This is a genomic window from Kitasatospora indigofera, from assembly GCF_014655955.1.
Lineage (GTDB): Bacteria > Actinomycetota > Actinomycetes > Streptomycetales > Streptomycetaceae > Kitasatospora > Kitasatospora indigofera.
In genome coordinates this window covers 31407-88199 of record NZ_BNBO01000001.1, presented here as the reverse complement: position 1 = coordinate 88199, position 56793 = coordinate 31407, and the positions used below count along the sequence as shown (strand labels likewise).

The window sequence follows — 56793 nt, the reverse complement described above, 5'->3', positions numbered from 1 at the left end:
GACGATCCAGCAGAGCGTCGCGGTGGCCAGCAGGCCCTGCGGCTTCGGGTACTCGATCCGGCTCATCATCAGGTACGCGGTACCGGCGATGGCCAGCAGGCCCGGCAGGAACGGCGGGTCCAGCAGCACGATGGCGATCACCGTCATCGCGCCCATCGGGCAGGGCATGCCCTGGAAGACCCCTGGGCGCATCTTCACGGCGGAGAAGCGGGCGAGCCGCAGCACCACCGAGAGCAGCACCGTCAGGGCGATCAGGGCCGACAGCCGGCTGTCGGAGCCGGGCGAGACCATGCCCCAGACCGCGACGAAGTAGGCCGGCGCGATGCCGAAGCTGATCAGGTCGGCCAGGTTGTCCAGTTCGGCGCCGAGCGCGGAGGAACGCAGCTTGCGTGCCACCAGGCCGTCGAACAGGTCGCACATCGAGCCGATGAGCAGCAGCACCACGGCGGTGGCGGCGCTGTGCCGGTCCGGCGCGGCGTCCGGGTTGGTGATGTGCGGGACCAGGACCCCGGTGGTGATCGAGTAGATCGCCAGGAAGCCGCAGACGGCGTTCCCCAGGGTCAGGAAGTCGGCGGTGGACAGGTGCTGGGGCGAACGCGGAGCGCGCAGCTCGCGGTCGCGCGCCCAACGGCGTCGACGCAGCTCCGTCTCCTCGTCGTCCAGACCCGCGATCGTCTCAGGATCAGTCACGGTCAAGGCGCGTCACCCCGGCAGTGGTCTTCTGGCCGACCTCGACGCCGACCTCGACGCCGGCCGGCAGGTAGGTGTCGACGCGGGAGCCGAAGCGGATCAGACCGATCCGCTCGCCCTGCTCGACCTTGGTGCCGGCGTTCACGTACGGCACGATCCGGCGGGCCACGGCCCCCGCGATCTGCACCATCTCGATGTCGCCGAGCTCGGTGTCGAAGTGCCACACGACACGTTCGTTCTGGTCGCTGTCCTTGTTGAACGCCGGCACGAACCCGCCGGCGACGTGTTCGACCGAGGTCACGGTGCCGGGCAGGGGAGCCCGGTTCACGTGGACGTTCAGCGGGCTCATGAAGATCGCCACCCGGGTGCGGCCGTCCGGCCAGGCGTCGATGCTCTGCACCACGCCGTCGGCGGGCGAGATCACCCGGCCGGTGCTGATCTCACGCTCGGGGTCGCGGAAGAACCACAGCATGCCCGCGCTGAGCGCACAGGCCGGCACCGCCGCCAGGGCCCACTTACCGCTGCGCCTGGTGAGGGCGGTGGTGAGGGCGGCCGTGGCCAGGGTGGGGACGAACCAGGGGGTGGCTCCGCGCGCGATGGTCACGCGGGGTCGCCGACCGGCCGTCGGAGCGGCGAGGGCATCGCTGTCCGTGACGGAGGTGTGAGGGGACGGGCTGATGGGCATCGAAGACCTTAGTCGCGGGGGATCATGGCCGCTGGACGGGGGCCACCGCGGGGATCGAGTGATAAAGGGACGGCTGTGCTGTCCCGGTGGATGCTATCGGGAGCACACGGTGGGTGGGCAACCCGCCTGCTCGTTCATCTGTCCTGGGCTGCGCGGGGGTGCCCCTGCTATGTGTACGACCGTAGCTCGCCCGGGTTCGGTTCCCAAGGGGTCCGCAGAGCCGGGTGACCCATGTCTCAGCCCAATGGGTGTGTGCGCGGGGGCGCGCGGAAGCGGCCGCGGGGCGCATACCTACTGATATACGCCCCGCGGCCGCCCCCCTGGCGCCGTACCGACCCGCGGCGGACCAGGCCGGGGTACGGGGGTACGGCGGTGCCGGCTCGGGCCCGCACGCCCGTCCACCGGCCGTCAACCGGAATTGCTCCGGTCAGTCGGCGAGTCGGTACTCCTCCAGCAGGCGACGTCCCACGATCATCTTCTGGATCTCCGCGGTTCCTTCACCGATGAGCAGCATCGGAGCCTCCCGGTAGAGGCGCTCGATCTCGTACTCCTTGGAGAAGCCGTAGCCGCCGTGGATCCGGAAGGAGTCCTCCACGACCTCCTTGCAGTACTCGGAGGCGAGGTACTTGGCCATGCCGGCCTCCAGGTCGTTGCGCTCGCCGCTGTCCTTCTTGCGGGCGGCCATCACCATCATCTGGTGCGCGGCCTCGACCTTGGTGGCCATCTCGGCCAGCTTGAACTGGATGGCCTGGTGCTCGGAGATCTTCTTGCCGAAGGTCGAGCGCTGCTGGGCGTACGAGATGCCCAGCTCGAAGGCGCGGCGGGCCACTCCGCAGCCGCGGGCGGCCACGTTGACCCGGCCGACCTCGACGCCGTCCATCATCTGGTAGAAGCCCTTGCCGGGGACGCCGCCCAGGATCCGGTCGGCCGGGATCCGGACGTCCTGCAGCACCAGCTCGGTGGTGTCGACGCCCTTGTAGCCCATCTTCTCGATCTTCCCGGGCACGGTGAGGCCGGGGACGGTCGGGTTGGGGCCGAAGCCGGGCGTCTTCTCGATCAGGAAGGTGGTCATGTTGCGGTACGGCGTGCTGCCGCCCTCGTCGGTCTTGCAGAGGACCGCGACCAGGGTGGAGGTGCCGCCGTTGGTCAGCCACATCTTCTGGCCGTTGAGGACGTAGAAGTCGCCGTCCTTGACGCCCTTGGTGGAGATCGCCGCGACGTCGGAGCCGAGGCCCGGCTCGGACATCGAGAAGGCGCCGCGGATCTCGCCGGCCGCCATCCTGGGCAGGAAGTACTCCTTCTGCTCCTGGGTGCCGTGCGCGTTGATCATGTGCGCCACGATGAAGTGGGTGTTGACGATGCCGGAGACGGACATCCAGCCGCGGGCGATCTCCTCCACCACCAGGGCGTAGGTGAGCAGCGACTCCCCGAGGCCGCCGAACTCCTCGGGGATGGTCAGGCCGAACAGGCCGAGCTGCTTCATCCCCTCGACGATGGCGGTGGGGTACTCGTCCTTGTGCTCCAGCTCGGTGGCGACCGGGATGATCTCCTTGTCGACAAAGTCCCGCACGGTGGCGAGGATGTCCCGCTGGATCTCGGTGAGGCCGTCGGTCTGTGCGAGGCGTCCCATCGTGCGGCTCCTGTCATGCAAAGGAAAAAAGAGGGTGGGGGTGCGGGGCGTGCGTGCCGCGGGAGGCGCGGCGGCGGTGCGGGGTGGTGATGAGGGGTGCGGCGGTGCGGGAGGGGGGTACAGGGGGCTCCACGGGCGTGACTTCCGTGGAGCCCCCCGTGACCGGAGAGCGGCCGATGACGGCGGCCCCTCGTTCCGGGGTCTCGGGGCCGGCCCCGGGTGGGGCCGGGGCCGGGCTGCTAGGAGAGCGGCTCGGGGCGGCCGGGCTGTTCGCCGCCGCGGGCCTTGATGTACGTCTCGGTCGGCACCATCACCTTGCGGCGGAAGATGCAGACGACCGTGCCGTCCTGCTTGTAGCCCTTGGTCTCGACGTGGACGATGCCGCGGTCGTCCTTGGACTTGGACGGCCACTTGTCGAGCACGACCGTCTCGCCGTAGATCGTGTCGCCGTGGAAGGTCGGTGCGATGTGGCGCAGCGACTCGATCTCCAGGTTGGCGATCGCCTTGCCGGAGACGTCCGGCACGGACATCCCGAGCAGCAGCGAGTAGATGTAGTTGCCCACGACCACGTTCCGGCCGAAGTCGGTCGTCTTCTCGGCGTAGTTCGTGTCCATGTGGAGCGGGTGGTGGTTCATCGTGAGCAGGCAGAAGAGGTGGTCGTCGTACTCGGTGACCGTCTTGCCGGGCCAGTGCTTGTAGACCGCGCCGACCTCGAACTCTTCGTAGGTGCGTCCGAACTGCATGGGGTGTCCTTAGAGGCAGGGGTGCGGGCGGGGCTCAGGACTGCGGGGGCTCGAACTTCGAGGTGCGCTCGAAGCCCGCGGCGCGGCCCTTGCCCGCGATGACCAGGGCCATCTTGCGGCTGGCCTCGTCGATCATCTCGTCGCCGAGCATCGCGGAGCCCTTGGCGCCGCCTGCCTCGGAGGTGCACCAGTCGTACGCGTCGAGGATCAGCTCGGCGTGGTCGTAGTCCTCCTGCGAGGGCGAGAAGATCTCGTTCGCGGCGGCGACCTGGTCCGGGTGCAGGACCCACTTGCCGTCGAAGCCCAGCGCGGCGGCGCGGCCGGCCACCTCGCGGTAGCCCTCGGCGTTGCGGATCTGCAGGTAGGGGCCGTCGATGGCCTGCAGGTCGTGGGTGCGGGCGGCCATCAGGATGCGCATCAGGATGTAGTGGTAGGCGTCCGCCGGGTAGCCGGGGGGCTGCTGGCCGACCACCAGGGTCTTCATGTTGATCGAGGCCATGAAGTCGGCCGGGCCGAAGATGATGGTCTCCAGCCGGGGCGAGGCGGCGGCGATCTCGTCGACGTTCACCAGGCCCTTGGCGTTCTCGATCTGCGCCTCGATGCCGATCTTGCCGACCTCGAAGCCCATGGTCTTCTCGATCTGGGTGAGCAGCAGGTCGAGGGCCTTGACCTGGGTGGCGTCCTGGACCTTGGGCAGCATGATGCAGTCCAGGTTCGGGCCGGCGCCCTCGACGACGGTGATCACGTCGCGGTACGTCCAGTGGGTGGTCCAGTCGTTGACCCGGACGACCTTGGTCTTCTTGCCCCAGTCGCCGTTGTTCAGGGCGTCGACGATGTTGTGCCGGGCGCTCTCCTTGACCAGCGGGGCGCAGGCGTCCTCCAGGTCGAGGAAGACCTGGTCGGCGGGCAGGCCCTGGGCCTTCTCCAGGAAGCGCGGGTTGCTGCCCGGTACGGCGAGGCAGGAGCGGCGGGGGCGGAGCCGGTTGACGGTGCTCATGAGGGTGGGTCAGTTCCTTCCGGGGTCAGCTGGTGGACGCGGCGGTGGTCGGCGTCCAGGGCTGGAGCCTGTTGGCGAGCCGGATCTCGTCCACGATCCGGCCGATGATGGTGGTGATGCCGAAGTCCTTCGGGGTGAACACGGCAGCGACGCCGGCGGCCTTGAGGGCCTCGCCGTCCGCTGCCGGGATGATGCCACCCACGATCACGGGGACATCCTCCACCCCGGCCCGCCGCAGGCGGTTCAGGACGTCGGGCACCAGCTCCGGGTGCGCCCCGGAAAGGATCGACAGGCCCACGCAGTGCACGTCCTCCGCGACGGCGGCGGAGACGATCTGCTCGGGCGTCAGCCGGATGCCCTGGTAGACCACCTCGAAGCCGGCGTCGCGGGCCCGGACGGCGATCTGCTCGGCGCCGTTGGAGTGCCCGTCCAGGCCGGGCTTGCCGACCAGCAGGCGCAGCTTGCCGGTGCCCAGCTCGGCGGCGGTGGCGGCCACCGCCTCCCGGACGGCGGCCAGCTCACCACCGGGCTCGGCCGCGACCGCGACCGGGGCACCGCCGACGCCGGTGGGCGCCCGGTACTCGCCGAAGACGTCCCGCAGGGCGAAGGACCACTCGCCGGTGGTCACCCCGGCGCGGGCGCAGGCCAGCGTGGCGGGCATCAGGTTGTCCGAGGTGGCCGCGGTCGCCCGGAGCTGCTCCAGGGCGCTCTGGACGGCGCTCTCGTCGCGGTTCTCCCGCCACTCCTTGAGCGCGCCCAGCACGGACTGCTCGGAGGCCGGGTCGACCACCATGATCGCGGTGTCGAGGTCGGCCGTGAGCGGGCTCTCCTCGGTGGTGTCGAAGCAGTTGACCCCGACGATCTTGTCCTCGCCGGACTCGATCCTGGCCCGCCGGTTCGCGTGCGAGGAGACCAGGTTGGACTTCAGGTAGCCGGACTCGACGGCCGGGATCACCCCGCCCATCTCCAGCACCTTGGCGATCTCCGCCTCGGCGCCGGCCAGCAGCGCGGCCGTCTTGTTCTCGATGACCTCGGAGCCGTTGAAGATGTCGCCGTACTCCAGCAGGTCGGACTCGTAGGCCAGCACCTGCTGGATCCGCAGCGACCACTGCTGGTCCCACGGGCGGGGCAGGCCGAGGGCCTCGTTCCAGGCCGGCAGCTGGACGGCCCGGGCGCGGGCGTCCTTGGAGAGGGTGACGGCCAGCATCTCCAGGACGATCCGCTGGACGTTGTTCTCCGGCTGGGCCTCGGTCAGGCCGAGCGAGTTGACCTGCACGCCGTAGCGGAACCGGCGCTGCTTGGGGTCCTGGATGCCGTAGCGCTCCAGGGTGACCTTCTCCCAGAGCTGGGCGAAGGCGCGCATCTTGCACATCTCCTCGACGAAGCGCACGCCGGCGTTCACGAAGAAGGAGATCCGGGCCACCACCTCGCCCATCCGCTCGGCCGGCACCTGGCCGGAGTCGCGGACGGCGTCCAGCACGGAGATCGCGGTGCACATCGCGTACGCGATCTCCTGGACCGGGGTGGCCCCGGCCTCCTGGAGGTGGTAGCTGCAGATGTTGATCGGGTTCCACTTGGGGATGTTGCCGACCGTGTAGGCGATCATGTCGGTGATCAGCCGCACCGACGGGCCGGGCGGGAAGACGTGCGTCCCGCGCGAGAGGTACTCCTTGACGATGTCGTTCTGGGTGGTGCCGGTGAGCTTGGCGATGTCGGCGCCCTGCTCCTCGGCGACCACCTGGTAGAGCGCCAGCAGCCACATCGCGGTGGCGTTGATCGTCATCGAGGTGTTGGTCTGTTCGAGCGGGATGCCGTCGAACAGGGTCCGCATGTCCCCGACGTGGCCCACCGGGACGCCGACCCGGCCGACCTCGCCGCGGGCGAGGACGTGGTCCGAGTCGTAGCCCGTCTGGGTCGGCAGGTCGAACGCCACCGAGAGGCCGGTCTGCCCCTTGGCGAGGTTCTTGCGGTACAGCGCGTTGGAGTCGCTCGCGGTCGAGTGTCCCGCGTAGGTGCGCATCAGCCAGGGCCGGTCGCGCACGATCCGCTCGCTCGGCTCTGCCATCAGATGTCCCTGAAGCGGTTGATCGCCGGCAGGTGCTTCTCGCGCAGTTCGAGGTCCCGCACGCCCAGGCCCTCGGACGGGGCCAGGCAGAGCACGCCGACCTTGCCCTGGTGCTTGTTCTGGTGGACGTCGAGCGCGGCCTGGCCGGTCTGGTCGAGGGAGTAGACCTTGGACAGGGTCGGGTGGATCTTGCCCTTCGCCACCAGGCGGTTGGCCTCCCACGCCTCGCGGTAGTTGGCGAAGTGCGAGCCGACGATCTTCTTCAGCGACATCCACAGGTAGCGGTTGTCGTACTGGTGCATGAAGCCGGAGGTGGAGGCGCAGGTCACGATGGTGCCGCCCTTGCGGGTGACGTACACCGAGGCGCCGAAGGTCTCGCGGCCCGGGTGCTCGAAGACGATGTCCACGTCCTCGCCGCCGGTCAGCTCGCGGATCCGGCCGCCCAGGCGCTTCCACTCGCGCGGGTCCTGGGTGTTCTCGTCCTTCCAGAACCGGTAGCCCTCGGCGCTGCGGTCGATGATCGCCTCGGCGCCCATCGCCCGGCAGATCTCGGCCTTCTGGTCGTTGGAGACGACGCAGATCGGGGTGGCGCCGCCGGCCAGCGCGTACTGGGTGGCGTACGAGCCGAGGCCGCCGCTGGCGCCCCAGATCAGCACGTTGTCGCCCTGCTTCATGCCGGCGCCGTTCTGGCTGACCAGCTGGCGGTAGGCGGTGGAGTTGACCAGGCCGGGGGAGGCGGCCTCCTCCCAGGTGAGGTGCGCCGGCTTGGGCATCAGCTGGTTGGTCTTGACCAGGGCGATCTGGGCCAGGCCGCCGAAGTTGGTCTCGAAGCCCCAGATGCGCTGCTCCGGGTCCATCATCGTGTCGTTGTGGCCGTCCGAGGACTCCAGCTCGACCGAGAGGCAGTGGGCGACGACCTCGTCGCCCGGCTTCCAGGCGTTGACGCCGGCGCCGGTGCGCAGCACCACGCCCGCGAGGTCGGAGCCGAGCACGTGGTACGGCAGGTCGTGGCGCTTGGTGAGCGGCGACAGCCGGCCGTAGCGCTCCAGGAAGCCGAAGGTGGAGACCGGCTCGTAGATCGAGCTCCACACGGTGTTGTAGTTGACGGCGCTGGCCATGACGGCCACCAGGGCCTCGCCCGGGCCGAGCTCGGGCAGGGCGACGTCGTCCAGGTGCAGGGACTTGCGAGGGTCCTTGTCGCGGCTGTCGAGGCCGGCGAACATCTGCTCCTCGTCCTTGTGGAGCGTGACCGCCCGGTAGGACTCCGGCAGCTTGAGCGCGGCGAAGTCCGCCGCGGTGCTGTCGGAGCTGAGGATCGCGTCGAGGATTTCCTTCATGGCTGCCTCCGAAGGCGTACCTGTGTGAGGGGCACAGGGCGTCTGGGGGAGCCGGGAGCGGACACCGGCTTCGCTGAGGGTGGGTGGGTTTGGTGAGGCCTGACTCCCGGGGTGGGGGAGTGCCTGACGACGGCGCGCCGAGGTGGGGAGCCGCGGCGCCGCGACTGGTGAGTAACAAGGTAGTGGCACCCTGTGCCACTCGTAAAGACACTGGGTGTCATCAATTCAGGTGAACCGGAAAACCGTTCGAGCACCCTTCGGAGGGTGCGCGAGAGGCCCGCCCCGGGTGACCGGGACGGGCCTCTCGAACTTCTCCGACCTGCGAAAACGTGCCTTACTGGCCGGCCTTGGGGCCCGCCAGCGCGGCCCGGATGCTGTCCAGCACGATGTCCAGCGGGGCGTCGGTGCGGGCCACTGTGATGAGGACCTCACCGCCCGGGGTGGCACTCAGTGCGCTCGCCGCGGCCGACTCCAACGAGGAAGCCGCGTCACTGCTGGCACCGGGTGCCACAAGGGCCCCACGGCGCCGGACGCCGGACGGCTCGGTGGCCCAGAACGTCCCCCGGATCACCTCGAAGGAGTGGTCCAGCTGCGCCTCCACGTCGCCGTGCCCGCCGGCCCGCAGCCAGCGCCGCAGCACGTGGTTGTGGGCCGCGACCACCGCCGCCGCCGAGACCTCGGCGAGCATCGAGTCGTCGTCCCCGCCGCGCTGCCAGCCCGGCGGGATCTGCGCGGCCGTGTCGAAGCGGCCCAGCAGGTACCGGGTGAACAGCCGCTCGTACCGGGCCACCACGGCGATCTCCCGCTCGCGCAGGGCCGGCACCTGACGGATCAGCTGGTACCGGGCCACCGAGACCGAGGGCATGGAGGCGTACATCCGCAGCACCTCCTTGATCCCCCGGCAGACCACGTCCAGCGGGTGCTCCTCGGAGTCGGCGCTGGCCAGCAGGTCGGCCACCCGGACCAGGGTGTCGTCGTGGTCCGGGAAGATCGCCTCCTCCTTCGACCGGAAGTACCGGAAGAAGGTCCGCCGGGCCACCCCGGCGGCCGCGGCGATCTGGTCGACCGTCGTCTCCTCGTAGCCCTGCCCGGCGAACAGCTCCATCGCCGCCGTGGCGAGGTCCTGCCGCATCTGCAGCCGCTGCGCCGCGGCCCGGCGGCCGCCCGGCCCGGGGTCGGCGGCCGGGGTGCCGGCCGGGCCCGGCCGCGGCGGGTCGTGCCGTGCCGGCTCGTGCCGGCCGGCCGGCTGCCGTACGGCGGACTGCTGCTCGGACGCTGCCTGAACCCGATCCATGCCCGGAACGCTACACGTCCCGGCGGGCGCGGATTCCGGCCTCGTCCGACGGACCGGCGCGACGGGCCCGGCGGCACTCGGTCTGGGCCACCGGGACGACGTCGCGGCCGGGCTCCAGCCGCCCCTGGGCAGGCCGCCCGAAGGTCCTGCGGGGGCGGTCATCGGCGTGCGTGGTCGCGGAACCCGCGGCCGGTCTTGCGGCCCAGGCAGCCCGCCGCCACCAGGTGCTCCAGCAGCGGCGCGGCCGCCAGGCCCGGCTCGCGGAACTCCTGGTGCAGCACCTGCTCGATGGTGAGCGAGACGTCCAGGCCGACCACGTCCAGCAGCTCGAAGGGGCCCATCGGGTACCCGCAGCCGAGCTTCATCGCGGTGTCGATGTCGTCCACCGTCGCGTAGTGCTCCTGCAGCATCCGCACCGCGTCGTTCAGGTAGGGGAAGAGCAGCGCGTTCACGATGAAGCCGGCCCGGTCGCCGCACTCCACCGGGTGCTTGCGCACCTTGGTGCAGAGGTCGAGCACGGTGGCGGTGACGTCCGGGGCGGTCAGCACCGTCGAGACGACCTCGACGAGCTTCATGGCCGGCGCCGGGTTGAAGAAGTGCATGCCGATCACGTCCTGCGGGCGCGAGGTCGCCGCGGCGCAGCTGATCACCGGCAGGCTGGAGGTGGTGGTGGCCAGCACCGCGCCCGGCCGGCAGATCTTGTCCAGGGTCGCGAACAGCTCGCGCTTGACCGCGAGGTCCTCGGCCACCGCCTCGACCACCAGGTCGGCCTCCGCGAGGTCGGTGTACGCGCCGGTCGGGGTGACCAGGGCGAGCGCCGCGTCGCGCTGCTCCCCGGTCAGCCGGCCCTTGGCGACCGAGCGCTCCAGCGACTTCGCCAGCTGGGCCTTGGCGCGGTCCGCCTTCTCCTGGCTGCGGGCGGCCAGCAGGACGCCGTAGCCGGCCTTGGCGAACACCTCGACGATGCCGGTGGCCATCGTGCCCGAACCGCAGACGCCGATGCTGCGCACCTCGCGGCCGGCCGGCCGGCCGGCCGCGGCGCCGCCCGTGCCGGGCACCACCTTGGCGGAGCCGGGGGCCTCGTAGGTGTAGAAACCGCGCCCGGTCTTGCGGCCGAGCAGCCCGGCCGAGACCAGCTGGCCGAGGATCGGCGCCGGGGCGTGCAGGCGGTCCTTGGACTGCTCGTACATCGCCTCCAGGACGGTCCGGGCGGTGTCGATGCCGATCAGGTCCAGCAGGGCCAGCGGGCCCATCGGGAGGCCGCAGCCGAGCCGCATCGCGGCGTCGATGTCCTCCCGGGTCGCGTACTTGGACTCGAACATCGCGGCGGCCTGGTTCAGGTAGGCGAAGAGCAGGCCGTTGACCACGAAGCCGGCCCGGTCGCCGGCCGCGACCGGCTCCTTGCCGAGGTCCCGGGCGAAGGCGGCGGCGGCCTCGGCCACCGGCGGGGCGGTCAGCACCGTGCGGACCACCTCGACCAGCTTCATCACCGGCACGGGGTTGAAGAAGTGCAGGCCGAGCACCCGCTCGGGGCGTGCGGTGGCGGCCGCGATCCGGGTCACCGACAGGGCGGTGGTACCGGTCGCGAGCACCGTTTCCGGCGGGCAGATCCGGTCCAGCTCGGCGAAGATCTCCCGCTTCAGCTCCAGCTGCTCCGGGACCTCCTCGATCACCAGGTCGGCGGCGGCCGCCGCGTCCAGCCGGTCTCCGACGGTGATCCGCGCGAGCAGCGCGCCGCGCTCCTCGGCGGTGATCCGGCCGCGCTCGACGTCGTGGGCGGTGGTCTCCGCGATCCGGGCCAGCGCGCGGGCGGCGCTGTCACCGTTGGCCTCGACGCCGATCACCCGGCGGCCGCTCCTGGCGACCGCCACCGCGACACCGGCACCCATGGTGCCCAGGCCGATCACGGCGACAGTGGAAAAGGGACGCTCCATTGGATCCTGACTCCTTGTCATGTGGACCCGGGCGTGCTCGGGCGGCGCGGCCGCGCCCGTCGTCGGGGGGCCGGCAGCCGCCGGAGGAGGGTCACGCACGGGGGAGGGAGATGACGGTCCGGCGTACCCGAGGGGGCCGGTCCGCTCCGGCCGTGCCGCGGGTACGCCGTGGTACTCAGGCGCTCAAGAAAGAGGAAGCGACTCTGATACGAGGATCCGGCCGTGCGCCGACAGGGCGCGGGCCGGGAGAAGGGCACCCGTGCCGCCGCCCCGCAGAGCGCGATGGCGCGCCGGGCGACGACCCCGCCGGTGCGGCTCCCGAAGCCCGGCGGTGGTGCGTGCGGTCACTGTAGCGAAGTTACCGTTGAGTAGGAAGAGGGCGGGCGTGAAATTCGCCGGGCTCCGGGAGCCCGGACCCCGCACGCCCACCGCCCGCGCCGGCCCTTCGCCCGCCCGCCCCGGGCCCTCCGCCCGCCCGGCGACCGCGCGGGGCCGGCGCCGTGCAAACCACCCGTACGGGGAATACCGCCAGGTCGGTGGGCACGGAAGCATGGCCCCATGAGTAGCGCCGCCGCCGACACCCGGCTGCCCAGGGCGGAGCGCGCCGCCCTGGCGCGGCTCGCCACCGACCGGCTGCGGACGGCCGCCGTGGACGCGGTCGCGATCGGCTGGGTGGACAACGCGGGGCTGGCCCGGGTCAAGGCCGTGCCGGTCGGCGGGCTGGTGCACGCCGCCTCCTGGGGCGTCGGCGCGGCGCCCTGCTTCGACGCCTTCCTGGTCGACGACTCGACGGCCGGACCGGTGGCGGAGCCGGCCGCGGACACCGCCGGCCCGGCCGCGCCGCCGGCCGGCAGCGGCGTCGTCGGCGACCTGCGGCTGTACCCCGACCTCGACCGGCTCGTCCCGCTCGCCGCCCAGCCCGGCTGGGCCTGGGCCCCCGCCGACCGCTACACCCAGCAGGACGCCCCGCACCCGGGCTGCCAGCGCCTGTTCGCCCGCCGGGCGGAGGCCGCGGCCCGGTCCCGCGGGCTGTCCGTCCGGGCCGGCATCGAGGTGGAGTGGGTGGCCGCGCTGGCCGGCCCGCCGGAGGAGGAGCCGCGCTACCCGACGGCCGGCCCGGCCTACGGCCTGCAGCGGCTGACCGACCTCTCCGACTACCTCCGCGACGTCCTGCGCGCCCTGGAGCAGCAGGGCCTGAACGTGCTGCAGATCCACCCCGAGTACGCACCCGGGCAGTTCGAGGTCTCGGTCGCCCCCGAGGGGCCGGTGGCCGCCGCCGACACCTCCGTGCTCGTCCGGCACACCGTGCGCGCCGTGTCGGCCCGGCACGGGCTGCGCGCCTCCTTCGCCCCCGCCGTCGAGCCCGGCGGTGTCGGCAACGGATCCCACCTGCACCTCAGCCTCTGGCGGGACGGCCGCAACCTCGGCCACGGCGGGCCGGGGCCGCACGGGCTGACCGGTGAGGCCGAGGCCTTCCTGGCCGGGGTGCTCGCCGCGCTCCCCGAACTCCTCGTCCTCGGCACCCCCAGCCCGGCCGGCTACCTGCGCCTGGTGCCCTCCCGCTGGGCCGGCGCCTACCGGTGCTGGGGGCTGGAGAACCGGGAGGCCGCGTTGCGCCTGGTCACCGGGTCGGAGGGCGAGCGGGCGGACGCGGCCAACGCCGAGATCAAGTGCTTCGACGGCGCCGCCAACCCCTACCTGGCGGCCGGCGCGGTGCTCGCCGCCGGCCTCGCCGGCATCGACGAGGGCCTGCACCTGCCGCCGGAGACCACCGTCGACCCGGCCCGGCTCGCCCCCGGGACGGTCGCCCGGCTGCCCGCCGACCTGAGCGAGGCCCTCGCCGCCTACGAGCGCTCGGCCGTCCTGCGGGAGGCCATGGGCGAGCCGCTGTACCGCGCGGTGCTGGCCGTCCGCCGGGCCGAGAGCGCGCTGTTCGCCGGACGCGCCGCCGAGGAGATCATCGCCGCGACGCGCTGGCGGTACTGAGGTGGGCGGCCCCGGTGTGGGCGGTACCCGGCCGGGCGGCACCGGGACGGGCGCCGCCGGTGCGGGCGACGACGGGCGGGAGGCCGGTCCACCCGCCCTGGTCGACCACCACTGCCACAGCGTGGTCGACGGCGAGCTGGACGACGAGGAACTGGCCGGCCTGCTCACCGAGTCGGACCGTCCGCCGGCCCCCGGAACCTCGCCGCTGGACAGCGCCCTCGGCCTCGCGGTACGCCGCTGGTGCCCGCCCGTGCTCGGGCTGCCCGCGCACGCCCCGGCCGCCGACTACCTGGCCCGCCGGCGTGAACTCGGCGCGCCCGAGGCCACCCGCCGGCTGCTCGCCGCCGCCGGGCTCGACAGCTGCCTGGTCGACACCGGGCTGACCGCCGCCGCCGGCCGACCGTTGCTGCCCTTGCCGGAGTTCGCCGCCCTGACCGGCGCGGACGTCCGGGAGGTGGTCCGGCTGGAGGCGCTCGCCGAGGCCCTCGACCCGGCCGCGGCGGCCTGGCCGGGCGCCGTCCGGGCGGCGGTCGGCGCAGCCGTCGAGGGCGGGGCCGCCGCGCTGAAGTCCGTGCTGGCCTACCGGCACGGACTCGACGTCCCGGCCGAGCGGCCCACCGACCGCGAGGTGGTCGCGGCGGCCGGGGCCCGGCTGCGGTCCGGCGGCGGCCGGCTCACCGACCCCGTCCTGCTGCGCCACCTGCTCTGGTCGGCGGTGGACGCCTGCGCCGGCCGGGGGCTGCCGATCCAGCTGCACACCGGGTTCGGCGACCCGGACCTCGCCCTGCACCGGGCCGACCCCGCGCTGCTGGCCGGTTTCGTCCGGGCGGCGGAGCCCAGCGGCGTCCCGCTGGTGCTGCTGCACGGCTACCCCTACCACCGGCAGGCCGCCTGGCTCGCGCAGGCCTTCCCGCAGGTGTACGCCGACCTCGGGCTGACCGCCTCGTACGTGGGGCCGAGGGTGGCGGCGGTGCTCGGCGAGATGCTGGAGCTGGCGCCGTTCGGCAAGCTGCTGTTCTCCACCGACGGGTACGGCCTGCCCGAACTGCACCTGGTGGGCGCCGCCCAGTTCCGGCACGGTCTGGGCGCGCTGCTGGCGTCCTGGCGCGCGGACGGCGCCTGCTCCGCCGGGGACGTGACCCGGATCGCCCGGCTGCTCTCGGCCGGCAACGCGCGCCGGCTCTACCGGCTCTGAACCCGCGCCGGCGTGCCGGGCGGGTCCGGGCGGACCGGACGCAGGCGCCGGCCGGGCACGGGGGGAGGCTCCCTCGTGACCGGCCGGCGCCCCCGGCTCAGCCGATCGCGCGCAGGTGGTCGCGGACGCCGACGCCGAAGTTGGTCGGAGTGCCGTCGAAGTTGCTGATCAGGGACGGGCCGGAGCCGCAGTCCCAGGTGTTCCAGGTCCAGCCGAGGTAGGAGAGCTTCTTGGCGTCCAGCCAGGACATCACCCCGTCGACGAAGCCGTGGGCGCAGTCGTTCTCGCCGATCTCACCGGCCATCAGCGGCACCTGGGCGGCCACGGGGGCCAGGGTGGAGTCGAAGCAGGAGACGGTGGAGCAGGTGTTGAAGTTGTAGACGTGGAAGGCGGCGCCGAGGTTGCCGGTCGGGTCGGCCGGCTTGTGGGCGAGCCACTGGCCGAGGTCGTTGGAGTAGGCGAGCCCGCCGAGCAGGATGACGTTCTTCGCGCCGGTCGCGCGGACGGTGTCGACCAGCTTCTGCATGCCGCTGACCGGGTACGAGATGCCGGGGCAGGCGCTGCCGCCGTCGCGCCAGCAGAGCCAGGCCTGGGAGAGCGAGGAGACGGCGCGGTCCGCGTAGGGCTCGTTGAACAGGTCGAAGACGATCGAGGTGTCACCCTTGAAGGTGTCGGCCACGGACGTCCAGAACGGCACCGCCTCGGCGCCGGGCATCGGCTTCTGGCAGGTGGCGTTCACGTCGGAGCAGCCCGAGGAGTTGCCGGTGTACAGGCCGTGGCTCCAGTGCATCTCGACGATCGGCGTGATGCCGTTGGTGCGCAGGGTGTCGACCCAGGTCTTGATCGCGGCGCGGTAGTTGGCGCCGCCGTACTCGGGCTTGACGTTGGACGCGCCGAGCCAGCAGTCCTCGTTGAGCGGGACGCGGACGGCGTTGACCTTCCAACTCTTGATGGCGGCCACCGAGGCGGCGTCCACCGGTCCGTCGAAGAAGCCGTAGCCCTGGACGCACATGAACTCGGTGCCGGAGCGGTTGACCCCGTGCAGGGTGACCGTCCGGCCGGCGGCGTCGGCCAGGGTGTTGCCGGCCACGTGCAGGGCCGGTGCGGCGCCGGTGCCGGTGGGCGTGGCGGTGGCGGTGGGGCTGGCGGTCGCGGTCGGCGAGGCCGTGGCGGTGGGCGAGGTCGTCGCGGTCGGCGAGGCGGTGGCGCTGGGCGAGGCGGAGGCCGTCGGGGAGGGGCTGGCCGTCCCGGCGCCGGTGCAGGCGAGCCCGTTCACCGCGAACGAGGTGGGCGCCGAATTGACGCCGCTGTAGGCGAAGTTGGCACCGGCCGTGACCGAGGCGCCCGGGGCGACGACGGCGTTCCAGGACAGGTTGGTGACGCTGACGTTCTTGCCGCTCTGGGCCCAGGTGCCGCTCCAGCCGCTGCCGGAGAGGGTCTGGTTGCCGCTGTAGGCGTACGTCAGCTGCCAGCCGTTGATCGCCGCGGTGCCGAGGTTGTTGACCTTGACGTTGGCGGTGAAGCCGCTGCCCCAGTCGTTGGTGGTCCAGTCGACGGTACAGGCGACGGTGGCGGCGGCGGCGCTGCCGGGGCCCACCATCGCCACGGTCGCGGCGACGGCCGCGGCCAGCGCGGATCCCATCGCGAGGGCTTTCCTGCGGACGGACATGGGTTGCTCCTAGGGGTGCCAGGACAGATCAGATCAAGAGATTTCATGGGCGCGCTCCCACGTCCCGGTGAGGAAGATAGCGACCAGTCATCGGCCTGACAATCCATCTCCCCTTTCTGACTTGGCATTTGTCCACCACATGGGACTTGTCAGGAACGCGCGCGCACCCTCTTGACACCTCCTTCGGGCGGTCCGATTCTTGGGAGCGCTCCCACAGCACGCAAGCGGGAGCGTCCGGCACCCACCGGGCGCAACGGCTCGCGAACGCAAGGCATGCAAGGCAACGACCCGCTCACCCCCACCCCATGGAGCCCGTCTTGTCACCACCCACCCTGCGCCCCCGCACGCCCGGAAGGCGTCTCACCGGCTCGCTCGGTGTCTCGCTCGCCCTGCTCGCCACCGGTCTGACCACCGCGGTCGGCGCGCCCGCCTCGGCGGCCGCCGTCCAGTGCTCGGTCGACTGGACCACCAACGACTGGGGCAGCGGCTTCACCGCCAACGTCGCCGTCAACAACAAGGGCACCGCCGCGATCAGCGGCTGGCAGCTGACCTACGCCTACACCGGCAACCAGACCCTCTCCGGCACCGGCTGGAACGGCACCTGGGCCCAGAGCGGCAAGAACGTCAGCGTCACCAACCTGTCGTACAACGCCACCATCGCGCCCGGCGGTTCGGTATCGGCCGGTGCCAACTTCGCCTACAGCGGCACCAACGCGGCACCGACCGCGTTCGCCGTCAACGGCACCACCTGCACCGGTGCCCACGCCGCTCCCGTCACCGCGCTCACCAGCCCCGCGCCCGGGGCGAGTTACGCCGCCGGCGCGAGCATCCCGATCAGTGCGACCGCCTCGGCCTCGGACGGCGCCGGCATCAGCAAGGTCGAGTTCTACGACAACACGACCCTGCTGGGCACCGACACCACCGCGCCGTACGCCTTCACCTGGACGGGCGCTGCGGCCGGCAGCCACTCGGTCTACGCCAAGGCCTACGACGGCACCGGGGCCACCGGCGAGTCCACGCCCGCGGGCATCACGGTGGCGGCCGGACCGGCCGTCTCGGCGGTGCCGACCAGCGTGTCGGTGGCCCAGGGCAAGACCGGCACCTTCGGGCTGAAGCTCTCGGCGCAGCCGGCGGCGAACGTCACGGTCACCACGGCCAGGACCGCCGGCAACACCGGGCTGTCGGTCACCGGCGGTGCCACGCTCACCTTCACCCCGGCCAACTGGGCCACCGCGCAGAACGTCACGCTGACCGCCGACGCGACCGGCACCGGATCGGCGACCTTCACCTCCACGGCCCCCGGCCACACGGCCTCGACCGTCACGGTGACCGAGCTGGCCGCCGCGAGCGGGGTGTACAACGACCGGTTCCTGCAGCTCTACAACAAGATCAAGGACCCGGCGAACGGCTACTTCTCACCGGAGGGCATCCCGTACCACTCGGTCGAGACGCTGCTGGTGGAGGCGCCCGACCAGGGGCACGAGACCACCTCGGAGGCGTACAGCTACCTGATCTGGCTGGAGGCCCAGTACGGCCGGGTCACCAAGGACTGGACGAAGTTCAACGCGGCGTGGACGCTCATGGAGACGTACATGATCCCCACCCACGCGGACCAGCCCACCAACAGCTTCTACAACGCCGCCAAGCCCGCGACCTACGCCCCCGAGCGTCCGCTGCCGAGCGACTACCCGGCGCAGCTGGACACCTCGGTGACGGCGGGCCAGGACCCGATCGCGGCCGAGCTCAGCAGCACCTACGGCACCAGTGACATCTACGGCATGCACTGGCTGCAGGACGTCGACAACGTGTACGGCTACGGCAACGCGCCGGGCAAGTGCGAGGCCGGGCCGACCGACACCGGGCCGTCCTACATCAACACCTACCAGCGCGGCGCGCAGGAGTCGGTCTGGGAGACCGTCCCCCAGCCGACCTGCGACAAGTTCGCCTACGGCGGCAAGAACGGCTACCTGGACCTGTTCGTCAAGGACTCCTCGTACGCCAAGCAGTGGAAGTACACCGACGCGCCGGACGCGGACGCCCGGGCCATCCAGGCCGCCTACTGGGCGGACACCTGGGCCAAGGCGCAGGGCAACGGCGCCACGGTGGCCGGCACGGTCGCCAAGGCCGGCAAGATGGGCGACTACCTCCGCTACGCGATGTACGACAAGTACTTCAAGAAGATCGGCAACTGCACCGGGCCGAGCACCTGCGCGGCCGGCTCCGGCAAGGATTCCTCGCACTACCTGCTCTCCTGGTACTACGCCTGGGGCGGCGCGAGCGACACCAGCGCCGGCTGGGCCTGGCGGATCGGCGACAGCGCCGCGCACGGCGGCTACCAGAACCCGATGGCGGCCTACGCCCTGGTCAACGACGCCGCGCTGGCGCCCAAGTCGGCCACCGGCAAGGCGGACTGGACCACCAGCCTGGGCCGGCAGATGGAGTTCATCCAGTGGCTGCAGTCCAGTGAGGGTGCCATCTCCGGTGGCGCGACCAACAGTTGGGAGGGCAGCTACGCGACCCCGCCGGCCGGTACGCCGACCTTCTACGGGATGTACTACGACGAGGCGCCGGTCTACCACGACCCGCCGAGCAACCAGTGGTTCGGGTTCCAGGCCTGGGGCATGGAGCGGGTCGCGGAGTACTACTACGCGAGCGGCGACGCCAAGGCCAAGGCCGTGCTCGACAAGTGGGTGAGCTGGGCGCTCTCCAAGACCAGCTTCACCGCGGACGGCAGCTACCAGATCCCGTCCACGCTGGCCTGGACCGGCAAGCCGGACAACTGGAACGCGGCCTCGCCGGGCGCCAACACGGGCCTGCACGTGAGCGTCGTGGACTACACCAAGGACGTCGGCGTGGCGGGCTCGTACGCCAAGCTGCTCTCCTACTACGCGGCCAAGTCCGGCAACACGGCGGCGAAGACGGCCGCGCAGAAGCTGCTCGACGGCATGTGGGGCAACAACCAGGACGCGCTGGGCATCGCGGTGCCCGAGACCCGCACGGACTACAGCCGGTTCGCCGACTCGCTGTCGGTGCCGTCCGGCTGGACGGGCACCATGCCCAACGGTGACGCGGTCAACTCGTCCTCCACCTTCCTGTCGATCCGCTCCTGGTACAAGAACGACCCGTCCTTCGCCAAGGTGCAGGACTACCTGAACGGCGGCCCGGCCCCGGTCTTCACCTACCACCGGTTCTGGGCACAGGCCGACATCGCGACCGCGATGGCGACCTACGGGGATCTCTTCAACTCCTGACGACAGCGGCCGCCGGGATTCCTGGGAGCACCCGACGGGCCTGCCGGTAAGGAGAGTTGGGCGCACGGCCGGGGCGACCCGGGCCGTGCGCCCTTCTCGTGTGGCCGGAATGTGGTGGGGACGTGTCAACCTCTTGCGGATTGCGACGACTGTTCACTAACGTCCCGATCATTCCCGTGCACCAGCCAACCAGCAGGTGCATCCGAGTCTCCGGAGGGTCAACCCCTATGAGAGTTCAGCGGATACGCCCGACCCGGCTCGCGGTGGTGGGTCTCACCCTCGCCACGGCCGGCGCACTCGCGCTGCCGGCCGGCGCGGCCGCCGCGGCGACCCCCGCGGCCGCCGGCACGACCGGGCCGCTGATCAGCTACGTGGTCAACACCAAGGCCAACCACGGCCAGGTGCAGAAGGTCGAACAGGCGATCGCCGCCCTCGGCGGCACCGTGGTCCAGTCGTACGAGCAGATCGGCGTGGTGATCGCCCGCTCCACCGACACCCAGTTCGCGGCCAAGCTCCGCCCGGCCAAGGGCGTCGACTCGGTCGGCGCCAGCCGGACGGCCGGCATCCTGCAGAGCGACGTCGAGGCCACCGAGGCCGCCACCGCCCCGGCCGCCGCGCCGGCCGACGGCAGCGAGCCGCTGGAGGCCAACCAGTGGGACATGCGCCAGATCGGCGTGGACAAGGCCCACAAGATCTCGCTCGGCAGCCGTGACGTCACGGTCGGCGTCCTGGACTCCGGCATCGAGGCCACCCACGAGGACCTCGCCGCCAACGTGGACGCCTCGCAGTCGGTCTCCTGCATCGACGGCGGCAAGCCCAACACCGCCTGGCAGGCCTGGCAGCCGACCACCAGCGACCACGGCACGCACGTCGCCGGGACGATCGCCGCCGCCAAGAACGGCAAGGGCATCGTGGGCATCGCCCCGAACGTCCGGCTGGCCTCGGTCAAGGTCGTCGACGACGGCGGGTTCATCTACCCCGAGTACGCGATCTGCGGCTTCGTCTGGGCGGGTGAGCACCACTTCAAGGTGACCAACAACAGCTACTACATCGACCCGTGGCTGTTCAACTGCAAGAACGACCCGGACCAGGCGGCGATCACCACCGCCGTCCGCCGGGCGGTGGCCTTCTCGCAGCGCAACGGCGTGCTCAACGTCGCCGCGGCCGGCAACGAGAACATCGACCTGGCACACAAGACCGTCGACACCAGCAGCCCGGACGACACCACCCCGGGCACCCGCCCGGTGGACCAGAACTGCCTCTCGCTGCCGACCGAGCTGCCCGGCGTCATCGTCACCACCTCCGTCGGCGTCAACGGCGAGAAGTCGTACTACTCCAGCTACGGCAAGGGCGTGGCCACGGTGGCCGCCCCCGGTGGCGACGCGCGCTACCAGCTCCCGGACACCCCGGACAAGAACGGCCGGGTGCTGTCCACCGTCACCGGCGGCGGCTACGGCTACAAGCAGGGCACCTCGATGGCGTCCCCGCACACCACCGGCGTGGTCGCGCTGCTCGCCAGCACCTTCCCCTGGGCCGACCCGGAGGAGCTGACCGAGCTGCTGCTCAACCAGGCCGAGTCGCACGCCTGCCCGACCGTCCCGTACAACCCGGGCGGCGCCGGCGCCTGGACCGCCACCTGCGAGGGCGGCGAGAACGACAACGGCTTCTACGGGGCCGGCATCATCAACGCCCAGAAGGCGGTCCAGTGGTGGCGCTGACGCGCTGACCGGACACGCGGCCCGCCGGGAACGGGCGGGGCGGTGAGCATCAGGAGGAGCCGGTCCGTCACGGGCCGGCTCCTCCGTACGTGGTGGCGCCCGGCGGCCTCCGTCCTGCGAGGCGGCCGGGCAGGTGGCGCGGCCGCGGTACCGGCGGTGCGGCTGCCGTACCCGCGGTGCGGCAGCCCTTCGGGCGGTGCGACTGCCGTACGGGCGGTGCGGCGGCCCGGGGCCGCCGGCCGGGCCGGTCAGCCGAAGTGGCCCCGGCCGTCGATCTCGACGGCCGGCTGCCCGTGCAGGTCCGGGACCTGCTGCAGCCAGGCGGGCCGGCCCGCCCGGGTGACCGCCGCGCGCCGGGCCTCGGCCGCGCGCTGCTGCTCCGGGGTGGCGAAGCCCTCCGGCAGCCAGGCCGCCGAGTCGGCCGCCCGGGCGGACAGGTGGCCGACGTACGCCTCGCGCAGTTCCGCGGGCGAGCCGAAGCCGGGTTCGTCGGTGAGCCAGGCGTCCGGCACCAGGGCCAGCACCTCGCGCAGCAGCGCGGGGGTCACCAGCGGGGCCAGCTCGGCGTCGGCCCGGGCGACGTCGGGCCGGTAGCCGCCGAGGGCGTGGTCGCTGAGGTCGTAGCGCCGGCTCACGCCGGCCGGGGCACCCGCCCAGCGGTGGTGGAAGACCAGCGCGGCGCCGTTGTCGATCAGCCAGAGCCGCCCGTGCCAGACCATCAGGTTGGGGTTGTGGACCGTCCGGTCGACGTTGGCGGTCAGGGCGTCCAGCCAGACCACCCGGCCGGCCTCGGCGGGGTCGACGTCGATCATGCCGGGCCGGAAGTCACGGGCGCCGGGGAGCAGGTCCATCCCGAGGTTGAGGCCGCTGCTGGAGCGCAGCAGGTCCTGGATCTCGGCGTCGGGCTCGTCGGCGCCCACCGCCGGGTCGAAGTCGACCAGCACCAGCGGCGGCACCCGCAGGCCCAGCCGGCGGGCCAGTTCGCCGACGATCACCTCGGCCACCAGCGCCTTGCGGCCCTGCGCGGCGCCGGTGAACTTCACCACGTACGTGCCCAGGTCGTCGGTCTCGACGACGCCGGGGACGGACCCGCCCGCGCGCAGCGGGTCGACATAGCGGACTGCGGTCACCTGATCGAGCACACCGGCCACCATAGCCTGCGCGCCCGGTCCGACCGCGAACGGTTTACCCGGCCGGGGAGGAGGTGGGTGGCGGCCCGGCCGGGAGGGGCGCCGGGGCTTCGCCGGCCACCGCCCGCGCCACCGCGAGGGCCTGTCCGACGGCCGCCGGGATGTCCGTGACCGGGAAGACCACGTGCCGGACCACCCGCTCGCGGTCCACCACCAGGACGGACCGCTTCAGCCGCAGGCCCTGGCCCACGTGGAAGGTGGGCAGCCGCAGCGCCGCCGCCAGCCGGACGTCCAGGTCGGAGAGCAGGGTGAACGGGAGGTCTTCCGCGGCGGCGAACGCCCGCTGCTCGTCCGGTCGCTGGGTGCTGACGCCGTGCACGGCCACGCCGGCCGCCCGGAAGTCCGGGTACGCCTCGCGGAACAGCCGGTTCTCCAGGGTGCAGCCGACCGCGCCCGGGATGTCGTTCCACTCCTCGGGCAGCGGGGCGGGCCGCCCGGTCGCCGGGTAGCAGAAGAGCACCGTGGCGGCCGCCGCCGGGTCGACCGGGTCGAGCTCGCCGCCGGTGTGCGCGGGCAGGGTGAGCGCCGGCAGCCGGGTGCCCGGTAGGGCGAGCATCCGGGCCGCCTCGGCGCTGTCCGGCGCGGCGGAGCCGGAGAGCGTGCCGTCGCCGAGCAGCCAGCGGTCGGCCCAGTCCTGCATGGTGACCAGGACCGGCAGCAGTCCGCGCCCGGCCTCGGTCAGCCGGTACTCGTAGCGGACCGGGCCCCGCTGGTAGGGCACCCGCTCCAGGACGCCGCTCTCGCCGAGGTGGACCAGCCGTTCGGTGAGCACCTTGCGGGAGATGCCGAGCTCGTGCTGGAGGTCGTCGAAGCGCAGCCGGCCGCGGGCCACCTCGCGGACCACCAGGATGCTCCACCAGTCGCCGATCACGGCCGCGGACTGGGCGATCGCACAGTCGGCGTCGCGTTCGGGCACTGCTCTGGGCACGGCCGCTCCTCCTTCGCGGGCCGGTGCCCTCGCGCCGGCCACTCACCGGCCGGTGCCTTCGCCGGCCGGTGCCTTCGCCGGCCGGCTCGTCCGTGGGCCGGCGTGGCGCCGGCGGGCTCCCATCCTCGCACCGGGCTTGCGAGTTTCAAAAGGGAACTAGTAAGTTCCTAATCGGAACTCACAGGTGCCCGCCGCTGGCCCGGCCGGCACCCGCCAGTACCCGGGGCCTGCCGGCACCCGGTACCCCGCACCCGCCGGTGCCCGGTACCCGCCAAGCAGCCGGGCCCCGTCCGGCCGTGAGGCCGCCCGCCCCGAGAGCACCCGCACTCCGACAGCCCCACCGCCCCGGGCGCACCCCGCACCCGAGAGCAGCCCGCACCCGAGCGCACCCGACACCCGGAAGGAGCCGCATGCCCGTCGCCTGGGCGACCCTGCGCCGCACCTGGACCATGACCGGCCGGGCCTACCCCTGGTCCTACGCCGTCGGCTGCCTGCTGACCGGCATCCTCACCATCGGCCTGTCCTACCTGGCCCTGCACGCCGTCGGCGGCGGCACCGTGGCCGCCGACTTCACCGCCCGCACCGGCGGCGCCGACTACCTCGGCTACATCGCGATCGGCGCCGGCGCCTTCATGTTCACCGTCCGGATGCTGCTCTGGAGCAGCAAGGCCCTGATCACCGAACAGCGCCAGGGCACCCTCGGCGCACTGCTGGTCGCCCCGGCCGGCCGGCTGCCCTACCTGCTGGGCTTCACCGGGTTCGCGCTGGCCAACACCGTGGTGGAGGTGGGCCTGCTCGGCGGCTTCGCGGCCCTGCTCGGCATCACCCTGCCCGCCTGCCAGCCGCTCGCCGCCCTCGCCGGGGTCCTGGCCCTGGCCTTCGCGGTCTTCGCCCTCTCGGTCGTCCTCGGCGCCCTCATGATCGTCGCGGGGGAGGCGCACATCTCGCAGAACACCGTCTTCCTCGCCGTCTCCCTGCTCTGCGGCATCACCTTCCCCAACAGTTACCTGCCCGAGCCGGCCCGCCTGCTGGCCGAGACGCTGCCCGTCACCTCGGCGATGGACGTGCTGCGCGGCGCCCTCTCGCACGGCGCCGGCCTGGCCGACCTCGCGCCGCGCCTGCTCACCTGCCTCGCCCTCGGCGCGGGGTACCTGCTGCTCGGCCTGCTCGTCCTGCCCGGCGCCGAACGCCGTGCCATCGAACGGAGTTACTGACGTGATCCGCACCCACGACCTCCGCAAGACCTTCCGCGTCCGGGAGAAGGGCCTGTTCGGTCCGCGCCTGGAGAAGACCGCGGTGGACGGCCTCGACCTGCTGATCCCGCCCGGCCGGGTGACCGGCCTGCTGGGCCTCAACGGCGCCGGCAAGACCTCCACCATCAAGATCCTCGCCACCCTGCTGCGCCCCACCTCGGGCACCGTCACCCTGGACGGCCTCGACCTGGTCGAGCACGCCCGGGAGGCCCGCCGCCGGATCAACCTGATCGCCGGCGGCGAGCGGATGGTCTACGGCAAGCTCACCGGCGCCGAGAACCTGCGCTACTTCGGCCGCCTCTACGACGTGCCGGCCCCGGTCCTGCGCCGTCGGACGGGTGAGCTGCTCGACCTCGTCGGCCTCGGCCACGCCGCCGACATCCCGGTCGAGCGCTACTCGCGCGGCATGGCCCAGCGGCTCTCGATCGCCCGCGGGCTGGTCAACGACCCCGCCTACCTGCTGCTGGACGAGCCCACCCTCGGGCTGGACGCCCCGATCGCCCGCGACCTGCGCCGGGTCGTCGCCGACCTGGCCACCGAGGGCCGGGGCGTCCTGCTCACCTCGCACTACCTGGCCGAGGTCGAGGAGCTCTGCCGGCACGTCTACGTGATCGCCGACGGCCGCCACCTCGCCGAGGGCAGCCCGGCCGAGCTCAAGGCGGCCACGGGCAGTCACCGGGCCGTCCGGGTCACCGTCACCAACCCGTCGCCCGGACTGACCGACCGGATCACCGGGTTCGTCCGCGGGATCGGCGCCGAGCCGCAGCTCGCGCCCACCGCCGACGGCGGCCTGCTGGTGACCGTCCATCACCCCGAGGACATCGCCGGACCGCTGGCCGGGGCCGTCGTCGGGGCGGGCGGGGCGATCGGCGGCCTGGAGGTCACCGAGGCCAGCCTGGAGGACGCGATCCTCGCGCTCGCCGACGGCAGCGCCGGCCCGGGCACCGGAGCCGGAACGGGCCCCCGTGCCGCCCCCGGCCCCCGTTCCGGCGCCGGCGCCGGCGCCGGCCCGGCCGCGCCGACCAGCGCCGGTACGGAGGTGGCGGCGTGAGCGGGCGCGCCCAGCACCCGGGCGGCCTGCCCAGCACCGAGGCCCTGCTGCTCCCGCTCGCCGACCGGCTGCTGCCGCTGCGGCCGGGCGAGCCCGGCCGGCCCGGCGGCCCCGGCCCCGTCCGCCCGCCCCGCCGGCCGCGTCCGCCCCGGCCGGCCGCCCGCCTGATCGGCGCCGAACTGCGCCACGCCGGAAGGGTGTTCGCCGCCGAGGCGCTCAAGCAGCACCGGACCATGTTCGGCCAGCCCCTGGTGGTGGCCTCCATGCTGATCTGGCCGCTGCTCCAGCTCGCCGCCACCTACTACACCCTGCACCCGATCGCGGCAGGCTCGGCCGCCGCCGCCCGGTGGCCGCTCGCCGCCGACCCGGCGAAGCTGCTCGGCTTCCTCGCCACCGGCGCGCTCGCCTGGGCCTTCTTCTTCTCCCTGGTGCAGTCCGCCTGGAACTTCTCCTACGAGCGGACCACCGGCACCCTGGAACTGCTCTTCCTCTCGCCGGCCGGCCGGCTGGTGCTGATGCTCGCCAACGGCGCCGGCGCGCTGCTGCAGAACGCCTGGCTGCTCACCTGCTTCCTCGGCGCGGCCGCCTTCGGGTTCGGCAGCCTGGACGTGGCCGGACCCTGGATGTACCCGGTGGTGCTGCTGGCCCTGCTGCTGCCGGCGATGGCCTGGGGCGCGCTGCTCAACAGCCTGATGGTGTTCTCCCGCGACTCCACCTTCGTCTACACCGTGCTGGACGATCCGATGTGGTTCGTCGGCGGCGTGCGGCTGCCGGTGTTCGCCCTGCCCGGCGTGCTCCGGGTGCTCGGCGCGGCGCTGCCGCTGACCGGCAGCCTGGCGGTGGTGCGCGGGGCCCTGCTGGAGCGGCAGGGCCTGGCCGCGCTGGCACCGGCGCTGGCCTGGCTGGCCGTGCTGTGCGCCCTGCTGCTCGCCGCCGCGGTGCTGGCGCTGCGGCTGGGGGAGGCCAGGGCGCAGCGGACCGGCGGGCTGCGGCTGGTCTGAACCGATCCCCGGCCGGCGCGGCCGGGCCCGGCGCCCGGCGCGGCCGCGCCGGTTTGGTGCCGGGCCGCACCGGTGGTTGGCTTGCCGGAGTTACCGGATTCCAGTCGAGGAGTGCAAGGTCATGGGACAGGTGTACGCCACCACCGAGCGGGTCTACGAGGCTTCCCCCGAGCGGGTGTACGAGGCCCTCGCCGACTACCAGGTGACCCGCCCGAAGCTGCTGCCCGCGCAGTACAGCGAGTACGAGGTGCGGGCGGGCGGCACCGGCGCCGGCACCGAGGTGCACTGGCGGCTGCAGGCCACCGAGAAGCGGGTGCGGGACTGCCTGTTCACCGTCACCTCGCCGAGCCCGGAGAAGCTGGTGGAGAGCGACGCCAACTCCAGCATGGTGATCACCTGGACGGTCTCGGCGGCCGGCGAGGGCCGGGCCAAGGTGACGGTCGAGACCACCTGGCAGGGCGCGGGCGGCATCGGCGGCTTCTTCGAGCGGACCTTCGCCCCGAAGGGCCTCAACCGGATCCACGACCAGGTGCTGGCCGCCCTCGCGGACGAGGTCCGCTGACCGGCCCGACCGGCTGATCGACCGGCCCGCCCGGCTGATCGACCGGCCTGATCGCCCGGCCCCTGGGCAACCCGCCCGGCGGGCAAGCCCGTTCGAGCGGCCCGGACACCCGTACGGCCTTCCGCGCCGTACGGGTGGAAGCCTGTTCCGGCGGGTCGTGTAGGGGTTTCGCGGCGGCGGGCGGACCCTAGGCTCGCGGCCGTGTCTATGACGATCCTTCACATCGCCCAGCCCGTCGACGGCGGGGTCGCCCGGGTGCTGGTGGACCTGGTCCGCGGCCAGCGCGAGGCGGGCCACCGGGTGCTGGTGGCCTGCCCGGGCGAGGGCCGGCTGGCGCCCGCGGCCGCCGCGGCGGGGGCGCTGGTGCGGGACTGGCCGGCCCGCCGCTCGCCCGGCCCGGCGACCGCGGCCGAGGCCTGGCGGCTGCGCCGGATCGTCCGGGAGGCCGAGCCCGACGTGCTCCACCTGCACAGTGCCAAGGCGGGGCTGGCCGGCCGGCTGGCCGTCCGGGGGTCGGTGCCGACCGTCTTCCAGCCGCACGCCTGGTCGTTCGCGGCGGTGGAGGGCCCGCTGGCGGCGGCCACCCTGCGCTGGGAGCGGTACGCGGCCCGCTGGGCGGACCGGGTGCTCTGCGTCAGCGAGCAGGAGCGGCGGGACGGCGAGGAGGCCGGGGTCCGGGCGAGCTGGGCGGTCGTCCCGAACGGCGTGGACGTGCGCCACTACGCACCCGCCGACCGGCGCGCGGCCCGGATGTCGCTGGGCCTGGACCTGGAGGCCCCGCTCGCGGTCTGTGTCGGCCGGCTCTGCCGCCAGAAGGGCCAGGACGTCCTGCTGGCGGCCTGGCCGCAGGTGCTGGCGCGGGTGCCGGCGGCCCGGCTGGCCCTGGTCGGCGGCGGTCCGGACGAGGCCGTACTGGCAGCCACGGTGAGGGAGTTGGCGGAGCCGTTCCGGGTCAGGGCGGCCGGTGACGTGCCGGATCCGCGCCCCTGGCTGGCGGCGGCCGACCTGGTGGTGCTGCCCTCGCGCTGGGAGGGGATGGCGCTGGCGCCGCTGGAGGCGATGGCGGCAGGCCGGCCCGTACTGCTGACCGACGTGCCGGGCGCGCGGGAGTGCCTGCCGCCGTCCGGGCGGGCGGGCGGTCCGGTGCCGGCCGGGGATCCGGTCGCGCTGGCCGCGGGGATCGCCCGGGCGCTGGCGGATCCGATCGAATGCGAACGGCGGGGGGCGGCGGCCCGGGCGCACGTGGCGGCGAACCATGACGTCCGGGCGGTGGTGGAAGGGGTCGAAGCGCTGTACCGGACTGTTGTGCGGACGGGCCGGAACGGGCGGACAGCCGGGCGCGGCGAGGACCGTGTCCCGGGGCGGATCTGATCGTTCTACCAGCCGTGAATGCTCGCCGCGAAGGTGCTGCCGTATTCGCACCTCAACCGAATAGGACGAGGCTTCAAGTCGGACATTCCTATTAATGGGCGGGTGGAATGAAGTGGCACGTCAACTTCCAGGAAAAAAGCCAGCGTTCGGTATTGTCTGAATTTGCCTGCTTCCTTTCCATTCGCCTCGGCAGTCCATCGAACATGCCGAAATTCGTTCGCGGCGGCAGGTACCACCTGGACCGCGCCCACCGGGCCGGGACGGCCGCCCCGGGGGACCGGGAGCCGCACTCCCGACGTCACGGGCACACAGCAGGGGAGTTCGTGCGCTGATGACCATTGACCACGAGAGCGTGCCGAGGCCGGGCGGATCCATGGCCGCCGCCCGCCGGCCCGCCACCGGAGTCCTGGACCGCCCGGCCGCCGCCGGCCCGGCCCGGACCGCCCCGGCGATCGGCCGCCACCGCCGGCCGTTCCGCTCCCGGCTCGCGCTGCCCGCCGCGCTGGTCACCGTGGACATCCTCGCCCTCGGCGCCGCCGCCGCCGTCGGCACCGCCACCCTCGGCGCCACCGGCCGCGACCGGCCGCTGCTCGCCACCAGCACCCTGCTCGGGCTGCTGCTGGTGCTCAACCTCGCCGGCGGCCTCTACCGCACCCGGCTCAGCCTCTCCGCCCTGGACGAACTCCCCGCCCTCGCGGCCCGGTCCGTGGTCGCCACCGCCTTCGCCGTCACCGTGGCCGGCTGCCTCGACGGCCGCTGGCCCGACCGGGGCACCGGCACCCCGGTCCGGCTGCTCACCCTGCTGGGCGTCTTCCTGCTGCTCGCCAGCTGCGGCCGCGCCGTCTCCTACCACCTCATCCGCCGGGCCCGCCGCCGCCGTCCCAGCCCCGTCCTGCTGCTCGGCGCCGGCCAGCTCGGCCAGTGGGTCGCCGCCGCGCTCACCGAGCGCCGCGAGTACGGCCTGCGCCCGGTCGGCTTCCTCGACCCGGACCCGGTGCTGACCGCCGAGGGCACCGGGCTGCCCGTCCTCGGCGGCCGCGAGGCGCTCGAACGCGAGGTCCGCCGCCACCGCGTCCACCACGTGCTCGCCACCGAGGGCGCCGCCGACGGCACGGAGACCGCCGCCGCCCTGCGCGAGGCCGCCCGGCTGGGCTGCCAGGTCTGGCTGGTCCCCGCCCTGCGGGAGTACGGCTCGCTGCCGGGGCCCGCCCGCCCGCGCGGCGGCGACCACCTCTGGGGCTTCCCCTGCCTGCGGATCGGCCGCCCCGCGATGCGCCGCCCCGGCTGGGCCGGCAAGCGCGCCCTCGACATCACCGCCGCCGCCCTCGGCCTGATCGCCCTGGCGCCGGTGCTGGCCGCCTGCGCGCTCGCCGTCCGCTTCGACACCGGCTCGGGCGTGCTCTTCCGCCAGCAGCGCACCGGACTCGACGGCCGGGTCTTCACCCTGCTCAAGTTCCGCACCCTGCGGCCCAGCAACGAGCACGAGTCGGCCACCCGCTGGAACATCGCCCAGGACCACCGGATGGGCGCCGTCGGCAAGCTGCTGCGCCGCAGCTCGCTGGACGAGCTGCCGCAGCTGTGGAACATCCTGCGCGGCGACATGAGCCTGGTCGGCCCCCGGCCGGAGCGCCCGTACTTCGTGATGCGCTTCGGCCAGGCGTACCCGGAGTACGCCGACCGGCACCGCGTCCCCGTCGGCCTCACCGGTCTCGCCCAGGTCAACGGCCTGCGCGGCGACACCTCCATCGAGGACCGGGCCCGCTTCGACAACCGCTACATCGAGAGCTGGAGCCTGTGGCAGGACGTCAAGATCCTGCTCCGGACGGCAGCCCTGATGCTCCACCCGGACGGAAGCTGACCACCGTGGCTCTGACCTTTCCCGCCGCCCCCGGACCGGCCGCGGCCTTACGCCGGGCGGGCGCCGCGCTGTCGGCCCGGCCGAGCCTGCTGGCCGCCGCCACCGTCCTGCTGGTCTGCGTGCCGACCGGGGAGAAGGACGTCACCGCGGCCGTCCACGTCACCCCGGCCGACCTCGCCTCGCTGGCCCTGGTCGCCCTGCTCGGGCTCGACCTGCTGCGCGGCCGCACCCCCCGGATCGGCCGGACGGCCTGCGCCCTGTTCGGCGCCGTGGTGCTGGCCGCGGCCGTCGCCACCGTCGGCTCGATCGACCCGGCCGCCAGTGCCACCGGCTTCGTCCGGCTCACCCAGGTCTTCGTACTCGTCCCCGTCGCCGTGCTCTGCGCCCTGCGCGACCGCACCGACCAGCGGCTGATCCTCGGGTCCTTCGTGCTCGCCGCGCTGGTCCAGGGCGTGGTCGGCGCCCACCAGTACCTGACCCGCACCGGCGCCTCGTACACCGGGCAGCCGATCCGGGCGGTCGGCACCTTCGGCGCGCTGGACATCATGGCGATGTCCAGCGTGGTCGGTTACGGCCTGCTCGCCGCGCTGGCGCTGGCGATGGCCGAGCGCGGCCCGGGCGGCGACGCCCGGCTGCGCCGGGCGATGTTCGCGGCCGCGGCGTTCCTGGTGTTCCCGCTCGCCGTGTCGTTCAGCCGGGGCAGCTGGATCGCCACCGGCATCGCCGCCGCCGTGCTGCTGCTGCGCTGCGACGCCCGGCTGGCCCTGCGGAACGCCGTGCTGGCGCTGGCCGCCGCGGTGGTGCTGGCGGGCGGCTTCGGGGTCGGTGCCTCCGGCGTCACGGCCCGGCTGACCAGCATCGGCTCGGTCTCGGCGGCGCCCGACCAGTCGGTCAGCGACCGCTACGACCTCTGGGGCACCGCCGAGCGGATCTGGCAGGACCACCCGGTGACCGGCGCCGGCCCCAAGGCCTTCCAGCAACTGCGCGACAGTCGCGCCCCGTTGCGGCTCTCCTCGGGCAGCGACGCGGAGGACGCCAGCATCGGGTTCACCCGCGAGCCGCTGCTCTCCCCGCACAACATGTACTTCCTGGTGCTCAGCGAGCAGGGGCTGCTCGGGATCCTGGCCTACGCCGCGCTCTTCCTCGGCCTGCTGGCCGGCTGCCTGCGCCGGGCCCGGGGCACCGGGACGGCGGCCCTCGCACTGCTCACCTGGGTGCTGGTGGACTTCCTCTACGCGGACATCGGCGGCACCACCACGGTGCTGACCTCGATCGTGCTCGGCCTCGCCGCGCGGACGGCGCTGCCGGCCGGTGCCGGGTCGGCTGCCGGGGCCCGGCCCGCGCCCGCCCTTCCGGTGCCGTACGCCCGGCCCGCCCCGGCCGCCGGCCGCGCCGAGGTGCCGGCCCCGTGAACGGCGACCCGTCCGCCCCCACGGTGGCCGCGCCGCTGCCGCCGGCCCGCGCCGCCGGGCCCCGGCCCGCACCCGCCGAGGCCCCCGCGCCGCCGTCCGGGCCGGCGGGACCACCGGACCGGCGCGGCTTCCTGGTCAAGGCCTTCGGCGTCACCGCCCTGCTGAGCGCCGCCGGGTCGGCGCTCGGCCTGCTCCGCGACCTCCTGCTGGCCCGCTTCTTCGGCGCCAACCAGGGCACCGACGCCTTCCTGGTGGCCTGGACGGTGCCCGAGACGGCGGCGCCGCTGCTGATCGAGGACGCGATGGCCTTCCTGATGGTGCCCGCCTTCAGCCTGGCCCTGGTGCTCCGCGAGGAGAACCCCGAATCGCCGGACCCGGTCCGCCAGTTGGTCCGGGCCACGCTGCCCTGGCTGCTGGCCGCGCTGTGCGCGCTGTCGCTCGGCGCGGCCCTCGGCGCGCCGCAGCTGGTGCAGCTGCTCGCCCCCGGCCTGCCCGACCCGGGCCTCGCCGTCACCTGCACCCGGATCACCGCGCTCACCATCCTGCCCTTCGGCCTGGCCGGCTACCTGGGCTCGGCGCTGCGCGCGCACCACAACTTCACCGCCCCGGCCGGCATCTACGTGGCCTACAACCTGGGCATCCTGGCCGTGCTGCTGACCTGCAACGCGATCTGGGGGGTCCGTTCGGCGGCGATCGGCGTGGCGGTCGGCAGCCTGCTGATGGCCGCGCTGCTGGTGGGCCCGTTCGTCCGGCGGCTGCGCGGCCCGGCGGCGGGCCGCGCGGCCGGGCCGCCGCCGGGAGCCCGCCGAGGCCGGGGGCCGCAGGCCGGCGGCCTGGTCCTGATCCCGCTGGCGATACTCCCGGTCGCGGTCTTCACCCTGACCCGGCAGGCGCAGGTCTTCGTCGAGCGCTACCTCGGCTCGGGCCTGCCGCCCGGCACCATCTCGCACCTCAACTACGCGGCCAAGGTCTCCCAGCTGGCGATGACCGCGGCCATCCTGATCTGCACGGTGACCTTCCCGCTGGTGGCCAGGGCATTGGCCGCCGGTGACCTGGTCACCGCCAGGGACCGGGTGGAGAAGGACCTCGGCCAGGCCACCGCCGTCGTCCTGGCCGGCACCGCCTTCCTGATGGCCTGCGCGCCCTCCGTGGTCGCGCTGCTCTTCCAGCGCGGCGCGTTCGGGCCGCAGGACACCGCGGCGACCGCCGCCGTCATCCGGGTGTACAGCTTCGGCCTGCCCGCGCAGGCCCTGATCGGGGTGATGGTCCGGCCGTACTTCTCGGTCCGCCCGGTGGTCCGCCGGGCCGGCGACCGGCGGCCGGACGACGGCGGCCGCCGGCTGCTCGACTGGTACCCGGCCGCCGCGATGCTGCTCGGCCTGGGCGTCACCGTCGTCGTCGGCCTGCTGGCCACCCCCGGCTACGGCGCGCTCGGCCTGGCGGCCGGCAACGCCGCGGGCATCACCGCCACCGCCGCCCTGCTGCTGCGCGGGCTGCTGCTGCGCGGCATCGCCGTCCGGACGGGCCGGGTGCTGGCCGGCCAGGCCCGGCTGCTGGCGGCCGCCGTCGGCGCGGCCGCGGCCGGTGCCCTGGTCGCCGGCCTGCCCGGCGACCCGCTGCTGTCGACCCTGCTCGGCGGGGCGACCGTGGCCCTGGTCTTCGCCGCGCTCGGGACGGGATTCGGCGCCGCCGAAGTCCGGGGCCCGGTGCTCGCCGCCGTCCGGGCCCTGTGCCCGCCATCCATCGCCGATGAAGGGAAGCTGCCCCATGGACGCTGAACGGGGCCCGGTCCGCCCGGTCCTGTCCGATCCGCGCCGTCGCCCTGCCGGCCCGCCGCAAACCGTGCCGGACGGCGCCGGCCGGCGGGCCCCGGCGGCCCGGGCCGGCCGGCTGCCCTACCCGCGGCGGCCGCTGCCCGCGGCCCGGCCGGGTTCGCCCTGGGCGCCGTGGATCCTGATGTACCACTCGGTGGCCGTCGAGAAGGACGACCCGTACCTGCTGACGGTCAGCCCGGGCCGGTTCGCCGAACAGATGAACTGGCTGCACCGCACCGGCCGCCGGGGCGTCTCCACCCGTGAGCTGATGCGGGCCCAGGCCGAGGGCCGGGCCGAGCGGCTGGTCGGGCTGACCTTCGACGACGGCTACGCCGACTTCGCCCGGTACGCCGTCCCGGTCCTCCAGCAGTACGGCTTCACCGCCACCGCGTACGTGGTGCCCGACCTGCTCGGCCGGGTCAACGACTGGGACTCCGACGGTCCGCGCAAGCAGTTGCTGACGGTCGACCAGGTGGCCGGGCTGGCCGCCGCCGGCTGGGAGATCGGCTCGCACGGGCTGGGCCACCGGGCGCTGCCCGGACTGCCCGCCGACCAGCTCGCGATCCAGACCAGGGAGAGCCGCCGGGCGCTGGAGGAGATGGTCGGCGGCCCGGTCACCGGCTTCTGCTACCCGTACGGGGCGGTGGACCTGGCCGCCACCCTCGCCGTCCGCGACGCCGGCTACGACTACGCCTGCGCGATCGCGCACTCCCCGCTGACCGGCCGCTTCGCACTTCCGCGCTGCTACGTCGGCGACCGCGACGGCGGCTGGCGGCTGCGCGCCAAGCGGGGCCGGCACCGGCTGCGCGACACCGTCACCGGGCTGCGCCGCGGCCGGCTGGCCGAACGGCGCGGGAGGTCCGGGCGATGAGGGTGCTGCACATCGTCACCGGCCTGGCCTCCGGCGGCGCGGAGCGGCAACTGCTGCTGACCGTCCGGAACCTGCCCGCCCACCAGCACTGCGAGGTGCTCACCCTGACCAACCCCGGCGCGGTGGCCGGCGCGCTGCGGGCGGACGGCGTCCCCGTCCACGACCTGGCGATGCGCGGCAACCGGGACGTCGGGGCGCTGCCCCGGCTGGTCCGGCTGATCCGGGCCGGCCGCTACGACCTGGTGCACACCCACCTCTACCGGGCCGGGCTGTACGGGCGGCTGGCCGCCCGGCTGGCCGGGGTGCGCGCGGTGGTCGCCACCGAGCACTCGCTGCACCCCGGGGTGATCGAGGGCCGCCCGGTCACCCCGGGCGTCAAGGGCCTCTACCTGGCCGCCGAGCGGCTGGGCCGCACCACGGTCGCGGTCTCCCGGCAGGTGGAGGGGACGCTGCACGCCTGGGGCGTGCCGCCGGCCCGGGTGGAGCTGATCCCCAACGGCATCGACGCCGCCCGGTACGCCTGGCCGGCCGGGGAGCGCGCCGCGATCCGCCGCCGGGTCCGGGACGGCCTCGGGCTGTCGCAGGGCAGCTGGGTGATCGGCGCGGTGGGCCGGCTGGTGCCCGGCAAGCGCTTCGACGTCCTGCTGGACGCGCTGCGCGAGCTGGAGGGGCCCCGGCTGGTGCTGGTCGGTGCGGGCCCCGAGCGGGCGGCGCTGGAGCGCCGGGCCGAGCGGCTGGGGGTGCGCGCCCGGGTGCTGTTCACCGGCGAGCGCGACGACGTGCCCGAGCTGCTGGCCGCCGTGGACGTGCTGGCCGCCCCCTCGACCGAGGAGACCTTCGGCCTCGGCGTGCTGGAGGGGCTGGCGGCCGGCCTCCCCGTCCGGCACAGCGCCTGCCCGGCCCTGGACGAGCTGCCCCCGGCGGCGGCCCCCGGGGCCCGCCGGATCCCCTCCGACCCGGCCGCCTACGCCTCGGCCCTGCGTGAGCTGTACGACCTGCGGGCCGCGGCCGTCCGTTCGCCCGTCCCGGCGCCGGCGGTGGCCCGCTACGACGTCGCCCGGGCCGCCGCGGAGCTGGGCGCCCTCTACGACCGACTGGTGCCGCGCCCCGCGTCCGCACCCACCGGCGCCGCACCCGGCGCCTGAGCCCGATCCCAGCCCAGCCCCAGTCCAGCCCCGATCCCGATCCCGTCACTCCGGTCCGCCCCGGGCCGGCCGATCCCACGGAGCCCCCTCATGTCCGAACTGCGTCAGAGCGCTCGCCAACTGGCCCGCCGCTGGTGGCCGGTGGCCCTCGCGGTGCCGCTCGGCGCCGCGGCCGGCGCCGGCTACGCGACCGTCGCGCACCCCGTCTACGCCGCCAACGCCTACGTGGTGGTGGTGCCGCAGACCGCGGGGGAGGGCGCGAACGCCGTCAACTTCGCCCAGGCGTACGGCCGGCTGGCCGGCCAGCCGCAGGTGCTCGCGCCGGCCGCGGCGGCCAGCGGGCACACCACCTCGGAGCTGTCGGAGCTGGTGCACGGCACCACCTCCCCGGACGCGCCGGTGATCGAGATCACCGGCACCGGGCCGGCGCCGAAGGAGGCCGCGCGGGCCGCCGACGCGGTGGCGAAGGCGCTGGTGGCCTTCGCCAACCCGAGCACGCCGGAGACCGGGGTCAAGCTCGTCCCGCTGGCGGCGGCCGCCGCGCCCGAACGGCCGACCTCCCCGTCCGCCCAGCTGGACGTCGCGGTGGGCGGCGCGGCCGGGCTGCTGACCGGCGCCCTGGTGATGATGACCCGCCGGCGCGGCGACGACCCGGCCACCGCCCCCGGCGACCAGGCCGCGTCCGTCACCCCTGCCGCGCAGGCCGCACCCGCCGCTCCGGTGCCCGCCCCGGCCACCGCCAGGGAGGCCGCCGAGCCGACCGCGAGCACCCGGTGACCGCCGACCTGGCGTCGGCGGCCGGCCTCCCGGCGCAGGCCGCCGGGCCGCGCTGGACCAGTGAGGTCCGCCGGGACGACGAGGCCCTCGCCGCCCTCGCCGCCGAGTGGGACGACCTGGCCGCCCGCTGCCGCGCCGCCACCTCCTTCCAGAGCGCCGCCTGGCAGGCTTCCTGGTGGCGGAGCTACGGCCGGCCGGGGGCCCTGGTGGTGGTCCTGGTCCGCCGGGACGGCCTGCTGGTCGGCGCGGGCGCCTTCCGGCGGCGGGCCAGCCTGCTGGGGCGGCTGTCCGGCGGGCTGACCGGCCTGGGCGGCGCGCTGATCGACTTCACCGACGTCCTGCTGGACGACGACTGCGCGGCGCGGGCCGCCGCCGAGCTGGCCGCCGCGCTGCCGCTCAGCCGGCCCTGGCACAGCCTGGAACTGCGCGAGGTGCATCCGGACGCGGCCGCCCAGCAGCTCTTCGAGCACTGGCGGGGCGTCCGGCACCGGCTGCCCGACTCGCTCTGCCAGTACCTGCCGGCCGTCCCGATGGAGGAGCTGCTCAAGCGGCTGCCGGGCCGGACCGCCCAGCGCAGCCGGGTGAAGCTGCGCCGGATCGCCGAGTCGGGCGTGGAGTTCCGGTCCACCCCGGCCGAGGAGGTGCCGGAGGCCGTCGCCGGGCTGCTGCGGCTGCACTTCCTGCAGTGGCAGCAGCGCGGCGTCACCCCGGAGCACCGCTCCGAGCGCTTCGCCCGGCACCTGACCGAGTCCACCACCGGCCTGGTCGCGGCCGGCCGCGCCGCCGTGCACCAGTACTGGCTGGACGGCGAGCTGGTCGCGGTGAACCTGCTGCTGCTCTCACCGGCCTTCGGCGGTCTCTACCTCTACGGCGCGCACCCGGCGCTGCGCGAGCGGCTGGACATCGCCGGACTGTTGTTCGGGGCGGCCCTGGACGAGGTGGTGGAGGCCGGGATCCCGGTGCTGAGCCTGCTGCGCGGCCAGGAGCCGTACAAGCAGCGCTGGCGCCCGGACGCGCTGGCCAACCAGCGGCTGCTGCTGGGCCCCGGCCGGCTCGCCCCGGCGGTGGCGGTGCTGCTGCTCGCGGCCCGGGCCCGGCGGGCCGCCGTCGAACTGCTGCGCGCGCGGCTGCCGCGCGTCAAGGAGGCCCTAGCGGCCCGTCGCCGGAGCTGACGCCGCCGGGGCCGCCCCGGCGGTGGCCGCCGGCCCGGGCCCGGCGGGGGCGGGGGAGGCGGGAGCGGGCGACGCGGGCGCCGGTGCGGCCGGGGAGGAGGGGCCGGGCGCGCCCTTCGAGCCGGTCATCAGCTGCTTGAACACCGCACTCGACCGCGGATTGCGGTCGCACCCCCAGAACCCGTGCGGGCAGTAGTCCGTCACGGTCTGGTAGCTGGTGTCGTGGGTGCGCATCCACTCCACCATCCGCCGGACGTACTCGGGGTTGTCGCCGTTGCGGAACAGGCCCCATTCCGGGTAGGAGACCGGCTTCCCGCGCCTGGCCGCGAACTCGACCTGGTCCTGGAGGCCGTAGGGCTCCGAGACGTAGTCGTCGAAGGTGGCCCCGGCGGGCTGGTCGTAGCTGTCCATGCCGATGATGTCGACCACGTCGTCGCCCGGGTAGCAGCGGGTCCAGGGGACGGCGTCCAGGCCGCGGTTGGGGGTGAAGTCGAAGCGGAACCGCTGCCCGGGCACCGAGCGCATCACCGTGACGATCCGCCGCCAGTAGGCCTTCCAGGCGGTCGGGTCGGGCTTGCAGCGGTGGGTGTACGTGACGCCGTTCATCTCCCAGCCGAGGGTCAGCACGGTGTCGGTGCCGCCCAGCGCGACCAGCTTGCGGGCCAGCTTGAGGAAGTGCTGGTCGAAGTCCCCCCGGGCGCCCTGGGCCAGCAGCCGGGCGACCTCCGCGTCCGGGACGCCGCCCTCGCTCGGCACCAGCATCGGCACGCCGAGCACGAGGGTGCGCGCGGGGTCGGCCTGCCGCCACTGCGACCAGAGACCGAGCACCACCGGCTCGCCCTCGACGTCGCCCCAGCTGTTGCCGGCCAGGTAGGTGTGGCCGACCTGGAGGTTGGCGTTGCCCAGCCACTGGGCGTAGCGCCCGATCTGCGGGATGTACCTGTCCCATGAGCCGACGAAGGCCCCGAACGGAGGCTCGTGCCGGGGCTGTTGGGTGGCGGGCCGGGGAGCGGCGCCGCGCGGGGCGGCCACGTCGGCGGAGAGGTCCCGGCCGGTCCCGTCCCGGTCGGGCGCGGGGCCCGCCGGGACGCTCGCGGAGGTCAGCATGAGCAGCGCGGCGGCGGCCAGGGCGAGCCGGCCAGAACGCATGGTCTCTCCTCGTGGGCGTCAGGGCCGGGCCCGGGCCGGCCGGCTAGTCCGGCACCGGCCCGAATCCGACACCGGCCCAACTCCGACACTAAGGCCACAAGGCGTCAGAAAACCCCAATGTCACCCTAAAGTGGACGCCGTTCGAACTCCCCTTCCGGGCCCGCGCGGGAGCCCGCCACCGGCCCGCCGGCGCACCGCCGGGCGTCCGCGGGGAGGCGCCGCGAGGCCCCCGGGCGGGCGCCGCCCCGGCCCGGGAACCGCGCCCGGGCGCGGTGCGTCTGTGTACCACCTCTGTAACAGTCCGTCCGGCCGCCGCGGCCCCGCGGGCGAGGGCCGGCGGCCGGCCCGCCCGCCCGGCGGGACCCCCGACGGCGCAGGTCGGCCGACGCGTCCGGCGGCCTCGTGGCCGACCCCCGGACGGGTGTCCGTCCTACGGACGGCCGACGATGTCCGGCTGACTCGCGGGGTGATCGGAAGGTACGCTCCGCCCGTGTCCTGGAAGCCGCTGCGTGTTCTCACCCCCCGTTCGATCCTCCCTGCTCTGGCGGTCCTGCTGGTGCTGCTGGCGGGTGCGGCCGCGCACGCCAACAAGCCGGTCCCGTTCGGTGACCGGGTGGCCGAACCGGGTGGTGCGGACGCGAGCCCGGTGACCGCGCAGTCGCTGGACACCGCCGGGCTGGAACTCAAGGTGGGCCCCGGACTGGAGGCCTACGACCCCGCCACCGGCGAGCACGCCTGGTCCTACCGGCGGGAGGGCGCGACCGCCCTCTACCTGGCGATGGCCGGTGAGGACGCGGTGGTGCTCTGGGACGACGGCCTGGTCACCTCGGTCCGACCGAGCGACCACGAGGTGCGCTGGCACCGCGCCGTGCCCGGCCTCGCCGAGTGGCTGCGCGGCGAGGGCGAGACCGGCGCCGCCCAGCGGAGCGAGACCCAGCGCAAGCAGCTGGCGGTGGAGCGCGCGGCGATCGCCCTGTACACCGTGCCCGAGGCCAGCCCCTGGGTGGCGGTGGTGACGCCCGGTCTGACCATGGGATTCCGCGACGCCGACGGTGATCTGCGTTACAACGACCGCCCGGCGGGCAACTGCGCCTACGACCCGGTGCGCACCGTGCGGACCAACTACGCCGTCCTCGTCCCGCGGACCTGCACCGGCAGCGGCAGCAACAACCACCAGGCCTTCGGCGGCATCACCGGGTACCGCCTGGACAGCACCAACTGGCAGCTGGCCACCGGCCCGGCGGTGGCGATGCGGGCGCTGGACGGGCAGCGGGTGCAGATCGAGGACGGCCCGGTCCTCGGCAGCCGGGTCTTCGACACCAAGGCGGCGGCTCCGGAGTCCGCCTGCGGCAGCCGGACCGAGGTCTTCGCCGCCGTCCGCCCGCAGGGCACCTGCGCCGAGCCGGTGGCCAACCCCGGCCCCTGACCGCCCCGCCCGGGCCCGGCCGCGCGCCCGCCGGGTGCGCGGTGTGCGCCCGTCGTGCGCCGCTCCGGCGCGGTATTGCCTTCGGGCCTTCGCGCGGCGCCCGGTAGACTGGTCCGCATGGCTGACTTCTCCGGGCACTAGCGGGCGGGACGGCGAGCCGATCGGTGCACCTCAGGGTGCGTCCGACGGCCGTCCGTGTTCCGTGACGCCGCCCCCTCACCCCCGCCGCCGCCCCGGCCCGGTGCCCCCAGCCCCTGGGGTTCGCCGGTTGCCCGCGCCCGCCCACGTCCCAGGAGTACCCAGCCATGATTTCCGCGAACGCCCTCGAACTGCGTGCCGGCGCCCGCGTCCTGATCGAGTCCGCCAGCTTCCGGATCGCCCCCGGCGACCGGATCGGCCTGGTCGGCCGCAACGGTGCCGGCAAGACCACCCTCACCAAGGTGCTGGCCGGCGAGGGCATCCCGGCCGGCGGCACGGTCACCAACTCCGGCCAGGTGGGCTACCTCCCGCAGGACCCGCGCACCGGCGACCTCGACGTGCTGGCCCGCGACCGGATCCTCTCCGCCCGCGGCCTCGACACCGTGCTGAAGAAGATGCGCGAGAACGAGGAGCGGATGGCCAACGGCAAGGGCGCCACCCGCGACAAGGCGATGAAGAAGTACTCCAACCTGGAGACCGAGTTCCTCACCAAGGGCGGCTACGCCGCCGAGGCGGAGGCCGCGACCATCGCCGCCGCGCTCGGCCTGCCGGACCGCATCCTCGGCCAGGAGCTGCACACCCTCTCCGGTGGTCAGCGCCGCCGGGTCGAGCTGGCCCGGATCCTCTTCTCGGACGCCGACATCCTGCTCCTCGACGAGCCCACCAACCACCTCGACGCCGACTCGATCGCCTGGCTGCGGGACTTCCTGAAGACCTACAAGGGCGGCTTCATCGTGATCTCCCACGATGTCGAGCTGGTCGAGACGGTCGTCAACAAGGTGTTCTACCTGGACGCCAACCGGGCCGCGATCGACATCTACAACATGGGCTGGAAGCAGTACAAGCAGCAGCGCGAGGACGACGAGAAGCGCCGCAAGCGCGAGCGCGCCAACGCCGAGAAGAAGGCCGCGACCCTCAACTCGCAGGCCGACAAGATGCGCGCCAAGGCGACCAAGACGGTGGCCGCGCAGAACATGGCCCGCCGCGCCGAGAAGCTGCTGGCCGGCCTGGAGCAGGTCCGGGTCTCCGACAAGGTCGCCAAGCTGCGCTTCCCGGACCCGGCCCCCTGCGGCAAGACCCCGCTGATGGCGGAGGGCCTGTCCAAGTCGTACGGCTCGCTGGAGATCTTCACCGACGTGGGCCTGGCGATCGACCGCGGTTCGCGGGTCGTCATCCTCGGCCTGAACGGCGCCGGCAAGACCACCCTGCTGCGGATGCTCGCGGGGGTGGAGGAGCCGGACACCGGCGAGGTGATCCCCGGCCACGGCCTGAAGATCGGCTACTACGCCCAGGAGCACGAGACGCTGGACCCGGAGCGGACGGTGCTGGAGAACATGCGTTCCTCCGCGCCCGACACCGACCTGGTGCAGATCCGCAAGATCCTCGGTTCCTTCCTGTTCTCCGGCGACGACGTGGACAAGCCGGCCGGGGTGCTCTCCGGCGGTGAGAAGACCCGTCTCGCGCTGGCCTCGCTGGTGGTCTCCAGCGCCAACGTGCTGCTGCTCGACGAGCCCACCAACAACCTGGACCCGGCCAGCCGCGAGGAGATCCTCGGCGCGCTGCGCGAGTTCAGCGGCGCCGTCGTCCTGGTCACCCACGACGAGGGCGCGGTCGACGCGCTCCAGCCGGAGCGGATCATCCTGCTCCCGGACGGCGTCGAGGACCTCTGGAGCCCCGCCTACGCGGACCTCGTCTCGCTGGCCTGACCGCACCGTGACCTCGGGAGCCCCCGCATTCGCGGGGGCTCTTCCCATGGGCGCGCCCGCCGGGCCGGCCGGTGGCCCCCGCCGGCCCGCCGCCGTGACCGCAGGGTGACGCCGGGTGGACGCGGGGTAGTCCATCGGTACGAGAAGATCTAGTCCTCCCGGTGTGTCCGGGAATGAAGTGGTCGGGGATTCCGTTTGTGTGGGATCTCGTAGCCCTGGCGCGGCCCCCTCGCCGGGTCGGCCGTGCTGATCAGCTCTTTCGCCGTCGGGGCGGTACTCCGAGCAGGGGCGCGTGCACCCAGCGTGAGCGCCGTAGTGCGCTGCGATCACCACCGGCCGGCCGTCCTTCCGTACATCCACCTTGTCGAATGGGTGGCCAGGACGCGGTCAATGGGTGATCATGGGAATCTGACCGAGCAACGCTACGAGGAGGCACGGGTGGCCGAGACTCTGAAAAAGGGCAGCCGGGTGACCGGTGCCGCGCGTGAGAAGCTCGCGGCCGATCTGAAGAAGAAATACGACTCCGGAGCGAGCATTCGTGCGCTGGCGGAGGAGACCGGTCGCTCGTACGGCTTCGTGCACCGCATGCTGAGCGAGTCCGGAGTCATTCTCCGGGGCCGCGGCGGTGCCACGCGGGGCAAGAACAAGGCTACTGCAGGAGCTGGTTCCTGACATTACGTCATGCCGGGCGGCGGTGCGACCGTTGAGCGGACCCGAAAGGGGGGTCGTGGTCGCCGTGCCGGAAGCCGCGCGCAGGAGCGCGGCCGAGGATCAGGACGTATCGGCGGCAGGGCGCCGGCCGGGGAGACGACGTGAGGGTCGTCCGCCCCCGGGCCGGGCGAACCGGCCGCCGATCGCCATGTCCGGCCCCGCCGGCCGGCCGGGGCGCCCGTCCGGCCGCCTCCGGCCCCGGACGCGACACGCCCCGGGCCCGCCCCCGGGGTGCCCCTGCCGTCGCCGCCGCAAGTTTGTTACTCTCCGGTAGCCGATCGGGCGGGCCGTCCTGCCGTCCGCCGGCCGTGGTCCGCCGCCACCCCTTCGGCGGCGCGTCCCCACGCGATCCCTTCACCGCCGGAGGTGCCCCATGACCGCTCCCGCCACCGACCCGCAGGCCGAGGCCTGGGAGCAGGACGGCGTCCGACTGGAGATCGACGGCGACGTCGCCCTGGTGACGCTCTGTCAGCCCAAGCGCCGCAACGCCCAGTCGCCGGCGATGTGGCGCGCGCTGGGCGCGGCCGGCCGCGATCTGCCCGGAACCGTGCGGGTGGTCGTGCTCCGGGCCGAGGGCGTCTCCTTCTCGGCCGGTCTGGACCGCGCGATGTTCACCCCCGAGGGGCTGCCGGGCGAGCGGAACTTCATCCAGCTGGCCGCCGCGGAGGACAAGGACCTCGACGACACCATCGCCGGGTTCCAGGAGGCCTTCACCTGGTGGCGGCGTTCCGACCTGATCAGCATCGCGGCCGTCCAGGGGCACGCGGTCGGCGCCGGCTTCCAGCTCGCCCTGGCCTGCGACCTGCGGGTGGTCGCCGAGGACGTCCAGTTCTCCATGAAGGAGACCTCGCTCGGGCTGGTCCCGGACTTGGCCGGCACCAAGCCGCTTACCGAACTCGTCGGCTATGCCAGGGCGTTGGAGATCTGCGCGACCGGCCGCTGGGTCGGCGCGGAGGAGGCGGTGGCCACCGGGCTGGCCAACCTGGCGGTGCCCGCCGCCGAGCTGGACGGTGCCGTCCGCGACCTCGCGGCCGCGCTGCTGGCGGCCCCGCGGAACGCGGTGATCGAGACCAAGGCGCTGCTGCAGGGTGCCGGCGCCCGCTCCTACGACGAGCAGCGTTCGGCCGAACGGGTGGCGCAGGCGCGCCGGATGCGCGACCTCGCCGGCATCGGCGACTGACCGCCCGGACGGCCGGGCGCAGGTGTCGCCGGACGGTCGCCCAGGGAAGGCCCGGCCCCGGGAGGGGTCGGGCCTTCCGCGCTTTCCGGGGGCGGGTTACGTGGCGGAATGCCAGAGTTGGGGTGATTTGCGATATAGCTGGACACGCAACGACAGGAGATCCCCCATGCCTGACACGCCGACGCCCGCAGCCCTGCACAAGACCGCCCCCGCCGGCAGCCCCACGTCCTCCTCCGGATCGTCCGGGGCGTCCGCCCCCAAGGCGTCCGCCGAGCGCGGGCGCACCGCGCTGGCCGTGGGCGTGGTGGAGAAGATCGCCGGCATGGCCGCCCGCGAGATCCCGGGCATCCACGCCCTCGGCTCGGGTCTGACCCGGACCTTCGGCGCGATGCGCGACAAGGTGCCCGGCGGCAAGTCCAGCATGGGGCGCGGCATCAAGGCCGAGGTCGGCGAGAAGCAGACCGCGATCGACATCGCCCTGGTCGTCGAGTACGGCGTGGTGATCCCCGAACTCGCCACCCAGGTGCGGGAGAACATCATCTCGGCGGTCGAGCGGATGACCGGCCTGGAGGTGGTGGAGGTGAACATCGCGGTCAACGACGTCCACCTGCCCGACGAACCGGACATCGAGGAGGAGGACGAGAGCGGCTCCACCGGCCAGCGGCCGAAGCTGCAGTAGCCGGACCGTCCCCGGCCCGACCACGCCCGACCCGCCGGGACCCCACCCGGACAGCCCGGACCCGACCCACCCGGACCCCACCCGGACCCACGAGGACCCCGGAGACACGAGGAGCAGCGGATGAACCTGGCCAGCGTCGGCCTGGTGGCAGGAATGGCCCTCGGCTTCGCCGGCTACTTCGGAGGGTTCGCCGCCTTCCTGTTGGTGGCCGTCCTCGGCGCCGTCGGGTACGTGGTGGGCCGGCTGCTGGAGGGCGACATCGACCTCGGTGACCTGGGTGACCTGCTGCGCGGCCGCGACCGGCGCCGCTGATGCCGGCCGTCCTGGCGCCGGCCCGCGGCCGGCGGGGCAGCCTGCGGGTCGCCGACCGGGTCTTCGTCAAGGTCGCCGCCCGGGCCGCCCGCGACGCCCTGGTGGTCGCCTGCCCCGGGCTGCCCTCGCCCGGCACCCCGCCCCACGTCTCCGTCTCGGTGCCGGGCCGGACCGCCACCGTCCGGGTCGGCGTGGAGCTTCCCTTCCCCGCGGACCTGGCGGCGCTGGCCCGCGCCGTCCGGGACGGGGTGGCCGAGCAGGTGGCCGCCCTCACCGGCACCCGGGTGGTCGAGGTGACCGTGCTGGTCGAACGGCTGCTGCCGACGACGGGCGGGGAGTGACATGACCCACCTGGTGGGAAGGCGGCCGCGATGACCGGACCGCGGAACGAGCCGGCCGGCGGGCCGGAGCACGAACCGGACGGCGGGCCGGAGCAGGCGCCCGCCGAACCCTCCGCCGACGGCGCGGAACCGGGCACCGGCGCCGGCCCGGCCACGGGCGCGACCGCCTCGTCGCTGGGCGGGCCGCCGCCCGGCCCGGCGGCGCAGCCGGCACCGCAGCCGGAGCCGGGGGAGGGGGCGCCGTCCGGGCCCGCGGCCGGTGGCCGGACCGGAGCGCCCCCGGCCCCCGGGGCCGCCCGGGCGGTCCGGGTCCGCCGGGAGAAGTCCCCCCGGACGGCCGCCACGGCGGTGGTCGTGGTGGCCGCGCTGGCCGTCTGCGGGCCGCTGCTCTACGACGTGATCGCGGTCCGGGCCGGCCGGCGGGCGGCGTACTGGCGGACGGAACTCGCCGACCAGCTGGCCACCCGTCACCTCGACGACCTGTGGGTGCTGCTCGGCGCCGGCGCCGCCGTCCTGCTGGGCGGCTGGCTCCTCTGGCTGGCCTTCGCCCCGGGCCTGCGCCGCTGGCTGTCGCTGCTGCCCGCCGCCACCACGGACGCCATGATCGACCGGGCCGGGGTCGGCGCCCTGCTGGTGGCGCGGGCCGACGAGGTGCCCGGCGTGGACCGCACCACCGTCAAGATCAACCGCCGGCGGGCCCGGGTCATGATCGAGGGACCCGCCGACCCGGCGGCCGTCCAGCGCGACCTGGTGGCCGAGCTGGACCGGATCACCCTGGCCCGCCCGCTCCGGCTGGAGGTGCTGACCAGCAGGATCGGCGCGGGGACACCCCGGACGGGAGGACGAGCCCGATGAACCGTTCCGGCGTCAACCGGGTGGTGCTGGCCCTGGCCGGCCTGCTGCTGCTCGCGGTCGGCCTGCTGGTGCTGGCCGGCGGGCTCGACCTCTACCGCCACCTCGGCCTGGACATGCCGGACGGATGGCCGCTCACCTCGCCCGACCAGCCGCTGCTGAGCGACTCCGCCCGCACCCGCTGGACCGACGAGGGCTGGTGGTGGCCGGTGGTGATCGGCGGCCTGTCGCTGATCGTGGTGCTGGGGATCTGGTGGCTCGTCGCCCAGCTGCGCCGGCCGGCGCCGAGCAGCCTGCCGTTGCCCGCGCCGGGCACCGGGCTGCGGCTGCGGCTGCGGACCAAGGCCCTGGAGGAGGCGCTGGAGTCGGGCACGGAGGTCCTGCCCGGGGTCGAGCGGGGGCGGATGCGGGTGGCGGGCCGCCGGACGCGGCGGCTGACCGTGCACGGCTCCGTGCTGCTCTCGCCGGGCGGCGACCCGGCGGCCCTGGTCGAGGGCTTCGACGCGGGCCCGCTCGGGCAGGCCAGGAGCAGCCTCGCGCTGACCGCCCTGCCGGCCCGGCTGCGGCTGCGGGTGGCGGCCAGGAAACCGGCCGCCACCCCCAAGCACCCGCGGGTGATCTGAGCACCCGGCCCCCCGCGGGCGGGTCAGAGCCCGCGCAGGGCGCCGCCGTCCACCGGGACCATCACGCCCGTCAGGTACGAGGCGGCGGGGGACAGCAGGAAGGCGGCGACCTTGCCGAACTCCTCGGCCGTCCCGTAGCGGCCGAGCGGGATCGCGGCACTGGCGCGGGCCCGGGCCGCCTCGGCGTCCCCGCTCAGCTCGTCCAGCTCGCGCACCCGGTCGGTGTCGATCCGGGCGGGCAGCAGGCCGACCACCCGGATCCCGCGCGGGCCCAGCTCGTCCGCCAGCGACTTCGCCGCCATCGCCAGCCCCGGCCGCAGCCCGTTGGAGACGCCCAGCCCGGAGATCGGCTCGCGGACGGAGCCGGACAGCACGAAGCCGATCACCCCGCCCTCGCCCAGCTCCGCAGCCGCCGCGCGGGCGATCCGCAGGGCGCCCAGGAACACCGACTCGAAGGCCGCCCGCCAGGTGTCGTCCTCGGCCAGCACCACCGGGCCGGCCTTCGGGCCGCCCACGCTGATCAGGACGCCGTCCAGCCGCCCGAACGCCTCCTGGGCGGCCTCGACCAGCCGGGCGGCCGCGGTGGGGTCGGCGTTGTCCGCCACCACGCCGTGCGCGTGCCCCTCGCCGCCGAGCCCGGCCACCGCCTCGTCCACCGAGGCCTGCGAGCGGCCGCTGACCACCACCCGGGCACCGTCGGCGGCCAGCTCCCGGGCGGCGGCGAAGCCGAGCCCGCGGGTGGCGCCGGTGACCACGTACACCTTGTTCTGCAGTCCAAGATCCATGGACGGTATTCTCCCCCGCCCGGAGCGGGCCCGGCGGCCTTCCGGGGGCGACGTCCCGCGGGTCGTGCGGCGGGTCGCCCGCCCGGTCGTCCCGGCCCCGGCCGGCCGGGGCCGCGGTCGTCCGCCGGGCGGGGCTGGCGTTGACGTCAGGGTCAAGGTCTACCGTCGGTCCCGGCGGCACGGCGCGGCCGGAGGGAGCACGGGCATGCGGATCGGTGAGCTGGCCAGGCGGGCGGGGACGACCACCCGGACGCTGCGGTACTACGAGTCGCGCGGGCTGCTGCCGGCCCGGCGCAGCGGCAACGGGTACCGGGCGTACGGGGAGGACGATCTGCGGCTGCTGCAGCAGATCCGGCTGTTGCAGGACTTCGGCTTCGGGCTGGAGGAGACCAGGCCGTTCGTGGAGTGCCTCCAGGCCGGGCACCCGGAGGGCGACACCTGCCCGGCCTCGCTGGAGGTGTACCGGCGCAAGCTCGCCGAGCTGGACGAGTGCATCGAGCGGCTGCGGGCCGTCCGCGCGCAGGTCGGCGAGCAGCTGGCCCGGGCGGAGTGGTCCCGGTCCGAGCTGGCGGACGCCGCCGACGCCGCGCCCGCGCCGCGCTGCGAGCTGGCGCACGAGCGGGTGCCGGCGGCCGAGTAGCGGCCGGGCAGGCAGGCAGAACAGGCAGGCACACAGACAGACCGACAGGCACACAGACCGACAGACAGACAGACAAGCAGGCAGTCAGGCAAACGGACCGGTGGCCGGGTGGCCGCCGGCAGGAGGGAGATCGGGATGGCGCAGGCAGCAATGGCCCGGGCAGCAGGGGGCACGGTCGTGACCGGGGTGGCGTCCGTCACCGACGAGTCGTTCGCCACGGAGGTGCTCGGGGCCGAGGGACCGGTCCTGGTGAAGTTCACCGCCGACTGGTGCCCGCCGTGCCGGATGATCGCGCCGGTGCTGGCCGAGGTGGCGGTGGAGCTCGCCGGGCGGCTCAAGGTGGTGCAGCTGGACGTGGACACCAACCCGGAGACCCAGGCGGCGTACGCGGTGCTCTCGATGCCCACGCTGATGGTCTTCCGGGGCGGTGAGCCGGTGATGTCGGTGGTCGGGGCGCGGGCCAAGGCCAGGCTGCTCCGTGAGCTGGCCGACGTGCTCTGACCCGGGGCTCCGGGTGGCTCAGCCGGCCACCGGCACCGGCTCGGGCCCGGCACCGGCGGTCGCGGCGGCGGCCTCCCGGGCACGGTCCTTCGCCTCGCGGCGGACCAGCACCCAGACCCCGACCGGGATCATCGCGGTGAACAGCCACCACTGGACGGCGTACGCCATGTGCGGGCCGATGTCGGAGTGGTTGGGCTCGGGCAGCAGCTCGGGCTGGCTCGCCGGGGCCGGCGTGGTGGCCGTCAGCTCCAGGTAGCCGGGGAGCACGGCGGCCCCGGTGCGCTCGCTCTGCTGGGCGCTGTTGATCAGGTTGAACTGGCGGTCCGGCAGGCCGCCGCGGTCGCGGATCCCGCTGCCCGCGGCGGTCTCGTCGGCGCGCAGCCGGCCGGTCAGCGTCACGTCCCCGGAGGGCGCCGCCGGGACGTCCGGGTAGGCGGCGGCGGAGTCCCCGGAGGCCGTCCAGCCGCGGTTGACCAGGACCTCCCCGGCGCCGTCGGCGAGCCGGAACGGGGTGATCACGAAGTAGCCGATGTTGTCCCCGCCGGCGTCCGTGCGCTTGCGGACCACGAACTCGTGCGCCGCGTCGTACTGCCCGGTCGCGGTGACCGCCCGCCAGGTGAGGTCCTTGGGGACGGCCCGGCCGGGTGCGGCCAGCGAGTCGAAGGGGACCGGCTCGGCGGTGAGCGCGTGCGCGATCAGCTCGTTGCGGGCGACCCGCGCCTCGTGCCGGTGCAGCTGCCAGAAGCCCAGCTCGATCGTGGCGGGGATCAGCAGCAGGGCGATCAGGACGGTGATCACCCAGCGCCGGGAGAGCAGAAAACGGTACACACCGGCACGGTACGCCCACCGCGTCCGCCCGCCCGACACCGGGGGTCGGTCAGGCTCCGGGGTGCGGCGCGACCTCGCGCAGCAGCTGGAGGAAGGCGTCCTCGCCGACCACCGGCGTGCCCAGGTCGCGAGCCTTGCGGGCCTTGCCGCTCCAACTGCCCGGCTCGTTGGTCACCAGCAGGCTGGTCAGCCGGCTCACCGAGGTCGCGATGTGCAGTCCGGCCTCCACCGCGCGGTCCTCCAGCACCTCGCGGTCGGTCGCGGTGTCACCGGTGATCGCCACCCGCATGCCCTGCACCAGCGGCCTGCCGTCCTGCCAGCGCCCCGGGTTCGGGTACGGGCACGGCGGGCGCTTCTTGGCCGCGCGGTACGAGGAACCGCTCCAGGAGCTGCGGCCGGGGGTCTGCGGCTCCTCCTCGCCGAGGTCGGTGACCGCCACGCAGGCCTGCAAGGGCAGCGGGACGCCCCCCTGGCGGGCCAGGTGCAGGCTCGGCCGGAAGGCCTCGGCGAGCACCCGGGCGTCGTCCAGCGCGTTGTGGGCCTGTCGCTGCTCGACCCCGAAGTACGCGGCGAGCGAGGCGAGCTTGCCGTTGGGCAGCGGCAGCCGGAGGTCCCTGGAGAGCACCATGGTGCAGAGCCGTTGGTCGACCGGGGCGCGCAGGCCGGCCCGGGAGTACTCGCGGGAGATCATGTTCCAGTCGAAGAGCGCGTTGTGGGCGACCATCACCCGTCCGCGCAGCCGCTCGGCCAGCTCGCCGGCGATCTCCGGGAAGGTCGGCGCGTCCTTGAGCACCGCGCTGGTCAGCCCGTGGATCCAGACCGGCCCGGGGTCACGCTCGGGGTTGACCAGGGTGTACCACTGGTCGGTGACCTCGCCCTCGGCGTCCAACTGGTAGACACCGGCCGAGATGACGCGGTCCGAGCGGCCGAGGCCGGTGGTCTCGACGTCCACCACCGCGAAGCCCTCGGCGGGGGCGGCGGAGCGCTGCGCCGGGACGGGGACCGTCCACGGGGCGTGGTTCGTCGGTGACTGGATCGCGTGCATGGTCAACCAGAATAAGGGCCGCGCGGCGCCGCCATGGTCCGAATGTCCGAGCGGCGGTGCCGGAATAGAGTGGTGAGCGTGTTCGCCGGACAACCCGACGAGCGTTTTCCGGCCGCCCTACCCCAGGCGGCCGCCTCCCCCGAAGGACGTTCCCCCATGCGCGCCACCGTGATCCACGGCCCCAACGACATCCGGGTCGAGGAGGTGCCCGACCCCGTGATCCAGCACCCCACCGACGCCGTCGTGCGGGTGGTCAACGCCTGCATCTGCGGCAGCGACCTCTGGGCGTACCGCGGCGTCGCGGCCCGGGTGGCCGGTCAGCGGATCGGGCACGAGTTCCTCGGGATCGTCGAGGAGACCGGCTCCGAGGTGCGCGACTTCCGCCGCGGCGACTTCGTGGTCGCCCCCTTCGTCTGGTCGGACGGCACCTGCGACTACTGCCGCGAGGGCCTGCAGACCTCCTGCCCGCACGGCGGGTTCTGGGGCCAGGTCGGCTCGGACGGCGGGCAGGGCGAGGCCGTCCGGGTGCCCTTCGCCGACGGCACGCTCGTCCAGCTGCCCAAGGAGGCGGCCTCGGACGAGAAGCTGCTGCCCGGCCTGCTCGCCCTCTCCGACGTGATGGCGACCGGGCACCACGCCGCCGTCACGGCCGGGGTGCGGCCGGGCGCGACCGTCGCGGTGGTCGGCGACGGCGCCGTCGGGCTCTGCGGCGTGCTGGCCGCGCACCGGCTCGGCGCGGGCCGGATCATCGCCCTCGGCCGGCACCAGGCCCGGACCGACATCGCCCGCAAGTTCGGCGCCACCGACGTGGTCGCCGCCCGCGGCGAGGAGGCCGTCGAGGCGGTCCGCGAGCTGACCGGCGGTCAGGGCGCGCACGCCGTGCTGGAGGCGGTCGGCACCGAGGAGTCGATGCGGACCGCGATCTCGATCGCCCGAGACGGCGGCGCGGTCGGCTACGTGGGCGTGCCGCACGGCGGCAGCGCGGGCGTGGACATCGGCCAGATGTTCGGCCGCAACGTTTCGCTGCGCGGCGGCGTCGCCCCGGCCCGCGCGTACATCCCCGAGCTGCTGCCGGACGTGCTCTCCGGCGCGATCGACCCGGGCCTGGTCTTCGACCGCACGGTCGGCCTGGAGGGCGTGCCGGACGGTTACCGCGCGATGGACGACCGGTCGGCGCTGAAGGTGCGGATCGCCTTCTAGGGCCTGTCCGGGCGGTACAGGATCGGGGTGGCCCCGGGACCGGGGCCACCCCGATCGCCTGTCCGAACCTGACGTGTTTCGGCCAATTGGCGAGCGCTCCTGGGTGAAGATCCGGCTGATCGTGCTCGTTCTCTTCTCGCGGCCCACCGGCCACTCCTAACATCGGCGGCGCACAGCCGAACTGTGACGCCCCTCACGTCCGGTCGTTCCACCGTGCGCACCGCCCCGACGAAGGAGTCAGGAGAGACCGAGTGGAATCACCGCCGCCGACCAGCACCGAGCAGCCGTCCGTCCAACGGATCGAGGAGACCGCGGAGTTCCGCGAACTGCGCCGCTCCTTCCGGAGTTTCGCCTTCCCCGTCACCATCGGCTTCATCCTGTGGTACCTGCTGTACGTCCTGCTCTCCAGCTACGCCCCGGCCTTCATGGCCACCAAGGTCGTCGGACACGTCAACGTGGCGCTGGTGCTGGGCCTGCTGCAGTTCGTCACCACCTTCGCCATCGCCGCCTGGTACGCCCGGTACGCCGACCGCCGGCTCGACCCGCCGGCCGCCGCCATCCGCGCCCGCTACGAGGCCGCCACCGTCCACGCGCCCCGGGAGGCCGGCGAATGAGCACCCACCTGGTCACCGGTCAGCTGCCCGTGAGCCGGCTGGCGGGCAGTCAGCTGGCCACCGCCGCGACCGAGCACCGCGGCCTGACGATGACGCTGTTCGGCCTGTTCGTCCTCGCCACCCTGGGCATCACCGTCTGGGCCGGCCGGCAGACCAAGGACGCCTCCGACTTCTACGCCGGCGGCCGCGGCTTCACCGGGTTCCAGAACGGCCTGGCCATCTCCGGCGACTACATGTCGGCCGCCTCCTTCCTCGGCATCGCCGGCGCCATCGCGCTGTTCGGCTACGACGGCTTCCTGTACTCCATCGGCTTCCTGGTGGCCTGGCTGGTGGCCCTGCTGCTGGTGGCCGAGCCGCTGCGCAACTCCGGCCGCTACACGATGGCCGACGTGCTGGCCTTCCGGATGCGCCAGCGGCCGGTGCGGACCGCCGCCGGCATCTCCACCATCGTGGTCTCGATCTTCTACCTGCTCGCCCAGATGGTCGGCGCGGGCTCCCTGGTCGCCCTCCTGCTGGGCGTCGAGGGCGGCGCGGCCAAGCGCTGGACGATCGTCGCGGTCGGCGCGCTGATGGTCGTCTACGTCGCCATCGGCGGCATGAAGGGCACCACCTGGGTGCAGATCGTCAAGGCGGTGCTGCTGATCGCCGGCACCGCGCTGATGACCGTCCTGGTGCTCGCCAAGTACCACTTCAACGTCTCGGCCCTGCTCGGCGCCGCGGCCGACGCCAGCGGCAAGGGGGCGCACTTCCTGGAGCCCGGCCTCAAGTACGGCGTCACCGGCACCACCAAGCTGGACTTCCTCAGCCTGGGCCTGGCGCTGGTGCTGGGCACCGCCGGACTGCCGCACATCCTGGTCCGCTTCTACACCGTTCCCACCGCCCGGGCCGCGCGCAAGTCCGTGCTCTGGGCGATCGGCATCATCGGCGGCTTCTACCTGATGACGCTGGCGCTGGGCTTCGGCGCGGCGGCCCTGGTCGGCCCCAAGGTGATCAAGGCCTCCAACGCGGCCGGCAACACCGCCGCGCCGCTGCTGGCCGAGAAGCTCGGCGGCGGCGCCGGTTCCACCGGCGGCGCGATCCTGCTCGCGGTGATCTCGGCCGTCGCGTTCGCCACCATCCTCGCCGTGGTCGCCGGGCTGACCCTGGCCTCCTCGGCGTCCTTCGCGCACGACCTCTACGCCAACGTGATCCGGCGCGGCAAGGTCAGCGAGAAGGAGGAGGTCCGCTCCGCCAAGCTCGCGGCGGTCGCCATCGGCGCGGTCGCCATCGTGCTCAGCATCTTCGCCGAGAAGCTCAACACCGCCGCACTGGTCGCACTGGCCTTCGCGGTGGCCGCCTCGGCGAACCTGCCCACCCTGCTCTACTCGCTGTTCTGGAAGCGCTTCAACACCAGGGGCGCGGTCTGCTCGGTCTACGGCGGCCTGCTCAGCTCGGTGCTGCTGGTGGTCTTCTCCACCGTCGTCTCCGGCAAGCCCACCTCGCTGCTCCCGCACGCCGACTTCCACTGGTTCCCGTTGGAGAACCCCGGCCTGGTCTCCATCCCGCTCGGCTTCCTGCTCGGCTGGATCGGCACCCTGCTCTCCAAGGAGGAGGCCGACCCGGCGAAGTACGCTGAACTGGAGGTCCGCTCCCTCACCGGACTGGGCGCGCACTAGTTTTCCCACCGGACGGACGCCACCCGGCGGTGGCCGTCCCTGCGGTTAAGCTGGCCCGGCCCGCCGTGATGGCGGCCGGGCCGGCCGTACTCCAGGGAAGGGGCCCGCCGTGCTCCTCGACACCTTCGGCCGACAGGCCGTCGACCTGCGCGTCTCGCTCACCGACCGGTGCAACCTGCGCTGCACCTACTGCATGCCCGAGGAGGGCCTGCAGTGGCTGGCCAAGCCGGAGCTGCTCACCGACGAGGAGATCGTCCGGCTGGTCTCGATCGCCGTCCGCGACCTGGGCGTCCGCGAGGTCCGGTTCACCGGCGGCGAGCCGCTGCTGCGCCCCGGGCTGGTCGGCATCGTCGCCGCCTGCGCGGAGCTGGCGCCCCGCCCGGAGATCTCGCTCACCACCAACGGCATCGGCCTGGCCCGCACCGCCACCGCCCTGCGGGCCGCCGGACTGGACCGGGTGAACGTCTCGCTGGACACCCTGGACCCGGACACCTTCCACACCCTGACCCGCCGGCGCCGCCACCACGACGTGCTGGAGGGCCTGGCCGCCGCCGAGGCCGCCGGGCTGACCCCGGTGAAGCTGAACGCCGTCCTGATGCGCGGCGTCAACGACCACGAGGCGGCCGGCCTGCTCGGCTGGTGCCTGGAGCGCGGCTACGAACTGCGGTTCATCGAGCAGATGCCGCTGGACGCCCAGCACGGCTGGGACCGTTCGCAGATGGTCACCGCCGAGGAGATCCTCGGCCGCCTCGCCGAGGCCTTCGAGCTCACCGCCGAGCCCTCGGCGGCCCGCGGCGCCGCGCCGGCCGAGCGCTGGCTGGTCGACGGCGGGCCGGCGAGCGTCGGGGTGATCGCCTCCGTCACCCGGCCGTTCTGCCGGGCCTGCGACCGCACCCGGCTGACCGCCGACGGCCAGGTCCGCAACTGCCTGTTCGCCACCGGGGAGACGGACCTGCGGACCGCCCTGCGCTCCGGTGCGGCGGACGCCGAGATCGGCGCGCTCTGGAAGGCCGCGATGTGGGGCAAGAAGGCCGGGGCCGGCATCGACGACCCCGAGTTCCTGCAGCCGGTGCGGCCGATGTCGGCGATCGGCGGCTGACGGCCGGGGCCCGGGCCGGTCAGGCCCCGGGGGGTGCGGCCGGCGGCTGCGCCTGGGTCATCGCCTCGGCCTGTGGCGGGGCCTGTGCCCCGGCCTGTGCCTGCGCCTCGGCCGCGGTCCACTCGGCGAACGGCAGGACCTCCTTGAGGAAGCCCCGCACGCTCAGGAACTGGGAGAGGTGCTCGCGGTGCTCGTCGCAGGCCAGCCAGGTCTTGCGGCGGTCCGGGGTGTGCAGCTTGGGGTTGTTCCACACCAGCACCCAACGGGCGTCGGCCCGGCACCCCTTGCCCGAGCAGATCGGGTTCTCCGGTTGCCCCGCCGCGCCGGCGAAGAGGCTGAGCGAGGGCTGCTGGTCGTCCTGGGGGTTCATCGCGGGCCGTCCTGTGGCGTCGGGGCCCTCCGGCTCGGGGGAGGGGCGGGAGTGTGCACCGCCAGTCTCCCGCACCCGTCGGGCGGGCTTCCCGCCCACCTGCCGGCCGGTCCGCCGGCACCCTGGCCGCCTGCGGGCATGGCGACGCCGGGCAGCCACGGGGGGAGCCGCCCGGCGTCGGTCCGTCGCTCCGACGGGGGATGCGGAGCGCGTACGCAGTATGTCACGGCTGAGACCCCTTTCGGGGGCCTCTTTCATGATTAATCTGAGGCTGGTTTGAGCTTTCCGGCGGACTAGACGTAGGTAATCCGGATGAAACGGACAGTCACTCGTCCACGGGTCCGGGTGCCGCCGGCGCGGCCCCGCCGCCGCCCGTTCCGCCCGGCCCCAGCATCAGCGGGGTCTCGGCCGGGACGGCGAAGGTGCTCGGCAGTCCGGGGGCCTTCTCCCGGCCGGCGTTGGCGATCAGCACCGCGAAGTAGGGCAGCAGCACACCGCCGGCCAGGGCGACGAAGGCGACGTACCGCTGGACGTCCCAGAAGATCACGGCGAGCAGTACGCAGAGGGTGCGGACCAGCATCGAGACGACGTAGCGGCGCTGGCGCCCGCGGACGTCCTCGGTCAGACTGCTCCGCGCTCCGGTGATCCGGAAGACCGGTCCGCCGCCGCCGCTCTTGCCCATGTCCTACCGCCTTCGTCCGCACCCGCACGCCTTGCCGCGCGGCCCTCCTCACGGTACGCCGCGCAGGCGCCGCGCAGGAGAGCGGGGGAGCAGCCGGACCGCGCGCCCACCCCGGTGCCGGTACGGGCCGGGCCGTCCGTCCGGGGTGCGGCCGGGCCGCCCGGCGCCAAGACTGTGAGCTGCAAGGGGAACGCCACCGGCCGTCGGCGGCCCCGATCCCTGGGAGCTGGCATGTGGGCAATCGTCTCGGCACTGATCGAAGGGCTGGTCCTCGGTGTGATCGCCCGGCTGCTGATCCCGGGCAAGCAGGACGTCCCGCTCTGGCTCACCATGATCCTCGGCATGATCGGTGCGATGATCGGGAACGGTGTGGCACACGTCTTCGGGGTCGCGGACACCGGCGGGATCGACTGGTGGCGCCACCTCTTCCAGCTGGGCGCGGCGATCGTGGTGATCGCGACGGTCGCGCCGCTCTGGGCGGGCCGCAAGCAGCACTGACCCCGAGCGGCCACGGCCGGACCGACCGGTCCGGCCGGGGCGCTCAGGTCAGGTCAGGTCAGGTCAGGTCAGGTCAGGTCAGGTCAGGTCAGGTCAGGTC

Annotated in this window: 50 protein-coding genes (1 of these 50 cut by a window edge); 32 read left to right on the top strand and 18 right to left on the bottom strand. The window is 74.0% G+C overall.

From position 1 onward, the window contains the following. The 9 genes from IE329_RS00385 to IE329_RS00345 all read right to left on the bottom strand — a co-directional run. Positions 1-696: the 5' portion of a CDP-alcohol phosphatidyltransferase family protein gene (locus tag IE329_RS00385; protein ID WP_073928808.1), read on the bottom strand. Its footprint begins 198 nt before the window's first position; only the first 696 of its 894 coding nucleotides appear in the window; its start codon is at positions 694-696; its stop codon lies off the left edge, out of view. After that, the gene (locus tag IE329_RS00380; RefSeq protein WP_229927046.1) at positions 683-1375 is read right to left on the bottom strand and encodes a phosphatidylserine decarboxylase; all 693 of its coding nucleotides are present in this window, start codon (positions 1373-1375) and stop codon (positions 683-685) included. The genes IE329_RS00385 and IE329_RS00380 overlap by 14 nt, the downstream gene beginning before the upstream one ends. A gap of 427 nt (positions 1376-1802) precedes the next feature. After that, positions 1803-3005, bottom strand: a complete 1203-nt coding sequence (locus IE329_RS00375; protein ID WP_073928806.1) for an acyl-CoA dehydrogenase family protein — start codon at positions 3003-3005, stop codon at positions 1803-1805. Between the two features lie 239 nt (positions 3006-3244). Next, positions 3245-3748 carry a MaoC family dehydratase gene (locus IE329_RS00370; RefSeq protein WP_190208696.1) on the bottom strand — a complete coding sequence of 168 codons (504 nt, stop codon included), beginning with the start codon at positions 3746-3748 and terminating at the stop codon, positions 3245-3247. A gap of 34 nt (positions 3749-3782) precedes the next feature. Further along, the gene (locus IE329_RS00365; protein WP_073928804.1) at positions 3783-4745 is read right to left on the bottom strand and encodes an HpcH/HpaI aldolase/citrate lyase family protein; all 963 of its coding nucleotides are present in this window, start codon (positions 4743-4745) and stop codon (positions 3783-3785) included. A 25-nt stretch (positions 4746-4770) separates the two neighbouring features. Continuing rightward, a complete protein-coding gene (locus IE329_RS00360; protein ID WP_190208695.1) occupies positions 4771-6810 on the bottom strand; it encodes a protein meaA in 2040 nt (679 codons plus the stop codon). Beyond that, the gene (ccrA, locus tag IE329_RS00355; protein ID WP_073928802.1) at positions 6810-8147 is read right to left on the bottom strand and encodes a crotonyl-CoA carboxylase/reductase; all 1338 of its coding nucleotides are present in this window, start codon (positions 8145-8147) and stop codon (positions 6810-6812) included. The genes IE329_RS00360 and ccrA overlap by 1 nt, the downstream gene beginning before the upstream one ends. A gap of 334 nt (positions 8148-8481) precedes the next feature. Further along, on the bottom strand, positions 8482-9441 hold the full coding sequence (locus IE329_RS00350) for a TetR family transcriptional regulator (RefSeq protein ID WP_190208694.1): 960 nt from the start codon (positions 9439-9441) through the stop codon (positions 8482-8484). Between the two features lie 158 nt (positions 9442-9599). After that, entirely contained in the window at positions 9600-11375 is a 1776-nt protein-coding gene (locus IE329_RS00345) for a 3-hydroxyacyl-CoA dehydrogenase family protein (RefSeq protein WP_190208693.1), read from the bottom strand. A gap of 558 nt (positions 11376-11933) precedes the next feature. Here IE329_RS00345 and IE329_RS00340 point away from each other — a divergent pair. Together IE329_RS00340 and IE329_RS00335 are read left to right on the top strand one after the other, a co-directional pair. Beyond that, positions 11934-13361: a glutamine synthetase family protein gene (locus tag IE329_RS00340; RefSeq protein ID WP_190208692.1), complete on the top strand. Its 1428-nt coding sequence runs from the start codon at positions 11934-11936 to the stop codon at positions 13359-13361. Positions 13362-13377: 16 nt separating this feature from the next. Further along, the gene (locus IE329_RS00335) at positions 13378-14556 is read left to right on the top strand and encodes an amidohydrolase family protein (protein ID WP_308438318.1); all 1179 of its coding nucleotides are present in this window, start codon (positions 13378-13380) and stop codon (positions 14554-14556) included. A 97-nt stretch (positions 14557-14653) separates the two neighbouring features. Here IE329_RS00335 and IE329_RS00330 read toward each other — a convergent pair whose 3' ends face one another. Further along, complete coding sequence (locus IE329_RS00330) at positions 14654-16225, bottom strand: cellulase family glycosylhydrolase (protein WP_373311027.1); 1572 nt, start codon at positions 16223-16225, stop codon at positions 14654-14656. Positions 16226-16542: 317 nt separating this feature from the next. Here IE329_RS00330 and IE329_RS00325 point away from each other — a divergent pair, with 317 nt between their 5' ends. After that, a complete protein-coding gene (locus IE329_RS00325; protein WP_229927045.1) occupies positions 16543-19476 on the top strand; it encodes a glycoside hydrolase family 48 protein in 2934 nt (977 codons plus the stop codon). 227 nt (positions 19477-19703) lie between these two features. Beyond that, positions 19704-21194: a S8 family peptidase gene (locus IE329_RS00320; RefSeq protein ID WP_190208690.1), complete on the top strand. Its 1491-nt coding sequence runs from the start codon at positions 19704-19706 to the stop codon at positions 21192-21194. Between the two features lie 248 nt (positions 21195-21442). On the opposite strand, the gene IE329_RS00315 is transcribed toward IE329_RS00320, so the two are convergent. After that, complete coding sequence (locus tag IE329_RS00315) at positions 21443-22336, bottom strand: HipA family kinase (protein WP_190208689.1); 894 nt, start codon at positions 22334-22336, stop codon at positions 21443-21445. A 43-nt stretch (positions 22337-22379) separates the two neighbouring features. Then, complete coding sequence (locus IE329_RS00310; RefSeq protein WP_190208688.1) at positions 22380-23312, bottom strand: winged helix-turn-helix transcriptional regulator; 933 nt, start codon at positions 23310-23312, stop codon at positions 22380-22382. A 410-nt stretch (positions 23313-23722) separates the two neighbouring features. On the opposite strand from IE329_RS00310, the gene IE329_RS00305 reads away from it, so the two are divergent. The 12 genes from IE329_RS00305 (at position 23723) to IE329_RS00250 (ending at position 37599) form a co-directional block, all read left to right on the top strand. Continuing rightward, complete coding sequence (locus IE329_RS00305) at positions 23723-24526, top strand: ABC transporter permease (RefSeq protein WP_190208687.1); 804 nt, start codon at positions 23723-23725, stop codon at positions 24524-24526. 1 nt (position 24527) lies between these two features. Next, complete coding sequence (locus IE329_RS00300; protein WP_190208686.1) at positions 24528-25616, top strand: ABC transporter ATP-binding protein; 1089 nt, start codon at positions 24528-24530, stop codon at positions 25614-25616. Beyond that, positions 25613-26617 carry an ABC transporter permease gene (locus tag IE329_RS00295; RefSeq protein WP_229927044.1) on the top strand — a complete coding sequence of 335 codons (1005 nt, stop codon included), beginning with the start codon at positions 25613-25615 and terminating at the stop codon, positions 26615-26617. Before IE329_RS00300 ends, IE329_RS00295 begins: the two co-directional genes overlap by 4 nt. A gap of 121 nt (positions 26618-26738) precedes the next feature. Then, on the top strand, positions 26739-27179 hold the full coding sequence (locus tag IE329_RS00290; protein WP_073928796.1) for an SRPBCC family protein: 441 nt from the start codon (positions 26739-26741) through the stop codon (positions 27177-27179). A 207-nt stretch (positions 27180-27386) separates the two neighbouring features. Then, positions 27387-28550 carry a glycosyltransferase gene (locus IE329_RS00285; protein WP_190208685.1) on the top strand — a complete coding sequence of 388 codons (1164 nt, stop codon included), beginning with the start codon at positions 27387-27389 and terminating at the stop codon, positions 28548-28550. A gap of 331 nt (positions 28551-28881) precedes the next feature. After that, complete coding sequence (locus IE329_RS00280; protein WP_229927043.1) at positions 28882-30408, top strand: sugar transferase; 1527 nt, start codon at positions 28882-28884, stop codon at positions 30406-30408. A gap of 5 nt (positions 30409-30413) precedes the next feature. Further along, complete coding sequence (locus IE329_RS00275) at positions 30414-31820, top strand: O-antigen ligase family protein (RefSeq protein WP_229927042.1); 1407 nt, start codon at positions 30414-30416, stop codon at positions 31818-31820. After that, entirely contained in the window at positions 31817-33598 is a 1782-nt protein-coding gene (locus tag IE329_RS00270) for a lipid II flippase MurJ (RefSeq protein WP_190208684.1), read from the top strand. Before IE329_RS00275 ends, IE329_RS00270 begins: the two co-directional genes overlap by 4 nt. Then, a complete protein-coding gene (locus IE329_RS00265; protein WP_229927041.1) occupies positions 33588-34505 on the top strand; it encodes a polysaccharide deacetylase family protein in 918 nt (305 codons plus the stop codon). Before IE329_RS00270 ends, IE329_RS00265 begins: the two co-directional genes overlap by 11 nt. Then, complete coding sequence (locus IE329_RS00260; RefSeq protein WP_190208683.1) at positions 34502-35650, top strand: glycosyltransferase; 1149 nt, start codon at positions 34502-34504, stop codon at positions 35648-35650. Before IE329_RS00265 ends, IE329_RS00260 begins: the two co-directional genes overlap by 4 nt. Before the next feature lie 90 nt (positions 35651-35740). Next, a complete protein-coding gene (locus IE329_RS00255; RefSeq protein WP_190208682.1) occupies positions 35741-36427 on the top strand; it encodes a Wzz/FepE/Etk N-terminal domain-containing protein in 687 nt (228 codons plus the stop codon). Next, a complete protein-coding gene (locus tag IE329_RS00250) occupies positions 36424-37599 on the top strand; it encodes a GNAT family N-acetyltransferase (RefSeq protein WP_229927040.1) in 1176 nt (391 codons plus the stop codon). Before IE329_RS00255 ends, IE329_RS00250 begins: the two co-directional genes overlap by 4 nt. Here IE329_RS00250 and IE329_RS00245 read toward each other — a convergent pair. Continuing rightward, on the bottom strand, positions 37576-38748 hold the full coding sequence (locus IE329_RS00245; RefSeq protein ID WP_190208681.1) for a glycoside hydrolase family 26 protein: 1173 nt from the start codon (positions 38746-38748) through the stop codon (positions 37576-37578). The genes IE329_RS00250 and IE329_RS00245 overlap by 24 nt on opposite strands. A gap of 490 nt (positions 38749-39238) precedes the next feature. Between IE329_RS00245 and IE329_RS00240 the strand changes: the two genes are divergently transcribed. The 9 genes from IE329_RS00240 (at position 39239) to IE329_RS00200 (ending at position 46776) form a co-directional block, all read left to right on the top strand. Then, positions 39239-40174, top strand: a complete 936-nt coding sequence (locus IE329_RS00240; protein WP_190208680.1) for a PQQ-binding-like beta-propeller repeat protein — start codon at positions 39239-39241, stop codon at positions 40172-40174. 305 nt (positions 40175-40479) lie between these two features. Beyond that, a complete protein-coding gene (locus tag IE329_RS00235; RefSeq protein WP_190208679.1) occupies positions 40480-42078 on the top strand; it encodes an ABC-F family ATP-binding cassette domain-containing protein in 1599 nt (532 codons plus the stop codon). 438 nt (positions 42079-42516) lie between these two features. Then, a complete protein-coding gene (locus IE329_RS00230; protein ID WP_030059940.1) occupies positions 42517-42750 on the top strand; it encodes a helix-turn-helix domain-containing protein in 234 nt (77 codons plus the stop codon). A gap of 412 nt (positions 42751-43162) precedes the next feature. After that, positions 43163-43969: an enoyl-CoA hydratase/isomerase family protein gene (locus tag IE329_RS00225; protein WP_190208678.1), complete on the top strand. Its 807-nt coding sequence runs from the start codon at positions 43163-43165 to the stop codon at positions 43967-43969. Positions 43970-44135: 166 nt separating this feature from the next. Next, positions 44136-44648: an Asp23/Gls24 family envelope stress response protein gene (locus IE329_RS00220; protein ID WP_190208677.1), complete on the top strand. Its 513-nt coding sequence runs from the start codon at positions 44136-44138 to the stop codon at positions 44646-44648. Positions 44649-44768: 120 nt separating this feature from the next. Next, positions 44769-44960, top strand: coding sequence for a hypothetical protein (locus IE329_RS00215; RefSeq protein ID WP_190208676.1), 192 nt, complete (start codon positions 44769-44771; stop codon positions 44958-44960). Continuing rightward, the gene (locus tag IE329_RS00210) at positions 44960-45301 is read left to right on the top strand and encodes an Asp23/Gls24 family envelope stress response protein (protein ID WP_190208675.1); all 342 of its coding nucleotides are present in this window, start codon (positions 44960-44962) and stop codon (positions 45299-45301) included. Before IE329_RS00215 ends, IE329_RS00210 begins: the two co-directional genes overlap by 1 nt. A 30-nt stretch (positions 45302-45331) precedes the next feature. Beyond that, the gene (locus IE329_RS00205) at positions 45332-46156 is read left to right on the top strand and encodes a DUF6286 domain-containing protein (protein ID WP_190208674.1); all 825 of its coding nucleotides are present in this window, start codon (positions 45332-45334) and stop codon (positions 46154-46156) included. Continuing rightward, a complete protein-coding gene (locus IE329_RS00200; protein WP_190208673.1) occupies positions 46153-46776 on the top strand; it encodes an Asp23/Gls24 family envelope stress response protein in 624 nt (207 codons plus the stop codon). Before IE329_RS00205 ends, IE329_RS00200 begins: the two co-directional genes overlap by 4 nt. Positions 46777-46799: 23 nt before the next feature. Here IE329_RS00200 and IE329_RS00195 read toward each other — a convergent pair whose 3' ends face one another. Next, a complete protein-coding gene (locus tag IE329_RS00195; RefSeq protein ID WP_190208672.1) occupies positions 46800-47561 on the bottom strand; it encodes an SDR family oxidoreductase in 762 nt (253 codons plus the stop codon). Positions 47562-47766: 205 nt separating this feature from the next. Between IE329_RS00195 and IE329_RS00190 the strand changes: the two genes are divergently transcribed. Continuing rightward, a complete protein-coding gene (locus IE329_RS00190; protein WP_190208671.1) occupies positions 47767-48201 on the top strand; it encodes a MerR family transcriptional regulator in 435 nt (144 codons plus the stop codon). Positions 48202-48336: 135 nt separating this feature from the next. Then, a complete protein-coding gene (trxA, locus tag IE329_RS00185) occupies positions 48337-48702 on the top strand; it encodes a thioredoxin (RefSeq protein WP_308438317.1) in 366 nt (121 codons plus the stop codon). Positions 48703-48720: 18 nt separating this feature from the next. On the opposite strand, the gene IE329_RS00180 is transcribed toward trxA, so the two are convergent. Both IE329_RS00180 and IE329_RS00175 read right to left on the bottom strand, forming a co-directional pair. After that, positions 48721-49530, bottom strand: a complete 810-nt coding sequence (locus IE329_RS00180) for an SURF1 family cytochrome oxidase biogenesis protein (protein ID WP_190208670.1) — start codon at positions 49528-49530, stop codon at positions 48721-48723. A gap of 49 nt (positions 49531-49579) precedes the next feature. Then, positions 49580-50575 (bottom strand): DEDDh family exonuclease, encoded by a 996-nt coding sequence (locus tag IE329_RS00175; RefSeq protein WP_190208669.1) that lies wholly within the window; start codon positions 50573-50575, stop codon positions 49580-49582. A 156-nt stretch (positions 50576-50731) separates the two neighbouring features. Here IE329_RS00175 and IE329_RS00170 point away from each other — a divergent pair, with 156 nt between their 5' ends. The 4 genes from IE329_RS00170 to moaA all read left to right on the top strand — a co-directional run bounded on the left by IE329_RS00170 (position 50732) and on the right by moaA (position 55143). Next, a complete protein-coding gene (locus IE329_RS00170; RefSeq protein ID WP_190208668.1) occupies positions 50732-51775 on the top strand; it encodes a zinc-dependent alcohol dehydrogenase family protein in 1044 nt (347 codons plus the stop codon). 251 nt (positions 51776-52026) lie between these two features. Further along, complete coding sequence (locus tag IE329_RS00165) at positions 52027-52389, top strand: DUF485 domain-containing protein (protein ID WP_190208667.1); 363 nt, start codon at positions 52027-52029, stop codon at positions 52387-52389. An 89-nt stretch (positions 52390-52478) separates the two neighbouring features. Beyond that, a complete protein-coding gene (locus IE329_RS00160; RefSeq protein ID WP_229927093.1) occupies positions 52479-54044 on the top strand; it encodes a solute symporter family protein in 1566 nt (521 codons plus the stop codon). A 109-nt stretch (positions 54045-54153) separates the two neighbouring features. After that, complete coding sequence (gene moaA / locus IE329_RS00155) at positions 54154-55143, top strand: GTP 3',8-cyclase MoaA (RefSeq protein ID WP_190208665.1); 990 nt, start codon at positions 54154-54156, stop codon at positions 55141-55143. Between the two features lie 19 nt (positions 55144-55162). Here moaA and IE329_RS40170 read toward each other — a convergent pair whose 3' ends face one another. Both IE329_RS40170 and IE329_RS00145 read right to left on the bottom strand, forming a co-directional pair. Further along, positions 55163-55513 carry a hypothetical protein gene (locus tag IE329_RS40170; protein WP_229927039.1) on the bottom strand — a complete coding sequence of 117 codons (351 nt, stop codon included), beginning with the start codon at positions 55511-55513 and terminating at the stop codon, positions 55163-55165. A gap of 325 nt (positions 55514-55838) precedes the next feature. Beyond that, entirely contained in the window at positions 55839-56195 is a 357-nt protein-coding gene (locus IE329_RS00145; RefSeq protein WP_190208664.1) for a DUF3099 domain-containing protein, read from the bottom strand. 231 nt (positions 56196-56426) lie between these two features. Here IE329_RS00145 and IE329_RS00140 point away from each other — a divergent pair, with 231 nt between their 5' ends. Continuing rightward, the gene (locus IE329_RS00140) at positions 56427-56693 is read left to right on the top strand and encodes a GlsB/YeaQ/YmgE family stress response membrane protein (protein ID WP_190208663.1); all 267 of its coding nucleotides are present in this window, start codon (positions 56427-56429) and stop codon (positions 56691-56693) included. Positions 56694-56793: the final 100 nt, after the last annotated feature.

Coding starts and splice junctions, on each gene's coding strand:
- IE329_RS00380 (WP_229927046.1), bottom strand. CDS start 1,375: ATGCCCATCAGCCCGTCCCCTCACACCTCCGTCACGGACAGCGATGCC.
- IE329_RS00375 (WP_073928806.1), bottom strand. CDS start 3,005: ATGGGACGCCTCGCACAGACCGACGGCCTCACCGAGATCCAGCGGGAC.
- IE329_RS00370 (WP_190208696.1), bottom strand. CDS start 3,748: ATGCAGTTCGGACGCACCTACGAAGAGTTCGAGGTCGGCGCGGTCTAC.
- IE329_RS00365 (WP_073928804.1), bottom strand. CDS start 4,745: ATGAGCACCGTCAACCGGCTCCGCCCCCGCCGCTCCTGCCTCGCCGTA.
- IE329_RS00360 (WP_190208695.1), bottom strand. CDS start 6,810: ATGGCAGAGCCGAGCGAGCGGATCGTGCGCGACCGGCCCTGGCTGATG.
- ccrA (WP_073928802.1), bottom strand. CDS start 8,147: ATGAAGGAAATCCTCGACGCGATCCTCAGCTCCGACAGCACCGCGGCG.
- IE329_RS00350 (WP_190208694.1), bottom strand. CDS start 9,441: ATGGATCGGGTTCAGGCAGCGTCCGAGCAGCAGTCCGCCGTACGGCAG.
- IE329_RS00345 (WP_190208693.1), bottom strand. CDS start 11,375: ATGGAGCGTCCCTTTTCCACTGTCGCCGTGATCGGCCTGGGCACCATG.
- IE329_RS00340 (WP_190208692.1), top strand. CDS start 11,934: ATGAGTAGCGCCGCCGCCGACACCCGGCTGCCCAGGGCGGAGCGCGCC.
- IE329_RS00330 (WP_373311027.1), bottom strand. CDS start 16,225: ATGTCCGTCCGCAGGAAAGCCCTCGCGATGGGATCCGCGCTGGCCGCG.
- IE329_RS00320 (WP_190208690.1), top strand. CDS start 19,704: ATGAGAGTTCAGCGGATACGCCCGACCCGGCTCGCGGTGGTGGGTCTC.
- IE329_RS00305 (WP_190208687.1), top strand. CDS start 23,723: ATGCCCGTCGCCTGGGCGACCCTGCGCCGCACCTGGACCATGACCGGC.
- IE329_RS00290 (WP_073928796.1), top strand. CDS start 26,739: ATGGGACAGGTGTACGCCACCACCGAGCGGGTCTACGAGGCTTCCCCC.
- IE329_RS00285 (WP_190208685.1), top strand. CDS start 27,387: ATGACGATCCTTCACATCGCCCAGCCCGTCGACGGCGGGGTCGCCCGG.
- IE329_RS00280 (WP_229927043.1), top strand. CDS start 28,882: ATGACCATTGACCACGAGAGCGTGCCGAGGCCGGGCGGATCCATGGCC.
- IE329_RS00265 (WP_229927041.1), top strand. CDS start 33,588: ATGGACGCTGAACGGGGCCCGGTCCGCCCGGTCCTGTCCGATCCGCGC.
- IE329_RS00260 (WP_190208683.1), top strand. CDS start 34,502: ATGAGGGTGCTGCACATCGTCACCGGCCTGGCCTCCGGCGGCGCGGAG.
- IE329_RS00255 (WP_190208682.1), top strand. CDS start 35,741: ATGTCCGAACTGCGTCAGAGCGCTCGCCAACTGGCCCGCCGCTGGTGG.
- IE329_RS00245 (WP_190208681.1), bottom strand. CDS start 38,748: ATGCGTTCTGGCCGGCTCGCCCTGGCCGCCGCCGCGCTGCTCATGCTG.
- IE329_RS00235 (WP_190208679.1), top strand. CDS start 40,480: ATGATTTCCGCGAACGCCCTCGAACTGCGTGCCGGCGCCCGCGTCCTG.
- IE329_RS00225 (WP_190208678.1), top strand. CDS start 43,163: ATGACCGCTCCCGCCACCGACCCGCAGGCCGAGGCCTGGGAGCAGGAC.
- IE329_RS00220 (WP_190208677.1), top strand. CDS start 44,136: ATGCCTGACACGCCGACGCCCGCAGCCCTGCACAAGACCGCCCCCGCC.
- IE329_RS00215 (WP_190208676.1), top strand. CDS start 44,769: ATGAACCTGGCCAGCGTCGGCCTGGTGGCAGGAATGGCCCTCGGCTTC.
- IE329_RS00210 (WP_190208675.1), top strand. CDS start 44,960: ATGCCGGCCGTCCTGGCGCCGGCCCGCGGCCGGCGGGGCAGCCTGCGG.
- IE329_RS00205 (WP_190208674.1), top strand. CDS start 45,332: ATGACCGGACCGCGGAACGAGCCGGCCGGCGGGCCGGAGCACGAACCG.
- IE329_RS00200 (WP_190208673.1), top strand. CDS start 46,153: ATGAACCGTTCCGGCGTCAACCGGGTGGTGCTGGCCCTGGCCGGCCTG.
- IE329_RS00195 (WP_190208672.1), bottom strand. CDS start 47,561: ATGGATCTTGGACTGCAGAACAAGGTGTACGTGGTCACCGGCGCCACC.
- IE329_RS00190 (WP_190208671.1), top strand. CDS start 47,767: ATGCGGATCGGTGAGCTGGCCAGGCGGGCGGGGACGACCACCCGGACG.
- trxA (WP_308438317.1), top strand. CDS start 48,337: ATGGCGCAGGCAGCAATGGCCCGGGCAGCAGGGGGCACGGTCGTGACC.
- IE329_RS00175 (WP_190208669.1), bottom strand. CDS start 50,575: ATGCACGCGATCCAGTCACCGACGAACCACGCCCCGTGGACGGTCCCC.
- IE329_RS00170 (WP_190208668.1), top strand. CDS start 50,732: ATGCGCGCCACCGTGATCCACGGCCCCAACGACATCCGGGTCGAGGAG.
- IE329_RS00160 (WP_229927093.1), top strand. CDS start 52,479: ATGACGCTGTTCGGCCTGTTCGTCCTCGCCACCCTGGGCATCACCGTC.
- IE329_RS40170 (WP_229927039.1), bottom strand. CDS start 55,513: ATGAACCCCCAGGACGACCAGCAGCCCTCGCTCAGCCTCTTCGCCGGC.
- IE329_RS00145 (WP_190208664.1), bottom strand. CDS start 56,195: ATGGGCAAGAGCGGCGGCGGCGGACCGGTCTTCCGGATCACCGGAGCG.
- IE329_RS00140 (WP_190208663.1), top strand. CDS start 56,427: ATGTGGGCAATCGTCTCGGCACTGATCGAAGGGCTGGTCCTCGGTGTG.